Below are 57,671 nucleotides of genomic sequence, written 5' to 3'. Positions count from 1 at the left end.
AACTATTGTAGTCGGAAATTTCATTTGGATCCAATTTTCAAAACGCCTTGTTCTTCGCTTCGATCCATTGCGCCATGTATTGCGTGCTCTTGTGATGGTGGTGGCGCAACATCGCCCCCGTGAAATTGTGGGTTCGATGCTGTTCCAGGCTGTTTCGCAGCATTTCAATACGTTCAACCAAGGCACTGGCGTGTGTGCCGGCGTGGTAGCGGCTTTGTAATAGTGTGTTTCCGGCCGTCTGCGCCTGCTCCCAGAGCGCTTGGTCCTGGTACAGGCGCACGGCCGCATCGGCCAGCGCCTGGGCATCGCTGGCCACGCTGCCGGGCCACGGCAATGGGCCTTGCATGCCTTCGGCGCCAATGGCCGTGGTCACGCTGGGGGTGCCGCACAGCATTGCATCGGCCAACTTGCCTTTTATGCCAGCGCCAAAGCGCAGCGGCGCCAGGGCCACCCGGGCGTCCTCCATCACCTGCAAGGCATCTTCGGCCCAGCCACGCACGTGAAAGCCCTGGGCTGGGTTGTTCAAGGCCGTGGCCTTGGGTGGGGTGTAGGCGCCATAGACGTGTAGCTGGGCCTTGGGCAACTGCTGGCGGATGAGCGGCCACAGGCTGTTCTTGAGCCACAGCACGGCATCCCAGTTGGGTGCGTGGCGGAAGTTGCCGATGCTGAGGAAGTGCTCGCGCAGGCCAAAGGCCTTGAGCGGGCGCGGGGCGGTATCGAGCATCAGCGGGCACCAGTGCAGCAGGCTGGCGGGCACCTGGAACTGGTGGTTGAGCAGTTGCAACTCGGCATCGGAAATCATCAACGACAGGTCGCAGCGGTAAATGGCGGCGATTTCCCGCTGGCTGACGTCGGCTGCGGCCATGTGCGCGAACAGTTGCGGGTGCTGCAGGCTGAACAGCTCGCTTAGATCATCCTGTTGGTCGGCGTGCCTGAGGTGCGCCTTAAGCAGCACATGACGGGCCTCGCGCAGGCTGTGCAGGTCGCAGGTCTCGAGCACGCGCAGGGCATTGGGGCACTGCTGCTCAACGCGCCAGCCAAATTGCTCTTCCATCATGAACCGGTCGAACAGCACGATGTGTGGCGCCAGTGCACGGACAAAGGTGTCGAAACTTTCGTCATTGAGGGTGATGGCGCATTGCTCGATGCCGAGCGCCGCGAGGTCGGCCATGTGCTCGCCCGCACGCGCGGGGCTTGCGAACGTCACGGCCCAGCCTTGGTCGAGGAAGGCCTGGAGCAACTGCATCATGTGCGACCCCGCCGCAGAGGATCGGGGTTCTGGCCACACGTAGCCGATGACAAGGACCTGGGTGCGAGGGGCGGGCATGGGAAAACGTCTCTGATGCAAAAAGGGCGCAGCTTGAAGCTTCACGCCGAAAGCTTCAAGTGTGGCCCCCTGTGCTTTTACGTGGCGCTTTCAACTTGCCGCTTGCAGTTGCAACACACCTTTGACCTTGTCACGCAATTGGTCGATGGAGAATGGCTTGCCTATGACGTGCATGCCGGCCGGCACGTCGATGTTTTCGGCATAGCCGCTGGCAAACAGCACGGGCAAGCTTGCGCGCGATTCGCGGGCTTTAAACGCCAACTCCTTGCCATCCATGCCCGGCAGGCCTACGTCGGTCATCATCAGGTCAATCACCTGGGCCTGATCGTTAACAAACTGCAGGGCAGCAGGGCCGTCCTCGGCTTCAAGCACGGTGAACTCCAGCTCTTCGAGCACGTCGACGATCAACATGCGCACGATGGCATCGTCCTCGACAACAAGAATGGTAGCGGCTGGGTTAGACATGGGTCGGGTCCTGGGGCAGTGGAAAGCACGATGCATTCGCGCTTCGGGTCTTGTATGAGTAAATGGCGAGGCCCTCAAAGTTCCTTGCACGCTGAAAATATCACCCAGCCTGCTGGCCAAATGCTGCAACCCATTCTAGACCGTCATTGTGCGCGTTTTTCAAACGCGTGTAGGAAAAATAGACCTTTTACTCAGGAATCCGGCAAACTCTTCGGTTTGACCACACCACCAGGGCCAATGGACATGAGCAAACCCGCCTCAACTGATGAGCAAAGCTTTCGCAAGCTGCTCACCCGCAACGTCAGCCTGCCCCTGGGAGTGGGGCTGCTCAGTGGTGTGTTCTTCGTCGGTATCATCGTTTACCTGTTGTCGGTGATCGATTGGGTCGAGCACACCGACCGGGTCATCAACAACGCCAATGAAGTGGTCAAGCTGTCCATCGACATGGAAACCGGCATGCGCGGTTACCTGTTGACCGGCAAAGAGGATTACCTGGACCCCTTCGAGCTGGCCAAGCCACGCCTGGCGGCCGAAGTGCCGGCGCTCAAGGAACTGGTGGCGGACAACCCGCGCCAGGTCGACCGCCTGACCCGCATCATGGCCTTGCAAAAGGAGTGGATTGCCTACTCGCAGCGCATGATCGACCTCAAGCGTGACACTGGTGACTACAGCTCGGTGGTGCAAACTGGGCGCGGCAAGCGCCTGACCGATGAAGTGCGCACTGAATTCAATGCCTTCATCGAGATGGAGCAGGGCTTCAGGGTGCAACGTGCCGAAGACGTCAAGACGACGATTGCGGTGTCGATTACCATTTATGTGCTGTTCGTGCTGATCGTCAGTGGCCTGCTGGCCTATTTTGGCCGTCGGGACATGTTGTCGCTTTCCACCACGTACGGTGAAAACATCGAGGCCCAGCGCCGCAGTGCCGAGCGCCTGGAGGCTCAGGCCTGGCTGCGCAATGGCCAGACCCAATTGGCCGAGCAGGTGCTGGGGCAATTGAGCCTGCAATTGCTGGGGCGCAACATCCTGCATTTTTTCGCCGGTTACCTGGGCAGTGTGGTTGCGGCGGTTTACGTGCGCGAAGAGCACGGCACCCTGCGCCGGGTGGCCAGCTACGGCTTCTCGGCCGAACAGGAAAGCTATGGCTTGACCCTGCAGCACGGCGAGGGGGTGGTGGGCCAAGCCGTGCAGTCCGCGCGCCTGATGCGCCTGGACGATGTGCCCAACGACTATTTCAAGGTCAGCTCGGCGCTGGGCGAGGGCATGCCGCACAGCGTGCTGATCATGCCCACGCGCGATGAGGACGCGGTCAATGGCGTGGTCGAGCTAGGCTTCCTGCGCCCACTCAGCGAGCGCGACACTGAACTGCTGGAGCTGTTGGCGGGCAACATCGGCACCTCCATCGAGGCGGCGCGCTATCGCCAGCGCCTGCAGGAAGTGCTGGCCGAAACCCAGCAGCTCAACGAAGAGCTGCAGGTGCAGCAAGAAGAGCTGAAAACGGCCAACGAAGAGCTCGAAGAGCAGTCGCGGGTGCTCAAGGAGTCCCAGGCGTTCCTGGAAACCCAGCAGGCGGAGCTGGAGCAGACCAACGAGCAACTGGCCGAGCGCACCGACGCCATGGCCGAGCAACGCGATGCCCTGGACAAGAAAAACGCCGAACTCAACCGCGCCCAGGTGCAGTTGGAGGAGCGCGCCGAAGAGCTGCAGCGCTCCAGCAAATACAAATCCGAGTTCCTTGCCAACATGTCCCACGAGCTGCGCACGCCGCTCAACAGCTCGTTGATTCTGGCCAAGCTACTCAGCGAGAACGCCGAGCAGAACCTGACCAGCGAGCAGGTCAAGTTCGCCGATTCCATCTACTCGGCCGGCAATGACCTGCTCAACCTGATCAACGACATTCTCGATATTTCCAAGGTGGAAGCCGGCAAGCTTGACGTGCGCCCGGAAAACACCAGCACCGCGCGCCTGGTCGACGGCCTGCGCACGATGTTCGAACCGCTGGCCGCCGACAAGCGCCTGGACTTCAGCGTGGAACTGCTCGACGGCACCCCGGCGATGCTCTTCACCGACCGCCAGCGCGTGGAGCAGATTCTCAAGAACTTGTTGTCCAACGCGCTGAAGTTCACCGAGAAGGGCCAGGTCAGCCTGACCGTGGCCGAGCAGCCGGGCGAGGGCATTGCCTTCCGGGTGCGCGACTCCGGCATCGGCGTGGCGGCCGACCAGCAGCAGGCGATTTTCGAAGCCTTCCGCCAGGCCGATGGCACCACTAACCGCCGCTATGGCGGCACCGGCCTGGGCCTGTCGATTTCCCGCGACCTGGCCAACCTGCTGGGCGGCTACATCAGTGTCAGCAGCAGCCTGGGCAAGGGCAGTGAGTTCACCTTGGTATTGCCGCTGCGCTACATCGAGGCCGAGCCTAGCCACGTGCATCCGGCGCCCACCGTGATTGCCCAGTACCAGCCTGCGGCCGTCAGCGCGCCAGTCGTCGCGCCGCTGCCGGAGGTGCTCATCCCGCGCTTCCCGGACGACCGCGACAAGGGGCCGTTCGACAAGCGCTGCATCCTGGTGATCGAGGACGAGCCCAGCTTTGCCCGCATCCTGTTCGACCTGGCCCACGAGCTGAACTACAGCTGCCTGGTGGCCCATGGTGCCGACGAGGGCTTCGACCTGGCTGCGCGCTTCATTCCCGACGCGGTATTGCTGGACATGCGCCTGCCGGACCATTCCGGCCTGACGGTGTTGCAGCGCCTTAAGGAACTGGCCGCCACCCGGCACATCCCGGTGCACGTGATTTCCGTCGAAGACCGCGTCGAGGCGGCCTTGCACATGGGCGCGGTGGGTTATGCGGTCAAGCCCACCACCCGTGAGGAGTTGAAAAACGTGTTCGCGCGGCTTGAAGCCAAGCTGACCCAAAAGCTCAAGCACATCCTGCTGGTGGAGGACGACGACCTGCAGCGCGAAAGCATCGCCCGCCTGATTGGCGACGAGGACATCGAAATCACCGCCGTGGGCCTGGCCCAAGAGGCGCTGGACCTGCTGCGCGAGAACGTCTACGACTGCATGATCATCGACCTCAAGTTGCCGGACATGCTGGGCAACGACCTGCTCAAGCGCATGTCCACCGAAGAGATCTGCGCCTTCCCGCCGGTTATCGTCTACACCGGGCGCAACATGACCCGGGACGAAGAGGCCGAACTGCTCAAGTACTCGCGCTCGATCATCATCAAAGGCGCGCGCTCACCTGAGCGCTTGCTCGATGAAGTGACATTGTTTCTGCACAAAGTCGAATCGCAGCTGTCTCAGGAAAGGCAAAAGATGCTCAAGACCGCGCGCAGCCGCGACAAGGTTTTCGAGGGCCGCAAGATCCTGGTGGTGGACGACGATGTGCGCAACATCTTCGCCCTCACCAGTGCCCTGGAGCACAAGGGCGCCATCGTCGAGATCGGTCGCAATGGGCGCGAGGCCATCGACAAGCTCAACGAGGTCGAAGACATCGACCTGGTGCTGATGGACGTGATGATGCCGGAAATGGACGGCTACGAGGCCACCCGCGAGATCCGCAAAGACCCGCGCTGGCGCAAACTGCCGATCATTGCCGTGACCGCCAAGGCCATGAAAGATGACCAGGAGCGCTGCCTGCAGGCCGGTTCCAATGACTACCTGGCCAAGCCCATCGAGCTTGACCGGCTGTTTTCCCTGATCCGCGTGTGGTTGCCACAGCTGGAGCGTATTTAGTGCAGGAACCTGTGCAAGCATGACCGCCGAGCGTAACACCGACATCGAAATCCGTTTGCTGATCGAGGCCATCTACCTCAAGTACAGCTACGATTTTCGTGACTACTCCGGGGCTTCGATCAAGCGCCGGATTCATCACGCCCTGACTCAGATGGACTGCAAGACCATTTCGGCGCTGCAGGAGCGGGTGCTGCACGACCCCACTGCGTTCATGCAGTTGTTGCAGTACCTGACGATCCCGGTCAGCGAGATGTTCCGCGACCCCGAACACTTCCTGGCGATCCGCCGCGAAGTGGTGCCGCTGTTGCGCACCTATCCCTCGATCAAGGTCTGGATTGCCGGGTGCAGCACCGGTGAAGAGGTGTACTCCATGGCCATCCTGCTGCGCGAGGAGGGGTTGCTGGAGCGCACCATCATCTACGCCACCGACATCAACCCGCAGTCGCTGGAAAAAGCCAAGCAAGGCATTTACTCGATGGAAAGCGTGCGCACCTACACCGAGAACTATCAGCGTGCCGGTGGCCAGCAGTCATTTGCCAGCTATTACACGGCGGCGTACGGCAACGCGATTTTCGACTCCAGCCTGCGCGAGAACGTGACCTTCGCCGACCACAGCCTGGCGACCGACAGCGTGTTTTCCGAGACGCAGTTGGTTTCATGTCGCAACGTGTTGATTTACTTCAATAAAAACCTTCAGGATAGGGCCTTCGGGCTGTTCCATGAGTCGCTCTGCCACCGCGGCTTCCTGGTGCTGGGCAGCAAGGAGACCCTGGACTTTTCTGGCTACAGCGGCCACTTCGAGGCGCTGGTCAAACACGAACGGATCTATCGCAAACTATGAAAGCCAAGCCTGCATCGGGTGGTTATCAGGCGGTGGTGGTGGGGGCGTCGGCAGGCGGGGTCGAGGCGTTGCTGCGTGTGTTTGGCGCCTTGCCGCGGGATTTTTCCTTGCCGGTGATCACCGTGCTGCACTTGCCCGAAGAGCGCCACAGCCATTTGGCCGAGGTGTTCGAGCGGCGCCTGCACCGGCCTTTCAAGGAAGCGCGCGACAAGGAGGGCATCGTGCCGGGCATGTTTTACGTGGCCGGCCCCGGTTATCACCTGTCGGTGGAGCAAGACCGCAGCCTGTCCTTGAGCCAGGAGGAGCGGGTACATTATTCGCGCCCCGCGATCGACATGCTGTTTGAATCGGCGGCCGACACCTACGGCGCCGGGCTGATTGGCGTGCTGTTGACCGGCGCCAACGAAGATGGCGCCAAGGGGCTGGCAACCATTGGCCGCTGTCACGGTCTGACCGTTGTCCAGGACCCCGCCGAGGCGCGGGTAGCGATCATGCCCGAGGCTGCGCTGAAGTTGCGGCGCCCAGACCATATTCTCCCATTGAACGGCATAGGCTTATTGCTCGCCGAGCTGGAACGAAGCACATGCTAAGTCACATACGCGCCAAACTGCTGATCGTCGACGACCTGCCGGAAAACCTGCTGGCCCTCGAAGCCTTGATCAAGGGCCCGGACCGGGAGGTGCACAAGGCACTTTCGGCCGACGAGGCACTGTCGTTGTTGCTGCAGCACGAGTTTGCCCTGGCCATCCTGGATGTGCAGATGCCGGGCATGAACGGCTTCGAGCTGGCCGAGTTGATGCGCCAGCACGGAGAAAACCAAAAGCATCCCCATCGTGTTCGTCAGTGCGGCCGGGCGCGAGATGAACTACGCGTTCAAAGGCTATGAAAGCGGCGCCGTGGACTTTTTGCACAAGCCGCTGGAAATCCACGCGGTCAAGAGCAAGGTCAACGTGTTCGTCGACCTGTACTGCCAACGCAAGGCCCTCAAGGAGCAGCTCGAGGCCTTGGAGCGCAGCCGCCAGGAGCAGGAGGTTTTGCTCAAGCGCCTGCAGGCGACCCAAAGCGAGCTTGAGCACGCGGTGCGCATGCGCGATGACTTCATGTCCATCGTCTCCCACGAAGTGCGCACGCCGCTTAACGGCCTGATCCTGGAAACCCAGTTGCGCAAGTTGCACCTGGCCCGGGACAACGCCGATGCGTTCACCCTGGACAAGATGCGCGGCATGGTCGACCGTGACGAACGGCAGATCCAGAGCCTGATCCGCCTGATCGAAGACATGCTCGACGTGTCGCGCATCCGCACCGGCAAGCTGTCGATCCGCCCCAGTGAGTTCGACCTGGTGCAGTTGGTGAGCAACTTGCTGGACAACTTCGCGCCCCAGGTGGCGGCAGCCGATTGCCAACTGCATTACCGCGCCGACACGCCGGTGCTGGGCACCTGGGACGAGTTTCGCATCGAGCAGGTGGTGTCCAACCTGATTTCCAATGCCTTGCGCTATGGCGGCAAGGGCCCGATCGAGGTGGCGGTGTACGCCCTCAAGGGGCAGGCCCACGTGGAAGTTCGCGACCATGGGATCGGTATCGGCAAGGAGAACCAGAAGCGGATTTTCCAGCAGTTCGAACGGGTATCGGCCAACCACGTGGTGGCGGGGCTGGGCCTGGGGTTGTTCATTTCCGAGCAGATCGTGGCGGCTCACGGCGGAGTGATCAGTGTCGAAAGCGCACTGGGCGAAGGCTCGCTTTTTCGCGTCAGCCTGCCACTGTGAAGATTGGCTGAACGGTAGGCAACCTCTGCCGCAGGCCACGGTCGTATGGGCAGCTAATAGAAGAACATAGGCATTACCATGAGCTCAGATGCACAAGACGTAGTCCTCATCGTCGAAGATGAACCTTCGATTTTGATGGTGTTGTCCGCTTACTTGTCGGGTGAAGGTTACCGTGTGCTGGAGGCCAAGAATGGCGAGGAAGCGTTCGAGGTACTGGCCAGCAAACCCCACTTGGACCTGATCGTCACCGATTTTCGCCTGCCTGGTGGCATTTCCGGTGTGCAGATCGCAGAGCCGGCACTCATGCTGCGTCCGGATTTGAAAGTGATCTTTATCAGTGGCTTCCCCCAGGAAATCCGCGAGACCGGCAGCGAGCTCGCCAAGCGAGTGCCGATCCTGGCCAAGCCGTTCGACCTGGACACGCTGGGCGCGCAGATCCAGAAGTTATTGGTCTGAGGTGCCGCTCGGGTTGGGGTTGCAAAAGGCCGCCTCCGTGCGGGCCAGGCCTACGTCCGGGCGCCACGGTTCCAGGTCCCAAGTACCTTGTGTCGGCGCATTTTTAAGGTGGCACAGGTACTGATTGCGCATCCCGCTTGCGTTGATGTACCTGCGGTCGTTACCCCAATCGCGCAACAATTCATCTGCCGCGAAGGCATGGTCAGTGGCCGGCAAGTTGTTGCGTGCGCAGTCGGTCGGGGTCACCGCCAAGGCGTCGCCGCCCGCTTGTGTGTACCAGCTCGCCCGGCTGATGTATTTTGCGCAGCGCTGCGTGATTTGACGTGGGTACGGGGCAGGGCTCGGGTCGGGAATGGGCGTGGCGTGCTGGTCGGCCGTCGAGTACTCAAACAGGGCCCGGCCATTGATATTGCTGGGCAAGGTTAACCGAATCACCGGCTTGACCATGCCGCCCGACGCCAGTTTGAAGGCTTCCTGATCACGCATGGCTTGGCTGCGGCCCGAGCTGCTGCCGGCCAGGTAGAAGAACGCCTGCAGGGGCAACGTGCCGGCGCTGTGAGTGGGCCAGGTGTCCAGGCGGACTTCGTTGAACGCTGCAGTCTGCAAAAAGCGATGCGCCAGCAGGAATGCATTGAAGTAGGCGACCGATTGCGGGCGGTCCGCCGCGCTGACGCTGAATCCGCACTGATGATAGCCGCGCTGTTGCTCGGCTACCTCCATGTAATGAGCCAGCCACGCCGAGGCGTCGGTGATGTTCTGTTGATCACAGCGGCCGCTGTCGGTCGGGTAGTCTGAATTGGCCCCGCACCCGGCGTCACTGCGCCGCTCGGTACCGGCGGCGACCGGGAAGGCACATAGCACCTCAATCTCAAGCTTGTTGGCAGGTTGCTGCATGACCGGGTAGACGATGAAGCCGTTGACGCCAGCACCGGTCAATGCGCTGAAATTGGCGTCCTGGCGCAGGTACGAGAACGACAGGCCGTAGTTGTTGGGCAGCACGGGGTCCCAGGGCGCCTGTTGGGTCAGCGCGGTGGTCACCCGTAGCAACACCCCGGAGCAGAGGAACGCGGGTGCCGTGGGGCTGCAGTTTTGGGCTTGGTTATCGTAGCGGTATTGCAGGTCGGCCGCCGTGTCCGGCCCCAGGTCCCGCGGTGCGGGGGGCGCCGCCCATGACGGGGTGCCTGCGCTGCAGGTGGCGGCCAGCATCAACGTCATCAAGCGCTTGCAAGTGAAGGCGGGCATGGGGCACCTCAACGCAGTGTCAGGCGCAGGTAGCGCGAAAACATCAGTTGCGGGGCGCTGCCGTCATTGCGGGCCATGCTGTAATTGATCGACACCAGGCGCCCGATGTTCTCGTTGTACCAGGCGGTGCCCAAGCTGACGGTCAACCAGTGGTTGGGGTTGTCGGGCATGGGTTCGATGCTGCTGCGCCACACGCTATTGCCCAGGGCCGTCACTTGCACCGTATGGCGGCTACTTTGGCCATTGTATTGCACGGTGACATTTCGATCCGAGATGCGCGGCGCGCCCAGCACGAAGCCCGGATAAGCATCCACGCTGACCAGCGTGGTCGCCGAGGGGTGAATCGTGCCATTGGCGTCCACCACTTGGTAACTGACCTCGGCCGTGCTGCCGATGATGTCGACGAACTCGCGCCGCAGTACTTGCACCACCTTGACGCCAGGGCTGATGACCGGCAGCAGGTCCGACTCCCAGGTGACATGACCTTTCCAGATCAACTTATAGCGATCGCTGGCTTGCGAGGTGGCCAGGGGCAACTGGACCTCCAGGAAGTCATCGTTATACAGATCGCCCATGCGCAGGTACAACTGGGTTGCCGTGCTGTTGTAGGCCTTGGGAATGGCCACGCGGCCCAGCACACGGTCGTTGCGAGTGATGTGAATGGGATCGCTGGCGGGAAATACCAGCGCCGAGTTTTCGGGCGAGGTGGGTTGCCCATCCATGTTTACCTTGAGGGTGATGATCACGTCGCTGTTGTTGTCCAGGTCGTTGAACCAGCTGCGGTTGGCGGGCTTGTACAGCCCCACGCTGGTTTCGGCGGGCAGCACGCCGGTGCCCAGAACCACGGGCAGCGTCACGGCGACGCCGTTGGCGCGCCCTGATACCTGCAGCCATAGCCGTTGGCCGGGCGCAATGAAGGGCCAGGGCTCGACGGTGATGATCGGGTCGACGGTCAGCGGCAGTACCAGGGAGGAGTCTGCTTTCAGCGAGGGCTTCATCGGGATGGCTCCGGGGGGCAATGGTTGAGCGCTCATTTAAAACTGATGCCAGGTGGGGCGATACTGATAGAACTGACAGGATTGCCAGTCGGTATTTTTTGGTGTATGGCAAGGGTTTTTCGAGGGCTGGCAGTGCCCCGGCGTAGCGATGCTGCGCCGGGGCGAGCGGGGCCGTCAGGGGGTCACTGCCTGGTCGCCGGCAGCGTATGTGAAGGGTGTGGTCTGGCTGATTGAAAAACGCACCACGGGAACGAACTTGCCGGTGGCGGCTTTGAAGTCTCGCTGAATGTTCTGGGCACCGGCCAATCCTGTACCGCGGGTACCTTTGATGTGATAGAAAATCGCTTCGATCGGCAGGCTGGACGGTATGTTTTGCGGCCAGGTGCGCAGCATCACTTCGTTATGGAAGCGTCTGTCAGCAGCGATCTGGAAGTAAGGGCGTATGTTCAGGCCCAGCGCAAAGTACGCAGGGGTACTGGCGAACCCACATTGGTGCTGATTACGCGCGCTGAAATGGCCTGAGCCGGCGACGGCATGATAATGCGTGGCCCATTTGGCTGCGGTGTCTATGCCCAACGTCGTGCAGAAAACACTTTGCGTGGGGTAACTTGGGTGCGCGCCGCAACCACTGTTGGCGCGGTAGATACTCGCCGCGTCGGTCGGGAAATAGCACAGCAAGGTGATGAAATAATCCTGGTCGCGGATCGAGGCGTTGTAGTTCTTGAAAATCAGCCCTTCAGACAAAGCCTGGTCCCACGCGAGCTCCGTGATGCCCTGGTCGCGGCGCAGGTAGCTCCACGACACCCCGCCCAGCGTCACCGAGGTGGGGCTGGGGTTCCACACCTTGTAGCCGGCCCCCCAGGTGGTCATGCGAATCATCACGCCGTCGCAATAGAAGGCCGCTTGCCCGTTGCAGGTGTTGTCCAACTTGTTGAAGCGCCGATTGAGCTCGGCGGCCACCCCCGGGCCGCCGCTGCCGGTGCCCGTGGGCAGCAGGAACACGTTGCGGTCGGCCGCCTTCATGTCCAACTTGAGCACGGGCACCAGGGTACCGGTGGCGGCCTGGTAATCGCTTTGCAAGCGCAGCGCATAGGTTTGGGAGGCGGGGGAGGCGGCATCGTAGAAGAACGCTTCGATCGGCAGTTTCGCCGGTTGGTTCGGGTCCCACGTTTGCACCACGACCTCGTTGGCCCAGGCGGCCTTTTCAGCGCCGCCCTGGTGCCCCTCAAGGCTTGCCCTGAACTCGCTGGTACTGGCGTTCAGTGAGCACTGATTTCGGGTGTCGTGGCCATATTTGGCGAAGTTGGCCAGCCATAAGGGCCCGGTGACCGCGGGCGGGTTCAGGCTTGCGCAACTGCCCTGGTTAGTCTCGATGGCGCCAGCTTTGGCCTTCACCTCACTGGCGGCGGTGGTGGCGAAGCCGCAGCCGTTGCTGGGGCGCCCCTGGATACCGGCAATGAACGGGTACACGCAACGGAGGGTGTAGGGCTTGTTGGCCTGTTGCGCCGTGGTGGAGTCACTGAACACAAACCCCACGCCACCGGGCAGCGAGCTGGTGCTCAGGTCGCCGCGAAGGAAATGGAACGAAACCGAACCTAACGCCGTGGCTGCGGCGCTGTGTGTCCAGAACTTGTAATTGGCGTTGTAGGTGACGGTCCTCAGGAGCACCCCGGAGCAGTAGTAGGCGGGTGTGTTATTGGGGCAACTGCTGACCTCGTTCTTGAAACGTACGTTGAGTCGGGCCACCAGGGCGGCGTCCTGAATTGACGAATCGTCGAGGGCGACGCCAGCGGCGGGGATGGAGGGCTCGCTCGGCTGCGGGGGCCTGGGGGCGGGCGCACAGGCGGCGAGCAGCAGTGAGATCGCCAGCAACACACGTGCTTTCATGATGGATGCCTCTTGAGAAAGAGGCTCGATTCTGTGATGGGGCTTTAGGGGCCACAACTGACAGAAATGACAGGTACCCCCTACGTACGCTGGCTTTACGAGGGTAGAGGCGACCATTTTCTGACCGGCGGTAGCCGGCCTGGCTTTACGTCCCGATCATCTCCCGCACCTTGGTCGTCAACAGCTCAAACGCGAACGGCTTGGTAATCATCTGCATGCCAGGGTCCAGGAAGCCATGGCGCACTGCCGCGTGCTCGGCATAGCCAGTAATGAACAACACTTTTAGCCCCGGCCGACGATGACGACCCATCTCGGCCAGTTGCCGGCCATTCATGCCGGGCAGGCCCACGTCGCTGATCATCAGGTCGATACGCTGCGAGGATTCAAGCAGGGTCATGGCACTGTTGGCATCAGCGGCCTCCAGATAGCGATACCCCAACTCACCCAGCACGGCGCACACCAACTCGCGCACGGCTGGGTCGTCCTCGACGATCAACACGGTCTCGCCGTGGCGGGCGATGGGTGTGCTATGGGCGGTTTCAGCCGGTGCCTGGCCAATCTCTTCCTGGCAACGCGGCAGGTACAAGCGCACCACGGTGCCCTTGCCGATTTCGCTGTCGATGGCCACATGCCCACGTGACTGCTTGCTGAAGCCATAGATCATCGACAGCCCAAGCCCGGTGCCCTGGCCGATAGGTTTGGTGGTGAAGAACGGATCGAACGCGCGGTTGATCACGCTCTGGGGCATGCCGCTGCCGTTGTCGCTGACGCTGAGCACCACGTAGTCGCCGGCCTTGAGGTTGGCGTGGTTGGCGACGAACGCATTGTCCAGGGTTTGATTGGCGGTGTGCACGCGCAGCTGGCCGCCGCAAGGCATTGCGTCGCGGGCGTTGATCACCAGATTGAGCAGAGCGCTTTCCAGTTGGTGGGGGTCCGCTTCGGCGACCCACAGGTCGGGGCACAGGTCGACCTCAAGTTCGATGCTTTCGTTCAGGCTGCGCTGCAGCAGTTGGTCCATGGCGGTGACCAGGCGGTTCATGTGCACCGGTTGCGAGTCCAGCGACTGGCGACGGGAAAACGCCAGCAAGCGGTGGGTCAGGCCCGCCGCACGGTTGGCCGAGGTCACGCCCAGGTCGATCAGCCCGCCCAGGTCATCGTAGCGCCCGCGGGAAATACGCCGGCGCATCAGTTCCAGGCTGCCGATGATCCCCGTGAGCATATTGTTGAAGTCATGGGCGATACCCCCGGTGAGCTGGCCCACCGCTTCCATTTTCTGCGCCTGGCGCAGTGCTTCTTCGTTTTCCCGAATCTGCGCGGTGCGCTCTTCGACCTGTTGTTCCAGGGTTTCGTTGAGCTTGCGCAACTGCGCTTCGCCGGTCATGCGTTCGGAGATGTCAGTCGACACGCCGACCAGGGTCAGCACCTCGCCGTTGGTGCGGCGAATGGGCCGGGCGCGCAGGTCGATCCAATGCAGCGAACCGTCGGGCCAGGTGGTGCGGCATTTCAGGATGAAATCAGCACCCTGCTGCAGGCTCTGACGCAGGCTGTCCTGCATCGCGGGTTGATCTTCCTGGTGGATGCTGTGCAGCCAATCGGCGTAGTTCATCGGTTCACGGGGGCCGCGGCCATAGTGCCCTTTGCTGATGGGCGAGCAGTCCAGCTCCAGGGTCTGGGCATCCAGCTGCCAGGCGCCCAGCCGGCCTGCGGTCAAAGCGTTCTGCAAGCGCTGCTCGCTTTCGCTCAGGTCGCGCAGCCGGTCACGGGCCTCGTACTGACGCTTGCGCCCGCGAATCGCGGTGGTGACCAAGCTCAGCAGGGTCACCGGGTGGAAAGGCCGTTCGACGAAGCTGACGTTGCCCAGGTGCGCGCCCAGGCGACTGCTGGGCGCCTGGTCGGGGCCCTCGCGGCGGGTCATGAGCACGATGGGCAAGTCCGACCAGGCCGGCTGCTGGCTGAGCAACAGGTGCAGCGGGCTCAGGTCGATTTCGCTCAGCGCTTCGCTTGCGATCAGCGCAACGCCTGCGCCTTGCTCGATCACATCGCACAGGCCCTGCAGGTCTTGGGCAACGGTACCGGCAAAACCGGCCTCGTTGAGGATTTTCATGGCGATCTGGCTGTCGCGGCCAATGGGCGCGAGGATCACCGCACGTTCAGAGGCACTGTACGCGGTGCTCACAGGCCTTCTTCCGCGAGCAGCGGGTTGCTTTCGCCGACGTAGGTGGGCACCCCGCGCAGCACGCCCTGGAAGTCATTGAGCGGTTCGCCGATGGTCAGCCCGTGGTTGCCGATGCGGTATTCGCGGATGGTTTTTTCGTGGCCGCCAAAACGTTTCTTGATCACCGAAATGGAACGGCGGACTTGGCCAAGGGCTTCGAAATAACGCAATAGGATGACCGTGTCGGCCAGGTAGGTGATGTCCACCGGGGCCTGCATGTCGCCGACCACGCCCTGTTGCGCCACGGTCATGAAGGTGGCGGCGCCCTGGCGATTAAGGTACAGCAGCAGCTCGTGGATGTGCAGCACCAGGGAGTTTTCATCATGCATGGCGGCCTGGTAGCCGTTGATGCTGTCGATGACCACCGTCTTGATGCCGTTGTCGTCGACCTGCTGGCGCACCCGGTGGGCGAACTCACCGGGCGACAGTTCCACCGCGTCCACTTGCTCGATCACCAGCGCACCACTGGCCTGCAGGGGCTCAAGGTCGATGCCCAACAGGCGCATGCGTTCGAACAGCAGGCCCAGTTCTTCATCGAAAATGAACATGGCCACCCGTTCGCCACGGGCGATGGCCGCCACCGCGAAGTTCATCGCAATCAGCGATTTACCGGTACCCGCCGGGCCCAGTATCAGGGTGCTGGAACCGTTCTCGATGCCACCGCCCAGCAGGGCGTCGAGTTCGGCGATGTCGCTGCTCATGGGCGCGCGCAGGTAGCGGCTGCGATGCTCGGCGGCCACCAGGCGCGGAAACACCTGCACGCCGGTCTGGTGGATGGTGAAGTCGTGATAGCCGCCGCGGTACTTCTGCCCGCGGTACTTGACCACCCGCAGGCGACGCCGTTCGGCGCCGTAGTTGGGCGTACGTTCCTCCAGCCGAACCACGCCGTGGGCGATGCTGTGCAGGGTTTTGTCCAGCGGCTCGCTGGTCATGTCGTCGAGCAGCAGCACGGTGGCCTCGAAGCGGGCGAAGTAGTGCTTGATGGCCAGGATCTGGCGGCGGTAACGCAGCGAGCTCTGGGCCAGCAAGCGCACCTCCGAGAGGCTGTCGAGCACCACGCGGCGCGGCTTGGTCTTGGCGACGATGTCGAAAATTTGCCGCGTGGCTTCGCCCAGTTCCAGGTCGCTTGGGTACAACAGGCTTTGTTCCTGCTGCGCATCGAGGATCATTTCCGGAGGGGTCAGCTCGTAGATCTGGATGTTTTCCCCCAGCTCCCAACCGTGGGAACGCGCACCATCGCGCAATTCGGCTTCGGTTTCAGACAGGGTGATGTACAGGCAGCCCTCGCCGGCAGCAGCGCCGGTCATCAGGTATTGCAGGGCAATGGTGGTCTTGCCGGCGCCGGGCTGGCCTTCGAGCAGGTAGATATGGCTGCGGGTCAGCCCGCCGCAGAGAATGTCATCCAGGCCGGCAATACCAGTGTCTGCTTTCGATGTGCTCAAGTTGGACTGTCCCCGTGTTATCCAAAACATAGGCATGGGAGACTGTGTTTTTGCCCCTGCCTGAACACTGGACAGCGGGGCGATGCAGGCGTTCCGTCACAACCCTTGCTGCAAGGCAGGGTCGTCCGGGTTTTGCTGTTCCAGTTCGGCCAGCAAAACCTGTACGTTCTGCAACTGGCCGGTTTCTTTCCAGTAGGCGATCAGCAATATCCGCGCCTTGCGGTTGGCGGGCTGGCGCCGCAAGATCTCGTCCAGCTGGCGTTGCGCCGCTTCGGTTTGCTCAAGCTGGTGCAAGGTGGTGGCCAGCTCGTAGCGATAGTCGCTGTTCTCCGGCTCAAGCTCCACGGCGCGGGTCATGCCCAAAAGGGCCAGTTCCGACTGGCCGTGACTGAGCAGCCATAACCCCAGGGTGTGCTGCAAAAACGCTGATTGCGGGGCCTGCTTGAGCTCTTCGGCAAGGCGGGCGCGGGCTTCGTCGGGCTTGCCTTGCTTGTCCAGCGCCTCGATTTGCAGGGCCCGGGCATCGCCGTTGTCGGGGTCCAGCGTGAGCACGCGTGCCAGCGCCGCGCTGGCTTGCGGGTAGTCGTCATCGTGCAGGTACACCTGGGCGAGTTGCAGCTGGGCGTCGGCGTCATCTTCCTGGGGGGCCAGTACCTTGACGTACTCATCGAGCACTTTTTCCAGCGGGCCGAAGTACAGGCCCAGGTCATCTGGCGACAACCCCAACATCGCACGGGCAGCGTGAAAGCGCATTTCCTGGTCGTCATCCTCCAGCAACGGCCCCAGCAGCAGGCTCAATTGCGCGGCGGGCACCAATTGGCTGATGGCCTCGATGGCGGCATGGCGCACCAGGAACGATTCGTGGTGCAGGTCGACTTTGGCCAGCTTCAAGGCCTGGGGGCTGGGGTAGTTGGGCAGTTCGACATACAAGCTGGCGCGGCGCGCGGGCGAAAGGTCCTGGCGAGCCAACTGCTGGTACAGCACCCGTGCGGCACCCGGCAGGCCGTTGTGGGCCATGTTCAACGCCTTGCCGTAATTGTGCCGCACCGCAGCAGGCGCGGCGGGCGGGGCAGGGGCGTACGAGTACCAGCCCACGCCGAGTGCAACGATGGCAAGCAGGGCCAGGACCGGGTAGCGAAAGCGTTTGAGCATCCATGAATCCAAAGCGCAGGCGGGGGTGGGTCAGCTTCGGTCAGGTTGGGGTGGGTGTCAAATGGGAGTGCGTGGGGGGGGTGGCTTGGGATTCAAGTGAAGCTCAAACCGGCCGCCCGCGCGGCCTTTCGCAAGCAAGCTTGCTCCCACTTTGGCTGTACCAAAAAATGTGGGAGCAAGCTTGCTTGCGGCCGGTTTGAGCTTCACTTGAGTTTCAAGCCAACCTCATCACTTAACCGCCACCACCTGGGGCTGATACGGCACCTGCCAGCCCCCACCGAGCGCCTTGTAGATCGCAACGATGCCACGATACTGCTCGGTTTCGGCCTGGGCCTGGGCGTCTTCGGCGCTCAGGCGTTCGCGCTCGGCGTCCAGCAGTACCAGGTAGTCGACCGTGCCTTCGCGATACTGGATCGAGGCCAGGTTGGCGGCGGCGCGGCTGGAGTCGCTTTGCTTGACCAGCGATTGCAGGCGTTGCTGGGTTTTGCCGTAGTCGCTGAAGGCGTTTTCCGACTCTTCCAGGGCCAGCAGCACTTGCTGCTCGTAGGTGGCCAGCGCGCCTTCTGCGTCGGCATTGGCGCCGCGGATGCGGGCGCGCACGCTGCCCAGGTCAAACGCCGCCCAGGTGATGCTCGGGCCCAGGCTCCAGGCGTTGGCGGCGGCCGAGCCGATTTGCGAACCACGGGCGGCGGTAAAGCCCAAAAAGCCGCTCAGGCTGACCCGTGGAAACAGGTCGGCGGTGGCCACGCCGATGTTGGCCGTGGCCGCTGCCAGCTTGCGTTCGGCGCTGCGCACGTCAGGCCGGCGGCGCAGCAACTGGGCGGGGTCGCCAATGGGCAGGGCCTTGCTGATGGCCGGCAACTGCGCGGGGCTCAAGTCCACGCTCAGTTGTTCCGGGCGCTGGCCCAGCAGGGTGGCAATGCGGTTTTTCGAGCGTATCTGCAGTGCCTGCAATTGCGGCACGGTGGCTTCGACGCCGGCCAGGCGCGCATCGGCGCGCACCACGTCCAGTTCGTTGCCCACGCCTGCGTCACGCAGGGTGACGGTGATGCTGCGCGACTCCTGCTGGGTCTTGAGGTTGGCCAAGGCGATGTGTTCGCGCAATTGCGCGCCGCGCAGGTCGCCGTAAGCGTCCACCAGTTCAGCGATCATAGTCACCTGCAACTGCTGCAGGTCGGCCCTGGCCACGTCTTCCTGGGCATTGCTGGCTTCCAGTTGGCGCTGGATGCGGCCGAACAGGTCGATCTCCCAGGCCATGTCCAGGCCCAGGTCGTAGCGTTCGCTGTTGACCCGGTCGGTGGTCTGCCCGGGCACCTGGCCTTTGCCCACGTCACTGCTGACGCGGCTGGTGACCACCGGCAGGTTGTCGTTGCTGATGTCATCGCGAATCGCCCGCGCCGCTTTGAGGCGGGCGAAGGCCACGCGCAAGTCGCGGTTGCCGCTCAGGCTCTGGCTGACCAACTGGTTGAGGGTGGGGTCATCGAACTGCTGCCACCACGCCGCATCGAACTGGCGCGAGTCGTACTGGGTCTTGCCGTCGCTCTTGGCGGCGGTGAGGGTGGCCGCCGCCGTGTCCGGGGTCTTGTAGTCCGGGCCCACCGCACAGGCCGCCAGGGCCAGTACCAAAAGGCTTGGCATAAAGAGTTTCACGGCGTTCATGCTTGCACCTCAAGTTTCAGGGCCTTGGCCGCTTTACGCGCCTGGCTGCGTTCCACATAACGACGGATCAACACGAAGAACACCGGGGTCAGCAATAGGCCGAAGAAGGTCACCCCCAGCATGCCGGAGAACACCGCCACGCCCATGGCATGCCGCATTTCGGCACCGGCGCCGGACGACAGCACCAAGGGCACCACGCCCATGATGAAGGCGAACGAGGTCATCAGGATCGGCCGCAAACGCATCCGGCAGGCTTCCAGCACGGCAGCCAGTGGGTCCAGGCCTTCTTCCTGTTTGTCCTTGGCAAACTCCACGATCAGGATCGCGTTTTTGCACGCCAACCCCACCAGTACGATCAGGCCGATCTGGGTGAAGATGTTGTTGTCGCTGCCGGCGATCATCACCCCGGCGATCGCCGAGAGCAGGGTCATCGGCACGATCAGGATCACCGCCAAAGGCAGGCTCCAGCTCTCGTATTGCGCGGCCAGTACCAGGAAGGCCAGCAGCACGCACAGCGGGAACACGAACAACGCGGTATTGCCCGAGAGGATCTGCTGGTAGGTCAGGTCGGTCCACTCGTAGGTCATGCCGTTGGGCAACTCGTCCTTGAGCAGTTTTTCCACGGCGGCCTGGGCTTGGCCCGAGCTGTAGCCCGGTGCCGCGGCACCGTTGATCTCGGCGGTGACAAAACCGTTGTAGTGCATCACGCGGTCAGGGCCAGCGGTGTCGGTCACCTTGATGAAGGTGGCCAGCGGGATCATCTCGCCCTGGTTGTTGCGCACCTTCAACTGGCCGATCTGCTCCGGCTCCAGGCGGAACTGTTGCTCAGCCTGCACGTTGACCTGGTAGGTACGGCCAAAGCGGTTGAAGTCGTTGGCATACAGCGAGCCCAGGTACACCTGCAGGGTGTCGAAGATGTCGCTGATGGCCACGCCGTGGGTCTTGGCTTTTTCACGGTCGATGGCGGCGTCCACCTGCGGCACGTTGACGGTGTAGCTGGTGAACAGCCCGGCCAGTTCCGGCACGCTGCGGCTCTTGGTGATGATGTTCTGGGTTTCCTTGTACAGCTCGTCGTAGCCCAGGTTGCCACGGTCCTCGACTTGCAGGCGGAAGCCCCCGATGGTGCCCAGGCCCTGTACCGGCGGCGGCGGGAAGATCGCCATGTAGGCGTCCTGGATGCTCGCGTACTTGCCGTTCAGCGCCGCGGCGATGGCGTTGGCCGATTCGCTGGGGTCCTTGCGCTCGTCGAAGTCTTTCAAGGCCACGAACACGATGCCGTTGTTCGGGCTGTTGGTGAAACCGTTAATCGACAGGCCCGGGAAGGCGATGGCGTTGGCCACGCCCGGCTGCTTCATGGCGATGTCGGACATGCGCTTGATGACATCTTCGGTGCGGTCCAGGCTGGACGCGTCCGGCAGTTGCGCGAAGGCCACCAGGTACTGTTTGTCCTGGCTGGGCACGAAGCCGGTCGGGGTGTTGGCAAAGCCCACCCAGGTCAACACCATGAAGCCTGCGTACACGACCAACGCGATGCCGCTGCTGCGGATAACCCGGGCAACGGTGCCCACGTAGCCGTGGCTGGCCTTGACGAAAAAGCGGTTGAAGGGGCGGAACAACCAGCCGCCCAAAAGCGTGTCCAGTACCCGCGAGAAACGGTCCTTGGGGGCATCGTGGGCCTTGAGCAATACCGCGGCCAGGGCTGGCGACAGGGTCAGGGAGTTGAACGCCGAGATCACCGTGGAAATCGCGATGGTCAGCGCGAACTGCTTGTAGAACTGCCCGGTAAGGCCGGAGATGAACGCTGCCGGCACGAACACCGCGCACAACACCAGCGCCGTGGCGATGATCGGGCCGGTCACTTCACGCATCGCACGTTTGGTGGCATCGACCGGGTTGAGCCCCAGCTCGATGTTGCGTTCCACGTTTTCCACCACCACGATGGCGTCGTCCACCACGATGCCGATGGCCAGCACCAGGCCGAACAGCGACAGGGCGTTGAGCGAGAAGCCGAACAGGTGCATCACCGCGAAGGTACCGATCAAGGATACCGGCACGGCCACCAGCGGGATGATCGAGGCGCGCCAGGTTTGCAGGAACAGGATCACCACCAGCACCACCAGGATCAGTGCTTCGAACAGGGTGTGGATCACCGCTTCGATGGAGCCACGCACGAAGATGGTCGGGTCGTAGACGATGCTGTAGTCCATGCCTTCGGGGAAGCTCTTCTTCAGTTCGGCCATCTTGGCCCGCACTTCATTGGAGATGTCGATGGCATTGGAGCCTGGGCGCTGGAAGATCGGGATGGCCACGGCCGGCTGGTTGTTGAGCAACGAGCGCAGGGCGTACTGGCTGGAACCCAGTTCGATGCGGGCGATGTCCTTGAGGCGGGTGATCTCGCCGTCGGCACCGGTGCGGATGATGATGTTCTCGAACTCTTCCTCAGTGACCAGGCGGCCTTGGGTATTGATCGACATCTGGAAGCTGGTGGCGCTCGGCGAGGGTGGCGAACCCAGTTGGCCGGCCGCGACCTGACGGTTCTGCTCGCGAATGGCGGTGACCACGTCGGTGGCGGTCAGGTTGCGCGAAGCGGTCTTGTTGGGGTCCAGCCACACACGCAGCGAGTAGTCGCCCATGCCGAACAACTGCACGTCGCCCACGCCGCCCAGGCGCGCCAGTTCATCCTTGATGTTGAGGATGGCGTAGTTGGACAGGTAGAGCATGTCGTAGCGTTTGTCGGGCGAGGTCAAGTGCACGACCATAGTGAGGTCTGGCGAGGCCTTGTCCACGGTGATGCCGATGCGGGTCACCTCTTCGGGCAACTTGGGCTCGGTGCGGGTCACGCGGTTCTGCACCTGCACCTGGGCGTTGTCCAGGTCCGTGCCCAGGGCGAAGGTGATGGTCAGGGTGAGCTTGCCGTCGGCGGTGGACTGCGAGCTCATGTACAGCATGTTCTCAACGCCAGTGATGGCTTGCTCAAGCGGCGCGGCCACAGTTTCGCCGATGACCTTGGGGTTGGCACCGGGGAAGTTGGCGCGCACCACTACGGTCGGCGGCACTACTTCGGGGTATTCGCTGATCGGCAGTTGGAACAGCGAGATGGCCCCGGCGATCAGGATCAGCAGCGACAGCACGGCGGCGAAGATCGGCCGCCGGATAAAGAATTGTGAGAAGTTCATCGCAATGATCCTGTTAACCGCGTGGGGTCGCGACGGCGGCCACTTTCACGGCGCCGACGGGGGCGTTGGGCGAGTTGCTGGCTTCCAGCGCCTGGCGTTGCTGGGCAAGCGCCGCGAGGGTGGCGGGGCTGGCCATTGGCGAGTCCTGGGCGTCGACTTGCGAGCCTGGGCGTACGCGCTGCAGGCCGTTGACCACGATGGTGTCGTCCTTGGCCAGGCCGCTGCGCACGATGCGCAAGCCTTCCAGTTTCGGGCCCAGTTCGATGGCGCGGTAATTGGCCTTGTGGTCCTTGTCCATCACCAGCACGAACTTCTTGCCAAGGTCGGTGCCCACGGCCTCGTCCTTGATCAGCACGGCGTCGTAGGTGCCGCTGCCCACCAGTTTCAGGCGGGTGTAAAGGCCAGGGGTGAAGCTGCCGTCTTCGTTGTCGAACACCGCGCGGCCACGGATGGTGCCGGTGCGCGGGTTGACCTGGTTGTCGACGAAGTTCATCTGGCCCAGGTGGGGGTTGCCTTCTTCATTGGACAGGCCCATGTACACCGGCGTGGTAGCGCCGCGCTGGCCTTTGCGGGCGAGCTGGGTGTACTTGAGGTACACACGCTCGTCGGCATCGAAGTAGGCATACACTTTGTCCGTGCTCACCACGCTGGTCAGCGCGGTGACGTCGGCGGTAACGATGTTGCCGGCGGTGATTTCCGCCCGGCTGACGCGGCCGCTGATAGGGGCGGTCACGCGGGTAAAGCTCAAATTCAGTTTGGCCAGGTCCAGTTGCGCCTGGGTCGCGGCGACTGCGGCGCGGGCTTCCTGGGCGGCAGTGGTGCGCGACTCGGCAAGCTCGGTGGAGATCGCATTGCTGGCCCGCAGGCGTTCGCCACGTTGGGCTTCGCTGTCATTGCGCTGGGCGCTGGCGCGGGCCTGCTGCACCTGGGCCTGCAGGCGGTTTACTTCAGCCTGGAACGGGCGTGGGTCGATCTGGAACAGCAGGTCGCCCTTTTTCACCAGAGCGCCATCGGTAAACGCCACGGCATCGATCTGGCCGGACACCCGCGGGCGCACCTCGACGGTTTCCGGCGCCTCCAGGCGCCCGGTGAACTCGTCCCATTCGTTAACCGGCTGTTCCAGTACCTTGGCCACGGTGACCTTCGGTGCCGCGGGTGCCTGAGCCACGTCAGGGCTGCGACCACAGGCGCTCATCACCACGACCGCCAGGGCCGCGAGGGGAAAGCGCAAATGTTTGATTGACCGTTCCATGTGTACGTCCGCCAATGGAGTTAGAAGAATGGGCGGAGTGTGTTCTGCGCGAGCGTCATCGACGAATCGAATGGGCCGAACATAAATATCATTCAGAATGATACAGAGCGGCTGCAGGCCTTGTGGGGCGGGGGTTTCGTGAGCTTGCTATTAATTAGGGTGATATCGGAATGCGCCGAATCTTGACGTTCGGCAAGCCATTTGCAGGCGCCACGGTACGCTAGGGGTGAATTGCTTTCTTGATATCAGCCCAGGCGCACAATTTCTGTCTGTAGGCGGGGGTTGATCCGCGCAAAGAACAGCACGGTTTACCGCAGACACCGCGGTGTTTGCTTCGCGGATCAATTGGCTCCTACAAGAGATTGCGTTGTTCTTCAGCAACGGATTGATCCGCGCAGAGGGCGCCCTGCAACCACCGCAAAAATTCACGCACCGGTGTGCGCCGCTCCTGGCCCGGCACGCACACCGCCGTGTAGGTGGCCACGGCTATGCTGATGTCGGGTCGATAAGCTGTCAGCAACCCTGTGGCAATACTGTTGGCCGCCAGTACATCGCTTGCCAGCACAAGGCCATGGCCGGCCGCCGCCGCTTGCAAGGCATAGTGCTCATCGTCGTACTGGCGCAAGCGGGCGCGTTGCAGCCAATCATCGTGGCCACTCAAGGCGCACCACGCGGGCCAATCCACGGCGTGCTGGGTATCGCCGTGCCAAGGCACCGTGATCAGTTCCAGTGGCGCAGGGGCGGCAGGTGGCGCCCAGCCGGGCGGCGCGTAAACGGCGAAGTGTTCGGCCAGCAAGGGCAGGGCGAACAACGCCGGGTCCGGTTTGAATTGCGCGCGCAGGGCCAGGTCAATGCTGGCATCGCGCGCCAGGTCCACCAGCGCGTTGCTGGTTTCCACCCGCACGTGAATGTGCGGGTACTGGCGGTGGAAGTCCCCCAGGCGCGGGATCAGCCACAGGCTGGCAAAGGCCGGCGTGGTGCTCAGGGTCAGGCGTTGGTCGTCGCAGTCGTCGTTGAAACGCCTCAAGCTGACTGCAAGTGTGCTCAGGCTTTCGTGCACCTGGCTCGCCAGCCGCTCGCCGGTCGGCGTCAGCCGCACCCCTTGGCCGGTGCGCTCGAACAATAAGGCGCCCAGGCTTTGCTCCAGTGCCTTGATTTGGTGGGACACGGCGGCGGGGGTGACCGCCAGTTCATCGGCCGCCGCCTTGAAACCACCCAGGCGGGCAGCGGATTCAAACGCGCGCAGGGCGGTGAGGGGGAGTTTGGCGAACACGCAGTTTTTCCAATCGCGCGGCCGTCGGGTACAGCCGTTTGTGGCGAAGCTAGCCTTGGCGGGCAGGGCTGTCAAATGTTGCTGGGCCTGATGACAACGCCAGTCAAATTCATTTCAGCGTCGCTCAATTATGCTCATTTGCCGCCCCCCACTGTTTGTCGCATCCTGCCTGCCTCAGTCAAACCAGGAGCGTCATGATGCAAGGTGCACGCCGCAAGATCGTCCAGGCCGTGCTGTACGAGGGCATCGCCGTGTTTTGCGTAGGCCCTGCGCTGGACGCGATCTTCGCCCAGGGGCTGGGCACCTCCACCGGCTTGGCGGTGGTGCTCAGCAGCGTGGCGCTGGCCTGGAACATGCTGTTCAACGCGCTGTTCGAGCGCTGGGAAAAAGGCCGCCCGCGCACCGCCGCCCGGCGCGTGTTGCACGCGCTGGGGTTTGAGGGTGGGTTGACGGTGATGCTGCTCCCGGTGATCGCCTGGTGGTTGCAGATCGGCCTAGGGGCGGCGCTGGTGACGGACGTCGGGCTGTTCGTGTTTTTCTTTTTCTACGCGCTGGTGTTCCAGTGGCTGTTCGACCGGGTATTTGACGAACCGGTGGCCGCGCCCACGCCGAACTAGGCGGGTGCCTGGGTCGCCGCCACCCGGCTCAATTTCAGCCCCGAAGCGCGCAGCAACTCCTGGGTATAGGGGTGGCGCGGCAGGCCAAACACTTGCCGCGCCGGCCCTTGTTCGACCACCTTGCCATCCTTGATCACGATCAAGTCGTGGGCCAGCGCCTGCACCACGGCCAGGTCGTGGCTGATGAACAGGTACGTCAGGCCGTGGCGGATCTGCAGTTCGCGCAGCAGCGCCACGATCTGCTTTTGCACGGTGCGATCCAGGGCCGAGGTGGGCTCGTCGAGCAGGATCAGTTCGGGCTCCAGCACCAGGGCGCGGGCGATGGAGATGCGTTGGCGCTGGCCCCCCGAAAATTCGTGGGGGTAGCGGTGGCGGCTGTCCGGGTCCAGGCCGACCTCGCCCAGCACGCGAATGACCGCGGCCTGGCGTGTAGCGGGCGTGCCGATGTCATGGGTCAGCAGGCCTTCGGCGATGATCTGCTCCACACTCATGCGTGGGCTGAGGCTGCCGAAGGGGTCCTGGAACACCACCTGCAGGTGCCGGCGCAGCGGGCGCATCAGGCGCTGGTTGTGCAGGCTCAATTCCTTGATGCCAAAGCGAATGCTGCCTTCGGAGTCGACCAGGCGCAAGATCGCCTGGCCCAAGGTTGACTTGCCCGAACCGGACTCGCCGACGATGCCCAGGGTCTTGCCGCGCTGCAACTGGAAGCTGACGCCGTCCACGGCCTTGACGTAGGTTTGCTGGCGGCTGAACAACGGCTTGGGCAATGGGAACCAGACCTTCAAGTCGTCGACCGACAACAGCGTCTGGTCGAACACCCCCGGCACCGGTTGGCCGTCTGGCTCGGCGCCGATCAATAGGCGGCTGTAGGGGTGGCGCGGGTGGTCGAACAGCTCGCTGCAGCCGGCCTGCTCGACGATCTCGCCGCCGCGCATCACGCACACCCGCTGGGCGATGCGGCGCACCAGGTTGAGGTCGTGGCTGATCAGCAACAGCGCCATGCCCAGGCGCGTTTGCAGCGAGCGCAACAGCTCCAGGATCTTTTGCTGTACGGTCACGTCCAGCGCGGTGGTCGGTTCGTCGGCAATCAGCAGTTGCGGCTCGTTGGCCAGGGCCATGGCGATCATCACGCGCTGGCGCTGGCCGCCGGACAGTTGATGGGGGTAGGCCTTGAGCCGCGCCAACGGCTGCTGGATGCCCACCAGTTCCAGCAATTCCAGCACCCGCTCGCGGGCAGCCCGGCCTTTGAGCCCCTTGTGCACCAGCAGCACTTCGGCGATCTGTTTTTCCACGGTGTGCAAAGGGTTGAGGGAGGTCATGGGCTCCTGGAAGATCATCGCAATACGGTTGCCGCGCAAGCTGCGCAATTGCGCCTCGCTGGCATTGACCAACTCCTGGCCGTCGTAGCGGATGCTGCCGCCGGTGTGCACCTGGTGGCCGGGCAACAGGCGCAGGATCGAGTGGGCAGTCACCGACTTGCCCGAGCCCGACTCGCCCACCAGCGCCAGGCACTCGCCGCGGCGGATGTCCAGGTCGATGCCATGGACCACTTCGCGGTCACCGAAGGCCACGCTCAAGTTGCGGATTTCGATCAGGTTGGTGCTCATGGTCAGCTCCGAGGGTCAAAGGCGTCGCGGCAGGCTTCGCCGATGAACACCAGCAAGGACAGGATCAGCGCCAGGGCGCAGAAGGCGGTCAGGCCCAGCCAGGGGGCTTGCAGGTTGCGCTTGGCCTGGCCGATCAACTCGCCCAGCGAAGCGGTGCCTGCGGGCATGCCGAAGCCCAGGAAATCCAGGGCGGTGAGGGTGGAAATGGCGCCGGTGAGGATGAACGGCAGGTAGGTCAGGGTCGAGGTCATGGCGTTGGGCAGAATGTGCCGGCGCATCAGCGCACCATCGGTCAAGCCCAGGGCGCGGGCGGCCTTGACGTATTCCAGGCTGCGCCCACGCAGGAACTCGGCGCGCACCACGTCCACCAGCGCCAGCCAGGAAAACAGCGCCATGATGCCCAGCAGCCACCAGAAACTCGGTGCCACGAAGCCCGAGAGGATGATCAACAGGTACAGCACCGGCAAGCCCGACCAGATTTCCAGCAGGCGCTGGCCGAGCAGGTCGACCAGGCCGCCGTAATAGCCCTGGATGGCCCCGGCGAATACGCCGATCACGGTGCTGATCAGCGTCAGCAACAGGGCAAAGAGGATCGAGATGCGTGCACCGTACAAGGCCCGCGCCAATACATCGCGGGCCTGGTCATCGGTGCCCAGCCAGTTCTGCCGGCTGGGTGGGCTGGGGGCCGGTTGCGCCAGGTCATAGTTGACCGTGTCGTAGCTGAAGGGGATGGGCGCGAACAGCATCCAGCCGGCCTTGGCCTTGATCAGGTCGCGCACGTATTGGCTGGAATAGTCGGGCTCGAACGGCAGTTCACCGCCAAAATCAGTCTCTTGGTAGGTGTGCAGGGTGGGGTAGTAGAGGTTGCCCTGGTAGCGGATCACCAGCGGTTTATCGTTGGCGATCAACTCGCCGCACAGGCACAGCCCGCACAGCCCGATGAACAGCCACAGCGACCACCAGCCGCGGCGGTTGGCCTTGAAGCGCGCCAGGCGCCGTTGGCCCAGCGGGGAGAAGGTGAACATATCAGGCGGTCCTCGCGGCAAAGTCGATGCGCGGGTCGACCAGGGTGTAGCACAGGTCGCCCAACAGTTTGATCAGCAGGCCAAACAGGGTGAACAAAAACAGCGTGCCGAACACCACCGGGTAGTCGCGCGACACCGCCGCGTCGTAACTCATGCGGCCGATGCCGTCGAGGTTGAAGATGGTTTCGATCAACAGGGAACCGGCGAAAAACACCTCGATCAGCGCCTGCGGTATGCCGGCCAGCACCAGCAGCATGGCGTTGCGAAACACGTGGCCGTAAAGCACCCGGCCATCGGCCAGGCCCTTGGCTTTGGCAGTGACCACGTACTGGCGGCTGATCTCGTTGAGGAAGCTGTTTTTGGTGAGGATGGTGAGCGTGGCGAACCCGCCGATCACCAGTGCGCCGACCGGCAGTACCAGGTGCCACAAATAGTCGCCCACCTTGCCCCAGGGAGACAGGCTGGCAAAGTCATCGGACACCAGGCCCTGCACCGGGAACCAGTTGAGGTAGCTGCCGCCGGCAAATACCACGATCAGCAAAATGGCGAACAGGAACGCCGGCATCGCGTAGCCCAGGATGATCGCCGTGCTGCTCCACACATCGAAGCGGCTGCCGTGGTGCACGGCCTTGCGGATGCCCAGCGGTATGGAGATCAGGTAGGTGATCAGCGTGGCCCACAACCCCAGCGACAGGGTCGTGGGCATTTTCTGGGCAATCAACTCGGTGACCGGCGCACCCCGAAAGAAGCTGGTGCCGAAATCCAGCCGTGCGTAGTTTTTCAGCATCAGCCACAGGCGTTCGTGCATGGGTTTGTCGAAGCCGTAGTGCTGCTTTATTTCCTCGATCAGGGCCGGGTCCAGGCCGCGGCTGCTGCGGCTGGCGCCACTGCCGCCGCCGGCCATTTCGCCGCCACCGCCGCCCACGCCGTGGCTGCCGGCGCCTTGCAGGCGGGCGATGGCCTGGTCTACGGGGCCGCCGGGTGCGGCCTGCACGATGACAAAATTGACCACCAGGATGCACAGCAACGTGGGGATGATCAGCAACAGGCGCCTTGCGATGTAATGCAGCATGTCAGTGGCCCTCGGGGTTATGCGCCAGGGCGCTCATTTGCAGGTTGGTCAGTGCCTTGGGGCTGATCTGCCACCAGGTTTCCAGGCCCACGTCGTAACCGGGCTGCACCTTGGGCATGCCGAAGCGGTTGAGGTACACGGTGGGCACGCCCTGGGAGTAGTAGTTCTGGATGCTGTAGTAGCCCCACTGCAGCACGCGGTCCAACGCCCGGGCGTAGTGCACCATGTCGTTGCGGCTGTTGGCCTTGACCAGGCCGTCGATCAGCGTGTCGACCGCGGGGTCGCGCAGCACCATGGCGTTGGAGCTGCCCACTTGGCTGGCGCTGCTGGAGCCGTACAGGCTGTACAGCTCGCGCCCCGGCGAGAGCAACGGGTCGCCGCTGCGCGGGAAGGTGACCACGATCATGTCGTAGTCACGGGCATTGACCCGGTTGGTGTATTGCGCGGCGTCGATGCGGCGAAATTCCATGTCGATGCCGATCTGTTTTAGCGTGCGCTTGAACGGCAGCATCATGCGGTCGAAGCCGCCCTGGCCGTCGAGGAAGGTGAAGGCCAACGGCTGGCCCTGGGCATTCACCAAGCGGTTATGCTCGGGGTGCCAGCCGGCCTGCGCCAACAGTTTCAGCGCCTGCAGTTGCTTGTCGCGGATATAGCCGCTGCCGTCGGTGCTGGGGTTGTGGAACACCTGGGTAAACACCTCGTCGGGCACCTGGCCGCGCAGCGGTTCCAGGATCGCCAGCTCTTGGGCGTCGGGCAGTTGGCGGGCGGCCATTTCACTTTTCGGGAAATAGCTGTGCTGGCGGGTGTAGAAGCTGCGCATCAACTGCTTGTTGGTCCACTCGAAATCCCACAGCAGGCTGATGGCCTGGCGCACGCGGCGGTCCTTGAAAATCGGGTTTTGCAGGTTGAAGGCAAAGCCCTGGGCGGCCACCGGGCGGGTCTGCGCGAGGATGCTGCGTTGCAGGCGGCCGTCGCTCAGCAGCGGGCCGTCGTAGCCGACCACGTAGCCGGACGATGAGAACTCGCGGTTGTAGTCGAACGTCGAGGCTTGCAGCAGTTGGCGGGCCACCTCGGTGTCGCTGTAGAAGTTCACCGTCAGGCTGTCGAAGTTGTACAGGCCACGGCTCACCGGCAGGTCCTTGGCCCACCAGTCCTTGACCCGTGCGAAGCTGATGCTGCGCCCGGCGTCGATCTTCGACACGCGGTACGGGCCACTGCCCAGCGGCGCTTCGAAGCCACCGCCGGCGGCAAAGTCACGGGTTTTCCACCAGTGTTCCGGCAGCACGTGCAGCGAGGCCAGGTCCAGGGCCAGGGTGCGGTTGAGGTTGTTCTTGAAGGTGAAGCGCACCTGGCGCGGGCCCTCGACGATCACCTCGGCAACGTCGCCATAGAGCATGCGAAAGCCCAGGCTGCCTTTGCTCATCAGCAAGTGGTAGGTGTAGGCCACGTCTTGCGCGGTGATGGGCGCGCCATCATCGAAGCGCGCCTTGGGGTTGAGGTAAAAGCGCACCCACAGGCCATCGGGGTCGCGTTCCATTTTTTCGGCCACCAGGCCGTACACCGTATAGGGCTCGTCCAGCGAGCGAAACGCCAACGGCGAATAGACCCAGGTGTCGACCTGGGTCACGCCGATGCCCTGGTCGACATAGGGCATCACGTAGTTGAACTGGCCGATTTCCGTGGCCGCGCGGCTCAGCGATCCGCCTTTGGGCGCGCTGGGGTTCACGTAGTCGAAGTGCTGGAAATCAGCGGGGTATTTGGCCGGCTCGCCATACACCGTCATCGCGGTGACGAGGGCGGCCTGGGCGGGCAGGCAGGCCATCAGGCAGGCAGCGGCCAGCAGCCGGTGCAGCCAGGAAAACAGGGGCGGTGACATGATCGCTCGATCCTCGAACCACGTGGCAAAACGTCTGTTCAAACCGTTGAAAAAGACCCCGGCAGGGAGGGCTGCCGGGGGCGCGATATCGCAGGCAGGTCGGCGGGGGCAAGGAGCCAGCACCCCCGCGACCCTGGCTCAGAAGTGGTACGTGGCGCGGGCGAACATGGTGCGGCCCATGGCGTCGGTGTAGCGCGGGTCATAGCCGTTCTGGAAGGTGTAGTTCTGGTTGGAGAACGGCGGGTTGCGGTCGAACATGTTTTTCAGCCCCACGTCGATGTCCAGCACCTTGTTGAAGGTGTAACCGGCGGACAGGTCCCACAGGGTGTAGGAGGCCACGCGGTCATTGGTGGTGCGGTCGTAGTCGTGGTAGCCGGTGGTGAAGCGGTTGGTCAGCGAGGCACGGTACGGGCCCAGGTTCCAGGTACCGGTCAGGTTGTGCTTCCAGCGCGCGGCCACGCCGTAGCCCTCGAAGTCGCCGACGCGGTCGATGTAGCTGCCACCGATGGTTTGCTGGTAGTCATACCGGCTGACGTAGGTGCCTTGCAGCCCCAGGCCGAACTGGCCGAACGGGGTGTTGGGGAACCGGTAGTCGAGGCTCACGTCCACGCCGCTGGTTTTCACGTTGCCCAGGTTGGCAAGGCCGGTGACGATGTGGTCGATGGAACCGTCGGCGGCGCGCACGATGCGGTCGCTGTACAGGTCCGGGTTGGCGAACACTTCAGACTCCGGGAACTCCTCGATCTGGCCCTGGATTTTGATCCACCAGAAGTCCAGGCCCATCGACAGGTCGCGGATCGGCTGGTACACGAAGCCCATGGTCACGTTGCGCGCGGTTTCAGGCTTGAGGTCCTGGTTGCCGCCGGTGCTGTTGAAAAACTGCTGGTTGCAGTCACGCCCGCCGTTGCCGCCTGGCGCCACCACGCCGCCACCGCACAGGCGCGGGTCGTTGTAGTTGCCCTGGGTGTAGGTGGTGTAGGTGGGGTTGTTCAGCTCATACAGCGACGGGGCGCGAAAGCCCTCGCTGTAGGCGCCGCGCAACACCAGTTCCTTGAACGGCTGGAAGCGGAACGAGTACTTGGGGTTGGTGGTGCTGCCAAAGTCGCTGTACTTGTCGTGGCGCACGGCGGCCGACAGCTCCAGGCTGTCGAGCACCGGCACGTTGATCTCGGCGTACTCGGCGCTGATGCTGCGGTCGCCCGACACGCTGCTGTCGGGGTCGATGCCAAGGCTGCTGAGGTCGCCGGTGAAGTCCTCGACGCTCATCTGAAACTTCTCTTTGCGGTACTCGCCGCCCAGTGCCAGGCCCACGGGGCCTGCGCCGAACCAATCGCCGATGTCGCGGGTGATCTTGCCGTCCAGGGAGCTGACGCGCCCAGTGGAAGTGGCGTAGCCGCCGTGGTAAGCGTTGGCATCGATATAGGCCTGGCCGGCGCTGCTTTGTGCGCCGAACGGGTTGAGCAGGCCGCTCTCGATACCGCTGACCAGCGCCGAGTCACTGACAAATCCATTGGTGACGCTGCTTACCACGCGGTTCTGGTTGTAGGCGGCGCCCAGGTCGTAGTCCCACCCGGCCACGGTGCCGTCGAAGCTCAGCAGGAAGCGTTGGCTGGTGTTCTGGTCCTTGAGCTCACGGTCGCCAGAGGCGGTTTCACGCCAGTTGGCGCCCACCGGCTGGGTGGGGTCGAGGGTAAAGTTATCGGGCAGCGGGGTGATGCCGTTGCCGGGGTAGTAGGGCGAGGTGTTGTCCACGCTCAGGCCGGTAAGGGGCGCGGGGGCGAGGGTGGTCGAGTTGTTGTTGCGCGCCCAGAAGTACTCCAGGTTAACGTTGTGGTCGTCGGCGATCTTGCCGGTGGCCTTGCCGAAGAACGAGGTTTTTTCGGTTTGCGGGATCAGGTCGATCGAGTTGCGCGTGCTGTAGCGGCACACGCCATTGGCGGCCACCTGATTGGGCCCGGTGCAGGCGCCGCCCAGGGGGTTGGCGGCGTTGTCGCCCTGGCTGTAGTTGGCCGGGAAGGTGGTGCCCGAGGTGCCATCCAGGCCGCGCCCGGGGACGTAGTCCTTGCTGAAGGTGCGGTCGTTGGCGTCCAGGTTTTGCTGGGTGGCGTAGTTGAACACGCCCAAAACGTTGAAGCGGTCCTTGTCCAGGTCGCCGTAGCCCCAACTGCCGCTCATGTCCTTGCTGCCGCCACCGCCGCTGGCATCGGCCATTTCGCCGCCCATGGACAGGGTGCCGTCGGTCATGGATTTTTTCGTGATGAAGTTGATTACCCCGCCGATGGCGTCGGTGCCGTACAGCGCCGACGCCCCGTCACGCAGCACTTCGACGCGGTCGATGGCGGCGAAGGGGATCATGTTCAGGTCCACCGCGCCGCCCTGGGACTGGGTGCCCGACAGTGCGTTGTTGGCCAGGCGACGGCCGTTGAGCAGGATCAGCGTCTTGTTGGCACCGATGCCGCGCATGTCGGCAAAGCTGGCGCCACCGGTGAAGCCGCCCACCGAGCCGGTGGCGTTGCTGATGGAGTTGCTGCCGGTGATGCGTTGCACCAGTTCGGCGGTGGTGGTCACGCCCTGTTTGCGCAGCGCGTCGGCACGCAGGATGGTAATGGGCACGGCGGTTTCGGCGTCCACCCGGCGGATGGCCGAGCCGGTCACTTCGACGCGTTGCAGTTGCGTGGTGGCCGGTGCCGGCGCCACCACCGCAGCACTGCTGCTGTCCTCGGTGCTCTCGGCGGCCTGGACGCTGCCCATGCCCATGGCCATCAGGTACAGCGGCACCATGCGGTGCCGTTGCAGGGTGGCCGCTAGCGGTTTGAGGGTGAAACGGTGAAAACTCATCAGCATGGTAATTTCCGACTTTTCCAGACGTTATTGAAATGGCCTTGTGAGCCCTCGATGCTCCGGTTGGGTTGTGCCGGCCCCGGAAGTCCACTTTCTTCAAGCAAGCCGCTCCCCTGCAGGGGCAAAAAGCCCGCGCACAGCGGTACACGACGGGTATCAGCAGGGGCCGGGCGACCTCACCCGTGCCCGGCCCCTGCTTCTAACGCGAGGTCATCACCGAGATTTTGGTAATGCCCGAGCGCTCGATCGAGGCCATGGCCTTAGCCACCTGGCCGTAGTTCACACTGGTGTCGGCCTGTAGCTGGACCCGCACCTCGGGGTCCTTGGCCTTGACGTCCTGCAGGCTCTTTTCCAGCAGCTCCGGCGCCACTTCGTTCTTGGCCAGGTAGAACTTGCCGTCCTGGTCGACGCTGACCACCACCGGGTCTTTCTTGTCGGCGGCGGCCACAGCGTCAGTCTTGGGCAGGTTGACCTTGATGGCGTTGGTCATCAGTGGCGCGGTCACGATGAACACCACCAACAGCACCAGCATCACGTCCACCAGCGGGGTGACGTTCATTTCGCTGAGCACTTCGTCGCTGTCTTGAGTGGAGAAGGACATTTAGCTGGCCTCCCGCACGGCCTGGGCGTGCTTGTGGGCGATGGGTTGGCGGCTCACGGCGAAGGCGCTGCGCTGGGCCAGGCTGTCGAAGTCATGGGCGAAGTCGTCCATGTCGGCCACGGCCAGCTTCAGGCGGCGCAAAAAGAAGTTGTAGATCAGCACCGCCGGCACGGCGACGGCGATGCCCACGCCGGTGGCGATCAGGGCGTGGCCGATGGGCCCAGCCACGGTTTCCAGGCTGGCCGAGCCGCTGGCGCCGATGCTTTGCAGCGCTTCCATGATGCCCCACACGGTGCCGAACAAGCCGATGAAGGGCGCCGTGCTGCCGATGCTGGCCAGGATTGCCTGGCCGGCTTCCAAGGCGCGGCGCTCCTTCTGGATTTGCTGGCGCAGGTTGCGCTCCAGGCGGTCCTGGCGGTTGATGGTGTGGGCCAGTTGCTGGGTGGTGCGCGGCGCGTCTTCGGCGGCCATGGCCTCGAAGCCGCTGTTGGCGATGCGTGCCAGCGAGCCTGGGTATTGCCCGGAATGTTCGGCGGCGGTCAGTAAGTCGGGCGCGGCCCAAAAGGCCTTGGTGAACTGTTTGTTCTGGGTTTTGAGGCGCAGGTACTGGGCCGATTTGACCAGCAGCAGGCCCCAGCTCAATACCGAAAACACCACCAGGGCCCACAGCACGCCCGGGACAATCATGGAAGACAGTGACGCGTTCATGGCGATACCTCGCATAGCGTTTAATAAGTGGGTTGCGCAGAATTACTGCGGCAACTTGAAATCAATGGTTTGGGTGGCGAAGCCTTCGATCGGGGTGTCGCCACGCTTGGCCGGAATGAACTTCCAGTTGCGCACCGCTTCCACCGCTGCTTCGTCGAGCTGCGGCTTGCCGCTGGAGCGGGTGACCTCCACGCTGCCGGCGCGGCCGTTGGGCAACACCTTGATGCGCAGCACCACGGTGCCTTCCCAACTGCGGCGCAAGGCCAGGGAGGGGTACTCCGGTGGCGGGTTGCCCAGGCTTGCCAACCCCGACACGGCGGCCGACTCCTTGACCGGGCCCGGCGCCGCCGCGGGTGCGGCCGGTGCGGGCGACGGTGGCGTGGGTGCGCTCGGCGCCGCGGCTGGCGCTGGCGTTGGTGGTACCGGCGGGGCGGGCTTTTTCACCGGCTCCGGCTTCTTCACCGGCTTGGGTTTTTCCACCTTGGGTTTTTCCACAGGCTTGGGCGGTGGCTTGACCGCGTCCGGGTCTTCGACCGGCTGTTCGGGTTCCGGTGGCGGTGGCGGCGGTGGTGGCTCTGGCGGTGGCGGCTCGGGTGCCGGTGGCGTCGGGCTGGTCAGCTCCACGGTCATCTCCGGCACTTGCGGGGCCACTTCCGGCACCTGCGCATCCGCCTGGCGAATGCACCACCAGGCGGCACCGTGCAGCAACACGGAGGCGGCAATCAATAACAGCACGTGCTGTTTATTCAAGGTGCCGGGCCGTGAAGTATTGGCCTTGAAAGGAATGCCTGGCCACGCCGCGGAAGTTGCGCCGGGCGGGGCCTGTCGAGGCATCTGTTTTACCGCATCATTCATTAAAGCTCCCTCATATAAGAAGAAGGGCAATAAGCGTCCGTTCAAACATTGGATAATGTTCGAAGTTGTCGGTGGGGCGGCGATCGATAAGGCGCAGAACGCCATCGAGCAACGGCCGGAGCCTGCTCTTTTATCGTCTAAGGATTAACGTATTCGAGGTGACGGAGGCATTGCGCAGGTCCTTCTTCTTGTGGCTGTAGCAAAAGGTACGGTTTTGAATCTCAATTGATACTTAGCAACCGCTGTGCCAGAACCGCAGCGCCAGAGCCTTGGCGGAGCGATTTACAGGTGAATGTCGCATTCCTGTAACTTTTTCGTGGAGGTTGCTCGCACAGTGCTAGCTATTTATAACTGTAAGTTATTTGCGCAAATTAATCGGGGCGAAGTGTCCCGCTCATCTCATTCGGGCCAATGGCCAAAGTCGATAAGTTTGCTGGTAAGTTGCGGTTGCACCAAAGTTGAACGCAACGGTTTTTCGAGGTGCAGTGTGTTTTTAGTTAGTGCGCTAGGAGCCTTCTTATCTAGGGCGTGATAAATGTTGGGTAAAGGGGTGGCGCGTCACTTTATTAAGAAAGTGTCGTGCGTTTGTTCTTGATAAATGCCCCGGTGGGCGTTTTTTAAATAATAAAACCCTGCCCCGGCCACGGAGGGGAATCGCGGCCAGGGCGGGGGTACAACAGGGTTTTTACAACGTCAGGGTGAACCGGTCGATCAAGGCGCCAGGCAGCAACAAAGTCTGTGCCGAGCGTTGGCCATAGGTACTGGTGCTGATCGACAGGCTGCGCTCGCGGGTCAGCGCCAGCAGGTTGTCACCGAGCATGTGATAGAGGCTGTCATCGAAGCGCATGGTCGCCAGGGGCGCGACGATCTTGCCGTCTTCCACCCAGAAACTGGCGAAGCGGGTCATGCCGGTCATGCGTGCCGAGCCCATGTCCGAATAGTTGAGGTACCACAGGTTGCCGATATACAAACCGGTGCCCAGTGTTGCGAGTATCTCGTCGCTGGGCAGGTTGCCAGCGGTCATTTCCAGCGACGCGGCATGCTCGTAATGGCTGGCGCCATTGTCGGTCAAGCCGTATTCGCGGGCCGAACGGGTGCTGACCATCTGCCCGACCAACTGCCCTTGTTCGAGCAACGCTTGGTCCTGACGCAAGCCGCCTTCGGTATTGAACGCAGGCTCCAGCCCCGTGGAGGCCATTTCGCTCAAGCTAACCAGCGGCGACAGGCTCGACCGCTTGAGCTGCAGGGCCTGCAGCGAACTTTGCCGAGTGGCCAATGCGCGCGCGGAAAAACCGTCCCAGTTGAGCATGCCGATGATTTCTTCCACGGCAGCCGGCGCCAGGTAGGCGCGGTATTGGCCAGGTGGCAGTTCCTTGCGCGGCTTGTCCAGGTGCAGGAGTTGCTCGCGGGCCTGGGCAAACTGCTGCTCCAGTTGCTCGCTGCTCCACACGCTGGCCGCGTAGGTGCTTTTGACGGCTTCGCCGTTGGCTTGGAACAGGCTGAAATCCAGGCTGGCGCTGCCGGCCTGGTGCCAGCCGCGGGCACCCCAGGAACTGGCAAAACCGCGGTACATCGGCCCGCCGGCGTAGATGCCGACCATGTCCAGGCCATCGCTGAGGCGCGTCACGTGTTCGATCAGGTCGCTTGCTTCAGGCAGTTGGGCGCTGGCCTCACGGTTGCTGTGCCAGGCCTGGTTGTTCAGTTCCAGGTAAGGGTCGGCAGGCAGCACGTCGAGCAAGGCGCGCAATTGCGCCAGGCCCTCGGCCAATGCCGGCACATCGTGTTCGATTACGCCGCTGACGTTCAGGTGCTGGCTGGCATGGCGCTCGTCGCGGATCAGGCGCAGGGTCACGTCGATTTGCCGCACTTGGCTTGCCTGGCGCACCTGGCCGTGGTTGAAGCGGATAAATTGCGAGTCCTCGGCAGCAAACCACAGGGAGAACTGTTCGCCCTCGCGCAACTGGGCGCTGACCCACTGTTGGATGGCGGCGAAGGCGCTGCTGAAATGTGCGTGGTTCATCAGGCTTGCCCCCCGAACACGGCGATGTTCTTGAACACGCAAGGCGGTGTGGCATGCCCCACGGTGATCGCCTGGTTGGGTTCGCCCTTGCCGCAGTTGGCGGTGCCCATCACCTCGAAGGTGCTGGCATTGCCCACGGCGCTGAGGTTGCGCCAGAACTGCGAGGAAATGCCCCGGTAGTTGGGGTTTTTGACTACGCCGGCCAATTGGCCGTTTTCGATCAATTGGCCCCACTCGCAACCGAACTGGAACTTGTTGCGGGCCTGGTCGATGGACCACGACTTGTTGGTGGCCATGAGGATGCCGTGTTCGATGTCGCCGATCATTTGCTGCAAGTTCTGGTCGCCGGGCTCCACGTTGAGGTTGGCCATGCGGTCGATGGGCGGGCGGTTCCAGTCGCAGGCGCGGCTGTTGGCCACCCCGTGCATGCCGCTGCGGGCCTGGGACAAGGCACCCCCCAGGGGGCGCTGCAAGATGCCCTTGGCGATCAGCAGGTGTTTTTCTGCCGGGGTGCCTTCGTCGTCGTGGCTGTAGCTGGCAAGCTCGGAGGCAATAAATGGGTCGAAGCTGACGTTGAGCAATGGGGAGCCATATTGATAGTGGCCGAACATGTCCTGGGTGACGAAGCTGGTGCCGGCATAATTGCGCTCATCGCCCAGGATGCGATCCAGCTCCAGCGGGTGGCCGATGGACTCGTGGATCTGCAAAATCATTTGGTCGGGCATCAGCAGCAGGTCGCGGGTGCCCTCGGGCGTATTGGGCGCCAATAGCAGTTGCAGGGCCTGGTCGGCGACTTCTTCGGCCTTGTTCAAAAAGCCGCTGGCATTCACCAGTTCCGCGCTGCCCTGCTGGCCCACGGCAAAGGTGCGACGCTGGCTTTGCTGGCCGTCGAAGGCGGTCACCTCCAGCTCCGGGTACAGCCGGCGTTGCTGGCTGAGCACTTCGCTGCCAGTTGAATCGACATACAGTTGTTGGCGATCGCTGATGCGCAGGCGCGCAGCCCAGTGCACCAGGCGCTCGTCGCTGGGCACCTTGGCCGATTGCGCGGCCAACAGCTCAAGCCAATGCGCCGCGTGAGGCAGGGCCTGGGCCAGGTTGGGCGAGCGGTAGTGGGTATGGCTGGCGGTACCGTTTATTGGCGCCAGGTTGAGCAATGCATGGCAACCCATGGCCTTGGCCAGCGCGCACGCCTGCTCGAAGGCCAGGTCCAGCCCGGCAGGCGTGAGGTCGCTGGTGGCGGCGAAGGCTTCGTTACCCTCGATGCGGGCGCACAGCATCACGCCGGCGCTTTGCGAGCGGCGCGCAGGTTCGATGACATTGCGGGTAACGGACAGGTCCAGGGCTTCTTCGCGAACCCAGCGCAAGGAGTGGAAGCGTGGGTCGGTGCGGCTGGAGAAACGCGAGAGCATTTGCTTGAGAGATTGCGGCACTTCAAACATACAACCTACTTCCTTATACGGCTCGATGGGCACGCTTTTGGCGGCCTTCTCTGCACTTTAATAGAACAGGGTTACTGTTCGCCGGTTGCAAATGGTGCAGGGTAAGCACCTGTGGATCCAGTATTCTGGACCTCGAACTTGCGGGTCGCAAACGTGTAGAAAATTTCATGCCAGAAGTAGCACGTTCGTACCAGGGAGTAACAAAAATGAGACACAGGTCGTGAAACAGCGGCCGGTCAAGCTTCTGTCATGAGTGCCAAAGGGCCCGTGGTCAGGCGTTCGCGCAGGGTTTGCACGCACACGCCGATCTTCTGCGACTCGCTGGCCCGCGCCGTGGTCACGGCCCACACGTCGGCCGGTTGGCGGTAGGCGGGCAGCACATGCACCAATTCGCCCGCGCGCAGGCTGGCGGCCACGTCCCAGATCGAGGCCATGATGATGCCGTAGCCATCATGCGCCCACACCCGCACGATGTCGCTGTGGTTGGAGGCCATGGGGCCGGTGACTTTCACGCTCTCTTCGCCGCCGGGGCCCGCCAGGCGCCACACGCCGAAGCGCTGGTCGCGTTCGCGAAACAGCAGGCAGTCGTGGTGCGCCAGGTCTGCCAGGTTGCGCGGCGTGCCGCGCCGTTCCAGGTAGGCGGGCGCCGCGCACAGGATGCGGAAACTGCTGCAGATGCGGTGGGCGATCAGGTGCTGCTCCAGCACCTCGCCCACGCGGATGTCGATGTCGAAATTGTCGGCGATCAGGTCGGCGCGGCGGTCCAACAGTTCCAGCCACACTTCCAGGGCCGGGTATTGTTGGCGCAGTTGCGACAGCACCGGGGCGATGTATTCGCGGCCCAGGCGCAGGCTGGAACTGATGCGGATCACCCCGCGCGGTTCGTCGCGCACCCCGGACACGGCCTGGAGCATGTCGTCGACGTTGCCCAGAATCTTCTGCGCCCACACGAAGGCCGTCTCGCCATCGGCGGTGATGTTCACCCGCCGGGTGGTGCGCTGGAACAGTTTTACCCCCAGGGTCTGCTCCAGCACCGAGATGCGCTTGCTGACATGGGCCGGGGAAATGCCGGTTTCCTGGGAGGCGGCAATGAAGCTGGCGCGCCGGGCCACGCAGCAGAACAACTGCAGGTCGCGCAGGAAAGGATCATTGTTCGCTAATGGCGCATTCTGAATCTTCATAACGACCGATTATGTCTTAATAGCCTTGGTTTAATCTAGGTTCTGTACGAAATGTGTTCCAGCGAAGGCCAGGCAAGGCGAAAACAGGCGAGGAAAGGACCGGGGTCGCGCTCGACTTGACTGGTTGTCAATGAGCATTCCGAGCCTGTTTTCAACGCAGCATGGCCGAGCTGGGATACGTTTCGTACAGAGCCTAGGTTCACTCATAACAACAACGAGACTCTTTATGCAGCCCATTAGCATTGCCGTCGCCGGCGCCGGCATGATCGGCCTTCGCCACATCGAACTGGTGCAGGCCAGCCCCGATTGCCAACTGCTGGCCATCGTCGACCCTTCACCGGCTGCCGCGAAAGTCGCCGAGGCTGCGCAGGTGCCGCTTTACGCCTCCCTGGAGCAGCTGTTTGCCGAACAGCACCCGGACGGCGTCATCCTGGCCACCCCCAACCACTTGCACGTGGAGCAAGCACTGGCTTGCCTGGCTGCGGGTGTCTGCGCCCTGGTGGAAAAGCCCCTGGCGCATACCCTGGAGCAGGGCGAGCGGTTGTACGCTGCCGCGCAACAGGCCAAGGTCAAGCTGCTGGTGGGGCACCACCGAGCGCACAGCCCGATCCTGGAAAAAGCCCGCCAGGTCATCGAACAGGGCGAATTGGGCGACGTGGTCGCGGTGATGGGCAGCGCGCTGTTCTACAAGCCCGACAGCTATTTTGATGCCGCACCGTGGCGTCGCGAGATCGGCGCCGGGCCGATCCTGCTCAACCTGATCCATGAGATCGGCAACCTGCGGGCCTTGTGCGGCGAGATCGTCTCGGTGCAGGCGTTGGCGTCCAACGCCACCCGTGGCCATGCGGTGGAAGACACCACGGCGATCAGCCTGCGCTTTGCCAATGGCGCGCTGGGTAGTTTTTTGCTGTCCGACACCGCGGCCTCCGCGCGCAGTTGGGAGCAAACCAGTGAAGAGAACAAGACCTACGCCAGCTACGCCGATGAAGACTGCTACCACATCGCCGGCACCCAAGGCTCGCTGGGCGTGCCGACCCTGCGCCTCAAGCGCTACGCCAACCGCGAAGACCGCTCGTGGTGGACGCCCTTCGACGTGTCTGAAGTGGCCTTGGTCCGCGAAGACCCGCTGGCGCGTCAACTGGCACACTTTTGCCAGGTGATCCGTGGCCAGTGCGAGCCCTTGGTCAACGCTTGGGATGGCCTGCAGAACTTACGTGTGGTGGATGCGATTGCCGAGGCAACGCGCACGGGCGGCACCGTCACCCTGTCATTGCACCGCAACGGGTTACCTGTCATCGCAAACATGAAGTAACCTGTCGGTACACAATAAAAAACGCTGGCCGAGGGGGTTCTCGTTGCTCGAAGTGCTTGGCATTACCGCACCGATTTTCATCCTGATCGGCCTCGGCTACCTGGCGTCCACGCTCAACGTGCTCAGCCGCGAACAGATGCGCGGCGTGGGTACCTTTGTCATCACCTTCGCCATGCCGGCCCTGGTGATCAAGGCGCTGGCCCAGCGGCCGATCGGCGAAGTGTTCAACGCCCACTACCTGCTGGCGTACGGCCTGGCCTCGCTGGGCAGTTTTGCCGTGGGTATGGCGGTGTTCTACAAGTGGCGCAAGGCAACGCTTGAAAACAGCGCCATTGCCGCCATGGGCATGTCGGTGTCCAATAGCGGCTTCATTGGCTACCCGATCGCCGCGATGATCGCCGGCGACCAGGCCGTGGTCGCCCTGGCGCTGGGCATGATCATCGAGAACCTGGTGATGATCCCCCTGGCCTTGGCCCTGGCCGAAGCCGGCCAGCAACAAGGCGGCTCCACCAAAGTGGTGCTGCTGGAAACCCTGCGGCGCCTGTCACGCAACCCATTGATCGTCGCCATCATCATCGGCGGCAGCCTGTCGCTGTCGGGCTGGCGCATCCCGGTGGCACCGCTCAAGGTCATCGACATGCTCTCGCTGGCCGCGGCGCCGGCGGCATTGTTCGTGATCGGTGGCGTGCTCTACGGCACCAAGGTGCGCGGGCAATTGGGCGAGATCGGCCTGATCAGCAGCGGCAAGCTGGTGGTGCACCCGCTGCTGGTGGGGCTGATGTTCTGGCTGTTTCACGACCTGCCGCTGCCGATGATGCTGGCCGGGCTGGTGCTGGCCAGCGCGCCGATGATGAGCGTGTACCCCATCCTGGGCCAGCGCTATGGGGTGGAGGGGCGCTGCGCGGCGGCGCTGGTGATCACCACCCTGGCGTCCTTCTTTACCATCAGCCTGTTGTTGATCGTGATGCGCGGCTAAACGCTGCGCCGGCGCTGGCGCAGCAAATGCTTGAAGCCTTCGATGATCAGCACCACCACCGCCAGCCAGATCGGAAGGTAGGTCAGCCACTGGTCACGGGCGATGCTTTCGCCCAGCAGCAGCGCCACGCCCACCAACAAAACCGGCTCTACATAGCTGAGCAGGCCAAACAGGCTGAAGGGCAGCAGCTTGCTGGCCATCACGTAGCTCACCAGGGCCAGGGCGCTAATCATGCCCAGCACCGGGATCAGCCCGTAGAGGGCCGGGTGGGCGGCCATGTCACCGGTCGACAGCGGGCCTTTCACTACAAACCACAAGGCTGCGGGCAACATCAGGCACATGTCTGTCCACAGGCCGCCCAGGTGGTTATTGCTGCATTTTCGCCGCAGCACGAAGTACACCGGGTAACCGCTGGCCACCAGCAAGGTTTCCCAGGCGAAGCTGCCGTGTTGGTACAGCTCATGGCCGACGCCGCACACGGCAAAAAACACCGCGACCTTCTGCAGGTACGACAGCCGCTCGCCGTACACCACGCGGCCGGTCAGCACCATGGTCAGCGGCAGCAGGAAATAGCCCAGCGACACCTCCAGGCTGCGCCCGTGCAGGGGCGCCCAGAGGAACAGCCACAGTTGCACGCCCATCAACGCCGAGGTGCCCATGCACCCCAACAGCAACACCGGGTTGGCGCGAATGCGCCGCAACACGTCCACGGCCAGGTGCCAGTCCTTGCTGATGATCATGAACAGGGTGACGCAGGGCAGGGTCAGCAGCATGCGCCAGCCAAAGATCTCCTCGCCCGTGAGCGGAGTTAACAGCGAGGTATAGAAGTACATCACGGCGAATAACATGGACGCCATGACGGACGAGATGATGCCTTTGGACAAGAGAGCCTCGGGAAGCGGGGGAGTTGACTGGCAGGTTAAGGCCGCCATGATCGCATCCGGGGCCGCACCTGTCACGGTCGACCAAAGCGTGATAGAGGGCCTCGATAACCGGGTCGAGCATAACAATTGGACGGGGCCAGGGGCGCGGGGCACCCTTTGCGCAGGTTCCGTTTACCAGAGAGTGCGCCATGGCCCAGGTCGATCGTTTCAAACCTTACAAAGGTGCCGCTGCCGGCTGGGGCGCGCTGATCGCCGTGACCCAGAACTGGCTGGGCAGCAAGAATGCCTTCAAGAATATCCGCACCATGCTCAAGACCAACCAGAACGGCGGCTTCGACTGCCCGGGTTGCGCCTGGGGCGAATCGCCGGAAAACGGCATGGTCAAGTTCTGCGAGAACGGCGCCAAGGCGGTCAACTGGGAGGCCACCAGCCGTCGGGTCGACCCTGCCTTCTTTGCCAAGCACAGCGTGTCGACGCTGGCCGGCCAAAGCGATTACTGGTTGGAGTACCAAGGCCGCCTGACCCACCCCATGCGCTACGATGCGGCCAGCGATCGCTACGTGCAAACCAGTTGGGAGGAGGCGTACGCGCTGATCGCCCGGCACCTCAATGGCCTGGAATCACCCGACCAGGCAGAGTTCTACACCTCGGGCCGGGCCAGCAACGAAGCGGCGTTCCTGTATCAGCTGTTCGTGCGTGCCTTTGGCACCAACAATTTCCCCGATTGCTCCAACATGTGCCACGAAGCCAGCGGCGTGAGCATGAAAGAGACCCTGGGCGTGGGCAAAGGCACGGTGGTGTTCCATGACCTGGAAGAGGCCGACGCGATTTTTGTCATCGGCCAGAACCCCGGCACCAACCACCCGCGCATGTTGGAACCGCTGCGCGAGGCGGTGCAGCGCGGCGCCCAGGTGATTTGCATCAACCCGCTCAAGGAGCGCGGCCTGGAACGTTTCCAGCACCCGCAGCACCCGCTGGAAATGCTCACCAACGGCGACAAGCCGACCAACACCGCGTACTTTCGCCCGGCCTTGGGCGGCGACATGGCAGTGTTCCGTGGCATCGCCAAATTCCTCTTGCAGTGGGAGCGCCAAGCCCAGGCCAACGGCAGCGAGGCGGTGTTTGACCACGCTTTCATTGCCGAGCATACCGCCGGCATGGACGCGTACCTGGCTGAAGTGGACGCCACCGAGTGGGCGCACATCGAACAGCAGTCGGGCATGACCCTGGCCGACATCGAGCTGGCGGCCGGCATGTACCGCAAGGCCAAGCGGGTGATCATGTGCTGGGCCATGGGCCTGACCCAGCATCGCCATTCGGTGCCGACCATCCAGGAAGTGATCAACGTGCAACTGCTGCGCGGCAACGTTGGCCGCCCCGGTGCCGGGCTGTCGCCGGTGCGTGGCCACAGCAACGTGCAGGGCGACCGCACCATGGGCATCGATGAGAAACCCTCCGAGGCCCTGCTCGACGCCATCCAGAAGCGCTTCGCCTTCAATGTGCCGCGCCACCACGGCCACAACGCGGTCATGGCCATTGCCGCCATGGAGGAGAAGCGTGCCAAGGTGTTCATCGCCCTGGGTGGCAACTTCGCCCAGGCCACCCCGGACACCCCGCGCACCCACGCCGCGCTGCGCAACTGCGACCTGACCGTGCACATCGCCACCAAGCTCAACCGCAGCCACCTGGTGATGGGCAAGCAGGCGTTGATTTTGCCGTGCCTGGGCCGCACCGACATCGACGTGCAGGCCGAGGGCGTGCAAGGCATCACCGTCGAAGACACCTTCAGCATGGTGCACATCTCCCACGGCCAGCTCAAACCCAAGTCGCCGCTGTTGCGCTCTGAGCCGGCGATCATTGCCGGCATCGCCGAGGCCACCTTGGGCAAGCACCCGATCGACTGGAGCTGGGCGGTGGCCGACTACGCGCGCATCCGCGACCTGATCGCCGACACCCTGCCCGGTTTTGAGCATTTCAACCAGCGCCTGCAGCACCCCGGTGGCTTTCACCTGGGCAACAACGCGGCCCAGCGCATCTGGAAAACCCAGACTGGCAAGGCCCAGTTCAGTGCCAGCGTGCTGCCCGAGCACCTGATCGATGAGGGCGTGCGCAAGCTGGCGGTCAAGCCGCAGTTGATCCTGCAGACGATGCGCTCCCACGATCAATACAACACCACCCTGTACGGCCTGGACGACCGTTACCGTGGGGTGTACGGCATGCGCGACGTGGTCTTCGTCAACGAGAAGGACATTCGCAAGCTGGGCTACGAGCCTGGGCAGAAGGTCGACCTGGTGTCGCTGTGGGGCGATGAGCGCGAGCGGCGGGTCAGCGGTTTCACCCTGATTGCCTACGACATTCCCGAAGGGCAGGCGGCGGCGTATTACCCGGAGACCAACCCGCTGGTGCCGCTGGAAAGTTATGGCGACCGCACCTTTACGCCGACCTCCAAGTTCGTGGCGATTCGCCTGGAGGCTGCCCGGCAAAGCAGCCTGATCAACGCCAAGGCGGGTTGACCGGCAACGGTTGTGCCCGGCCCCGGCGCTCTGCGATGATCAGTGCCCGACCCCACGGAGCACCACATGAGCACTCTCTTGATCATCGGTGGCGGCCTGAGCGGTGCGCTGTTGGCCGCGCAGTCGCTGCGCCTGCCGGGCCAGCGGCGCATCCTGGTGATCGAGCCGCGCAGCGAACTGGGGCGCGGCGAGGCCTACAGCGCGACTGAACTGGGCCATACCCTGAACGGCAACGCCGCGCGCATGAGCGTGGACCCCGACAACCCCGACGACCTGACCCAGTGGCTCACCGAGTACCTGGCCGCTGGCGGCTGGCCCCAGGCCCATGAACAAGCGGTGCCGGTCGCCGAACTGTTCCCGCCGCGCGGGCTGTTCGGGGTGTATGTGCAGCAGCGCCTGGCGCAGGCCCAGGCGCTGGGCGCGCAATGGGGTTCGAGCGTGGAACACGTGCGCGCCGAGGCCTGCGACCTTCAGGTGCTGACCGGCGCCGTGCAGGTCACGCTCAACGACGGGCGCACGGTGTTCGCCGACCAGGCCGTGTTGGCCACCGGTATGTTTGCCGCGGCGCGCACCCCGCAGCGCCAGTCCTTGGGCGTTAATGCCGCTGCCGTCGACCCTTGGGATGTCGCGGCCATGGCCCGGCTCGACCCTTTGGGCAAGGTGCTGATCATCGGCTCCGGGTTGACCATGGTCGATGCCGTGGTGTCGCTGCAACAGGCCGGGCATCGCGGGCCGATCCAGGTGTATTCGCGCCACGGGCTATTGCCCCATGTGCGCCGCCAGCCACCGGCCTGGGCGGATTTTCTGGCGGCGGACGCGAGCCTGCGCAGCCCGTTGCAGATTTTCCGCGCGCTGCGTCACGAATGCCGCCAGGCCATGGCCGCAGGTGTCGATTGGCAGGCGCCGCTGGACACCGTGCGGGCCAATATCGGCCGGCTCTGGAGCCAGGCCAGCGAACGGCACAAGCGTCAATTCGTGCGGCACCTGCGGCCGTGGTGGGAAAGCCACCATCACCGTTCACCGCCGTTGAGTGCGCAGGTGCTGGCATCGCTGGTGGCGGCGGGCCGCTTGCACATACACGCCGCATCCTTGCAAGGGTTGGCACCCGCCGAGCCCGGCCAGGTCGCCATCCGCCTGCGCGATCGGGGGCAGGCCGATACACGCGTCGAACACGGCGTGGCACTCATCAATTCCACCGGCATCGAATACGACTGGCGGCGGGTCGACCGTGCCTTGCCACGCCAATTGCTGGCCCGCGGGCTGGTGCAGCCGGGGCCACTGGCACTGGGCATCGCCGCCGACGGCAGCGGCGCCGTGGTGGCGGCCGACGGCCAGGTGGCCACGCGCCTGTTCGCCATGGGGCCGCCCTTGCGCGGGCTGTGGTGGGAGAGCACGGCGGTGACCGATGTGGCGCTGCAGGCCAAGGCGTTGGCGGTGAAGCTGGCAGCAAATAACTAAGGATGTACTAATCTTTAGACGGGCCCTGGAGGGCTTCCTCCTGGGGTTCGACATGCGACCTACTGCCATAGACATAGCCAGGCTCAAGCGATTTGGCCTGGTAGGCGTCGTCAACACGGTGCTCGACGCGGGTCTGTTCAACCTGCTGACCTGGCATGTGATCGCTTTGCGGGTGTTGTGGGCTTCAGTGCTTGCCGGCACCTTGGCGATGCTCAACAGCTTTGTCGCCAACCAGCGCTTCACCTTCCGCGCCCGCCACACCCCACTGCGCAGGGTGGCGCTGTTTATCGTCATCACTTTGCTGGGTATCTATGCGATCCGGCCATTGATCCTCGACCTTTTCCTCACGGTTTGGCTGTGGCCGGCAGACCGGCTGCAGGCGTTGCTGGCCTGGGGTGGGGTGGCGGCTGACGGTGACTTTGTGCGGCGCAACCTGGGCTGGCTGGTGGCGGTCGCGGTGGCAATGCTTTTCAACTACGTGGGCTATCGGGAATGTGTCTTTGTGCCAGAGCGCGCGCGAGCGCTCGAGGGTGAACTGAAAAATGCCGCTATTGATCCAGAACAACAAGAATATCGATCTGTCGATCATCATCCCGGTCTATAACGAAGCGGTGCCGCTGCTCGGTGAGCCGCGCATCCTCAATAGCCTGCGGCGCCTGCGCCAGTACATGGCCGCGCAGGCGCCGCACATGGATTACGAAGTGCTGGTGGTGGACGCCTGCAGCCCGGACGGCAGCGCCGACCTGGTCGCCGACCTGCAGCAGCGTGACCGACGCGTGCGCCTGCTGCAGGCCGGGCCCAAACCTGCGGGGCAGTTCACCAAGGGTCGCCAGGTGGCGATGGGCATGCTGTTGGCGCGCGGGCGCTACGCCATGTTCATGGACGCCGACCTCGCCACGCCCTTGTGGCACTTGCAGCAGGTGTTCAGCCTGATGGCACGCAACCTGCCCATCGGCATTGGCGTGCGTGACCTGCAGCGTTCGCACCACGGCGTGCGCAAGCTGGTGTCGGTGCTCGGCAACCTGTTGGTGCGCAGCGTGCTGATTGGCGACGTGCCGGACACCCAGTGCGGCTTCAAGGCGTTCCGGCGTGACGTTGCCCAACAGATTTTCGCCCGCCAACGCATTCACAGCTGGGGCTTTGACCTGGAGGTGCTGGCGCTGGCCCAGCACTACCACTACGACCTTGCCTTGATCAATGTGCTCGATTGGCAGGACATCGCCGAGGGCAGCAAGGTGGGCGAGCGCACGGCGTTCAAGGCCGCGCTCAAGGTGCTGCCGGACATTATGTGGATCAAGTGGAACCTGCTGACGGGCCGCTACGACCAGCAGTCGCTGTCGGCGCCGGCATGACCGCGTCACTGCCCACGCACCTCGCCGCCCAGGCACCGGTTGGTGTGCTGTGGCGCGCGCCGCAACTGTGGTGGCTGCTGGCACTGGCCCTGGGCGTGCGCGCCTGGCAGTTGGGCAGCCCGGTGCTGTGGTATGACGAAGCCTACAGCGTGATGCTCGGCCAGTTACCCCTTGGGCAAATATGGGCGCTGGCCGGGCACGATGTTCATCCGCCCTTGTACTACCTGTTGCTGCACGGCTGGATGGCCCTGTTCGGTGACAGCGTGCCGGCGGTGCGCAGCTTGAGTGTGCTGGCGGGGGGCGTGAGCGTGCTGCTGGCGGTATGGTTGGTGCGCCTGCTGGCCACGGCGCGGGCCGCCTGGCTGGCCGGGCTGTTGCTGGCGGTGCTGCCGATTGCCGTGCGCTACAGCCAGGAGGCGCGCATGTACGCGCTGTTGGTGGTGTGGTTGCTGGGCGCGACCTTGGCGTTGGTGTATTGGTTGCGGGCGCCCGCGCGGGTCGCGCCGTTGGTGGTTTACGGGCTGTTGATGAGTGCGGGTTTCTACACCCATTATTTCACGGCGCTGGCGGTGTTGGCCCACTGGAGTTACCTGGCATTGGCCCGCTTGCGCACGGGCAACCGCGGCCTGCTTGCCCCGCGCTGGTGGCTGGTGAATGCCGCGATCGCGGCCTGCTTTCTGCCCTGGGTGCCGCACCTGCTGGCGCAACTGGCTGGCGCCGGTAACCTGGACTGGGTGCCGGCGCCCACGGCCCAGGCCTTGCCGGGGATTTTCTGGCAGTTCCTGATACTGGGCCCCGGCAGCGGTTTGCCGGCGCCGATCTGGTGGCTGTTGCCGTTGGTGGTGTGGGCGGTATTGGGCACGCTGGTGTGGCGCGATCGCGGCGAGCGACAGTTCGACACATTGCTGGTGTGTTGTGCCTTGGTGCCCCTGTTGGGCGCGTTGTTGATGTCCCTGCAGCGCCCATTGTTTTACCCGCGCTATTTGATCTTTGCCGCCTCGATGCTCCCCGTGGTGCTGGGCGTGGCCATCGATCGCGGGTTGAGCGCCCACCGCCCGGCGGCGGCCTTGCTGTTGGCAATGACCCTGTGGCTCAGCGGCTTGGGGTTGTTCAACCTGTACACGGTGGGCGAGGTGGTGCCAGGGGTGGACGCCGGCGACAACCGCCTGGATGAAGTGGGCGCCTACGTCAACCAGCACTACCGAGCGCAGGACGCGCTGGTGGTCGACGCGCCGTTCTGGTATTTCAGCGTGGCCTATTACAACCGCACCCCAGCCACGCCCTGGTTGCTGACCGCGCCGTCGGTCAAGGGCCGGCCCAAGGACAGCGGTGCGCCGAGCGTGCTGTACCCGCGCGCCGACAGCGTTTTTCTCGATCGCTTCAGCCTGCTACCCGCCAGCACCTGCCGGCTGTGGCTGATTGGCGGTGCTAACTTCAACATCGACGACCCGGAGCTTTCCCGCGACTGGTTGAAAACCGGGGGCTACCAGCAGGGCCGCACCATCGCGCGTTTATACGAACGGCGCGGTGCGGGTTGTACCGGTGAGCATCCGCCACGCTGTTGCAGCAGTAACCGTCGTTCGGCCATTGCGCAGGTTTCAAATCGACAATTGTAAGATCCGCTCCTGCTGAATGGTCTCCCCGGGCCTGCGCTTGTTCACCGCCAACTCGCCGATCTTGATCAGACGGGTGCGCGTCACGTTGCGGCTCAGCCCCAGCAGGTTGGCGGTGTGCACCTGGTTGTAATGGCTGAAGCGATAGGCGGCGCGCAGCAAGGCGTCTTCGATTTTTTCATGCAGGGCACCGGCCTGTTCTTCGAAGAGTTTCTGGAACGCACGGTCAAGCAAGGCCTCGGCGCCGTTGTCGATATCCGGGCTGTCATCCTTGCGTTCGATGCGCATGTTCGACAGGCGCAGGTCGTCGCGCTGGATTACCCCGTCGCGGCAGATCAGCAAGGTGTGGTGAATCACGTTTTCCAGTTCACGGATGTTGCCCGGCCAATGGTAGCCGCGCAGCTTCTGCTCGGCCTGGGGGCTGATGGTGACCGGCCCATAGCCTAGGCGCTGGCTGTAACTGTCGATGAAGTGGCGGGTAAGGGGCAGCACGTCACCGGGGCGCTCGCGCAGCGGGCTCAGTTCCAGGCTGACCACATCCAGCCGGTAGAACAGGTCTTCGCGAAAGTGCCCGGCGTTGATGGCTTTTTCCAGTTGCACGTTGGTGGCGGCCAGCACCCGCACGTCGATCGGGATGCTCTTGCGCGAGCCCAGGCGTACCACTTCGCGTTCTTGCAGCACGCGCAGCAACTTGACCTGGATGGGCATCGGCAGGTCGCCGATTTCGTCCAGGAACAGCGTGCCGCCGTTGGCCTCCTCGAACCAGCCGGCCTTGGCGCTGAGGGCGCCGGTGAAGGCGCCTTTTTCATGACCGAACAGCTCCGCCTCCACCAGCGATTCAGAGAAGGCGCCGCAGTTGACCGCCACGAACGGTTTGTTGCGCCGCCCACTGAGGTTGTGGATGTGCCGCGCCACCAGCTCTTTGCCCGTGCCGGTCTCGCCGATGATCAGCACGCTGGCTTCGCTGGGCGCGATTTGTTGCACGTGCGCCAGCAAGGCCTGCGACTTGGGGTCTTCGAACACCTGGGCAGTGGCGCGGATCGAGGTGGCCAGGGCCGGCGAGGGCGGTAAGGTCAGTAGCTGCATGGGGCATCTCTAGGAATAAAAGGTCGGGATGGGTAGCGTCCGGTTCAAGGCCCAGTCGCCGAGCTCGTGGAGTTTGTAGTCCAGCGGGTCGTGCAGGGTTTGCGTGCGCAGGTTGCGCCAGTAGCGGTCCAGGCGCAGCGAGGCGTGGGTGGCACGCGCACCGGTGACCTCGAACAACCGGGTACACAGGTCAAGGCCGGTGCGGCTGGCGGCGACCTTGGCGGTGGCGATGGCCACGGCCAGGTGGCCGCGTTCGTCACTGCTGAGCGCCGGCCCCTTGGCCCAGGCCTGGTCAAGCAGGGTGGTGGCCCGCTCGACCAACAGCCGCACGCCTTCCAACGCGACCCAGAATTCCCCGTAGTGACGCAGGATGTACGGGTCCTGGCTGGCTTGCTGGCTGCTGGACTTGAACCACGGGCGGGTTTCCCGGGCGGTGTATTGGCGGGCCTCGGCAAAGGCGCCTTCGCTGATGCCCAGGAACATGTGGGTGAACGTCAACTGCGCGATCAGCGGGCGCAGGCAGGCGAACGGTGTGCTCAGGGGGCCGGGGTCCAGCAGCAGCTCGGACTCTTCGACCCGCACCCGCTCGAAGGTGGCGCTGCCGCTATCGGTTTGCCGCTGGCCGATGTTGTGCCAGTCGTCATGCAAGGTGATGCCGCTGCGACCGCTGGGGATGGCGGCGATCAGTAACTTGCCGCCGGCGCTTTCATCCACCGCCGAGGCAATCAGCATTTGCGAATCGCTGGCCCCCGAGCAGAAACTCTTTTGCCCGGAAAACTCGCGCCAGCCACCGGCGCCGCGGACCACGGTGCGGGTGTCCAGCGGGTTCAAGGCGTTGCCCCAGAACCACTGCTTGCGCGCGGTCTGTTCGAACCACGGCTGCCACTGGTCGGCGCGGGCGAACAAGCGCACCGTGGCCAGCATCAGGTGGTGGAAGCCAAACACGTGGGCGATGGAGCTATCGACCTTGGCGAACTCGCGAACCACTTCCAGGGTGTCGGACCAGGTGGCGCCCAGGCCGCCGTATTCGCGGGGGATGCTCATGGCCAGCAGCCCGCTGCGGCGCAAGGCGTCACGTTCAGCTTTGGGAGTGCCGCCGCGTTCGTCGCGCTCCACGGCGGTTTCGGCAAAATCGGCGGCCAATTGCCGGGCGATCTCGCGCGGCTGGGCGGGCAGGTGCAACGGGTGCGCACTCACAGGCAAACCCTCATCATCAGGCGCGACAGGGCAACGACTTGCAGGGCACGGGTCATGGTCAATTCCTTAACAGTTGCGCTACGGACACCTGTGGTTAGAGCAATCACCGTACCAAATGCCGCAGCCCTTGAACGGCGTGGCTTGCAGCCGTATTGGTGGTTTTTGAAGGGTGTGCCCTGGCAGTGCTTTTGTTGAAGGGGTGTGGGTGAGGCAACAGTTGCCCGGCAGGCAGTGTTTGGCCGTGGACCCTTTATAGGCAGGTTTTTTTATTCCTCAAAAGATCATTGATTGATATTTATATTCTATTAGTGAATAAGACGCGAAGTGGTTGGTCGAGCGGCAACGAAAAACCAATAGCCACTATCGAGACGGATGATTTTTAAGCGCCGGCCCCAGCCCGTAACCTTGCTCCATACCCACACGACAGACCCGCCGGGAACTGGAGGCACTTATGAATCGCTTGCTCGCATCATCACTGTTGATCGCATTGGCCATCCTCGGCGGTTGCGCTAACCACCCCGAAGAGCGCGGTTACAGCGCGGCCGAAACGCGCGAGCTGGCGCTGGAGCAATTGAGCCGTCGCAGTTTGTCGTTTGATGATTACCAGCAGCAGCGAGCGCGCATCGAACGCGAGCAACCGGCCAGCTTCGGCTACGAAGGGATGGGCGAGGTCAGTGCCGACCGCGGTGCGTTGCAGCACGGCCGGCAAGGTTGAGGTTCAGGAATACCAGGGTGAGTGGTGCGGATACTTCTCCAGCCGTGCGCCAATCACCATCTCGCTGACCCAGGCACTGAGCATTGCGCTGTAGGCTTTTTGATTGGCATCGGTGGACAGCGCATGATCGGCGCCGTCGACCAGGCGGTGGGTCAATGAGTGCGCATTGACGAAGGCCGAGCGGTAACTCATCAAGGTCGTGTGGGGCACGTAGTCGTCGTGCTCGGACTCCACCAACAGCACATCCCCCTCAAATGTTGCACACGCGCCCAACGCCCGGTTGTCGCCAGGGCCCAGGTGTTCCAAGCGATAACTGGCCAGTTCCGTGCGATTGAGCGCGTACTTGGGTACGGTCCATTCATTGTCCCAATACAGCGCAGGCACCCGCAGTGCCAGCCAGCGCACCGGGCGCAGGCTGGACAAGATCGTCGCCAGGTAACCGCCGTAACTGCTGCCGATCACGCAAATGGCCGAGGTGTCGACGGCCGGGTGACTGACCAGTTCGTCGTAAGCGGCCAGCAGGTCTGCCAGGTTCTGTTCGCGGGTCACGCTTTGCCGCTGGCTGGCGGTTTTTTCGTGGCCACGCAAATCGAATGTCAGGCACACACACCCCAGCCCCGTGATGTTCTTGGCGCGCGCCAGGTCGCGTTGCTGGCTGCCGCCCCAGCCATGCACGAAAAGGATGCCCGGCACTTTGGCGCTGGGGCTGAGCAAGGTGCCGGCGATGGTTTCGCCATCCACCTTGATGTCCAGGGGTTCACTACGAATGCTCATAGGCGCGGATCCGTGCGAATTTGCTGATGCTTCCGACTTCACGATCGTCCCCTTGGTAAAACAGCGTGGCATCGGCAGGTACCTGCACGTCACCGAACACTTCATGGGTGGAGGCGCGCACGCAGGTCAGCGCCGGGTTGGCGGCAAAGGCTTCCAGGGCCAGCACTTCGGCGCTGCTGGCGCCGCCCACGCGCCAGGATTGTTCGAGCACGCCGCTGCGCAACTGGCCCAGGTGATTGCGGCCGCGAGCAATGTCGTAGTTGCGCCGCGAAGCGATGAACCCCGGGAAGCAGGCTTGTGCGGCGTGTTCGTAGCGTTGTGCTTGTTCGACGGCCAGGCGCGTGGCGTCGTCCAGTTCCAGTTGTAGCAATTGAGCATAGTCGCCCCGCACCACTACCAGGTCTGATCCGCCGTAAACCAGGGCGCCACTGTGGTCCTCGGTCAATTGTTGGGTACCGTGATAGCTGGCCACGATGCCAGCCACGCACACTTGGCCGACGCTATAGGTACTGACCTCGGTCAGGTTCTCTTCCAGCACCAGGCCCCAGGTCAGTATCTCTTGCTCATCCATGTGGCTGAGCACCAGGTCCAGTTCGTCGCGATCGCGAATGATGGTTTGGCCTCGGCCGGCGGTGGCACGCACCGGCTTGAGCCGTAACGGCGCCTGTTTTAGCAAGTGGGTGGCGGCGGCCTGGGCATCGGCGAGGTTGAACACGGTAAAGCCGCCCAGCAAGGCATCGCCGGCCTGGCGCGCAAAATCGTCGTTCCAGCCTTGCGGCGCACTGGCTTGCGGGAACAAGGCATGGGAAATAGCCTTGGTGGCCATGAATGGCTGGCTGACCAGCCCGCCGAAAAAGTCGCTTTCGTGGCGTATCCCCATGGCCGCGTAACGCGGGTCGGCAATCAGTGTTTGGCTGGGCAGGTAATACAGGTTGGCCTCGCCTTCGCCATCATCGTCCAGAAAGCGTGTGCCCAGCAGGGTTGCGATGCGCTGCGCCAGGTTCCGCTGAACGGCCAGTTCGTGGTCGGGGGTGGGCTTGGATTCGCCCAGCAAGACGACGCCGGCTTTGCGTGGTGTGATGGACATTAGGAAACTCCCTACGCTCGCTTGAGAAAGCAGATGTCATCAAACGCCATGTGTCTGCTTTTATGAATCGCTCGTGCCCGCAATAGTTCAGCCCCGCTGATCAATGGGGTGGGTGACGGTTGCCCAGGTCGCGGCACTGCTCCATTATCTGACCCTATAACGAAGATGACCGTGGTAGCAGGAGAGAACATGAATACGCAGGCTAGCATTGAGGCGCCGGTTGCCGGCCGCCTGGCGCAGATCCGTGAAGTGCTGCAACGCCAAGGCGTGGACGCGCTGCTGGTGCCATCGGCCGACCCGCACCTGTCCGAGTACCTGCCGGGCTACTGGCAGGGCCGCCAATGGTTGTCGGGCTTCCATGGCTCGGTCGGCACCCTGGTGGTGACTGCCGATTTCGCCGGCCTGTGGGCCGATAGCCGCTACTGGGAACAGGCCGACAAGGAGCTGGCTGGCAGCGGCATCCAACTGATGAAGCTGCAACCCGGGCGCCCGGGGCCTTTGGAGTGGTTGGCCGACGAGGTGGCGCAAGGCGGCGTGGTGGCGGTGGATGGCGCGGTGATGGCGGTGGCCTCGGCCCGTACCTTGAAAGAAAAGCTGCAGGTGCGTGACATCGAGCTGCGCACCCAGGAAGACTTGCTGGGGCAGATCTGGGCCGATCGCCCGTCGTTGCCCGGCAACCCGGTGTATGCCCATTCCGCGCCCTATGCCACGCAAAGCCGTGCCGACAAGCTGGCCCACGTGCGCCAGGCGATGCAGGCGCGCGCCGCCGACTGGCATTTCATCGCCACGCTGGATGACATCGCCTGGTTGTTCAACCTGCGCGGCAGCGACGTGTCCTACAACCCGGTGTTCCTTGCGTTCGCGCTGATCAGCCAGGACCAGGCGCTGCTGTTCGTCGCCCCGGAAAAAATCGATGCCACCCTTCGTGCGCAACTGGCAAGCGATGGCGTCACGGTGCGCGATTACCAGGAGGCGGGCGCCGCCCTTGGCGAAGTGCCCGCGACGGCCCGCTTGCTGATCGATCCGGCCAAGGTCACCTGTGGCCTGCTTGACCAGGTGGGCGGCCAGGTCACGCGAGTGGAAGGCATGAACCCCAGCACGTTCGCCAAGTCGCGTAAAAGCGAGGCTGACGCGGCGCACATTCGCCAGGCGATGGAGCAGGATGGCGCGGCGCTGTGCGAATTCTTCGCCTGGCTTGAATCAAGGCTAGGTGTGGCGCCGGTCAGCGAGGTGGATGTCGACGTGCACTTGAGCGCGGCGCGGGCACGTCGGCAGAACTTTGTGTCACTGAGCTTTGCGACCATTGCCGGCTTCAACGGCAACGGGGCGATGCCGCACTACCGGGCGACCGAGGAGTCCCATGCGCAGATCGAAGGCGATGGCCTGCTGCTGATCGACTCGGGTGGCCAATACCTGGGCGGTACCACCGACATCACCCGCATGGTGCCGGTGGGTACGCCGACCCTGGAGCAAAAGCTCGATTGCACCCGGGTGCTCAAGGGCATGATTGCTTTGTCGCGGGCGCGCTTCCCCAAAGGCATCCTCTCACCCCTGCTCGATGCCATCGCCCGGGCGCCGATCTGGGCCGACAACGTCGACTATGGGCATGGCACCGGGCACGGCGTCGGCTATTTCATGAACGTGCACGAGGGGCCGCAGGTGATCGCCTATCAGGCCGCCCCTGCACCGCACACGGCGATGCAGGCCGGCATGATTACCTCGATCGAACCCGGCACCTACCGGCCGGGCCGCTGGGGCGTGCGGATCGAAAACCTGGTACTGAACACAGAGGCGGGGAGCAGTGAGTTTGGCGAGTTCCTGGCGTTCGAAACCCTGACCCTGTGCCCCATCGACACCCGCTGCCTGGTGCTGGAGAAGCTGACGGCCGAGGAGCGCGACTGGCTCAATGGCTACCACGCTGAAGTCAATCGCCGGGTCAGCCCGCTGGTGGACGGCGCGGCGTTGGCGTGGTTGCA

42 protein-coding genes and 1 pseudogene (1 of these 43 running past the window's edge) are annotated in these 57,671 nt (G+C 63.5%); 15 read left to right on the top strand and 28 right to left on the bottom strand.

The annotated features are described in order from the left end of the window. Nucleotides 1–37 precede the first annotated feature (37 nt). Both L9B60_RS00250 and L9B60_RS00245 read right to left on the bottom strand, forming a co-directional pair. Nucleotides 38–1,327 (bottom strand): glycosyltransferase, encoded by a 1,290-nt coding sequence (locus L9B60_RS00250; RefSeq protein ID WP_249674975.1) that lies wholly within the window; start codon nucleotides 1,325–1,327, stop codon nucleotides 38–40. Nucleotides 1,328–1,417: 90 nt separating this feature from the next. Further along, complete coding sequence (locus tag L9B60_RS00245) at nucleotides 1,418–1,792, bottom strand: response regulator (protein ID WP_249674974.1); 375 nt, start codon at nucleotides 1,790–1,792, stop codon at nucleotides 1,418–1,420. A gap of 243 nt (nucleotides 1,793–2,035) precedes the next feature. Here L9B60_RS00245 and L9B60_RS00240 point away from each other — a divergent pair, with 243 nt between their 5' ends. The 5 genes and pseudogenes from L9B60_RS00240 to L9B60_RS00220 all read left to right on the top strand — a co-directional run bounded on the left by L9B60_RS00240 (nucleotide 2,036) and on the right by L9B60_RS00220 (nucleotide 8,590). Then, a complete protein-coding gene (locus tag L9B60_RS00240) occupies nucleotides 2,036–5,527 on the top strand; it encodes a response regulator (protein WP_249674973.1) in 3,492 nt (1,163 codons plus the stop codon). A 19-nt stretch (nucleotides 5,528–5,546) separates the two neighbouring features. Then, nucleotides 5,547–6,368 carry a CheR family methyltransferase gene (locus L9B60_RS00235; protein ID WP_249674972.1) on the top strand — a complete coding sequence of 274 codons (822 nt, stop codon included), beginning with the start codon at nucleotides 5,547–5,549 and terminating at the stop codon, nucleotides 6,366–6,368. After that, nucleotides 6,365–6,958, top strand: a complete 594-nt coding sequence (locus L9B60_RS00230) for a chemotaxis protein CheB (protein ID WP_249674971.1) — start codon at nucleotides 6,365–6,367, stop codon at nucleotides 6,956–6,958. The genes L9B60_RS00235 and L9B60_RS00230 overlap by 4 nt, the downstream gene beginning before the upstream one ends. Further along, nucleotides 6,952–8,134: pseudogene (locus tag L9B60_RS00225) on the top strand (hybrid sensor histidine kinase/response regulator). Before L9B60_RS00230 ends, L9B60_RS00225 begins: the two are co-directional and overlap by 7 nt. Before the next feature lie 78 nt (nucleotides 8,135–8,212). Further along, complete coding sequence (locus L9B60_RS00220) at nucleotides 8,213–8,590, top strand: response regulator (RefSeq protein ID WP_249674970.1); 378 nt, start codon at nucleotides 8,213–8,215, stop codon at nucleotides 8,588–8,590. On the opposite strand, the gene L9B60_RS00215 is transcribed toward L9B60_RS00220, so the two are convergent. The 10 genes from L9B60_RS00215 to L9B60_RS00170 all read right to left on the bottom strand — a co-directional run bounded on the left by L9B60_RS00215 (nucleotide 8,579) and on the right by L9B60_RS00170 (nucleotide 24,886). After that, nucleotides 8,579–9,832: a DUF2599 domain-containing protein gene (locus tag L9B60_RS00215; protein ID WP_249674969.1), complete on the bottom strand. Its 1,254-nt coding sequence runs from the start codon at nucleotides 9,830–9,832 to the stop codon at nucleotides 8,579–8,581. The two genes, L9B60_RS00220 and L9B60_RS00215, sit on opposite strands and share 12 nt — an antisense overlap. 8 nt (nucleotides 9,833–9,840) lie before the next feature. Next, nucleotides 9,841–10,830 carry a hypothetical protein gene (locus L9B60_RS00210; protein WP_249674968.1) on the bottom strand — a complete coding sequence of 330 codons (990 nt, stop codon included), beginning with the start codon at nucleotides 10,828–10,830 and terminating at the stop codon, nucleotides 9,841–9,843. Nucleotides 10,831–11,004: 174 nt separating this feature from the next. After that, on the bottom strand, nucleotides 11,005–12,717 hold the full coding sequence (locus L9B60_RS00205) for a hypothetical protein (protein ID WP_249674967.1): 1,713 nt from the start codon (nucleotides 12,715–12,717) through the stop codon (nucleotides 11,005–11,007). 145 nt (nucleotides 12,718–12,862) lie between these two features. Beyond that, nucleotides 12,863–14,893 (bottom strand): response regulator, encoded by a 2,031-nt coding sequence (locus tag L9B60_RS00200; RefSeq protein ID WP_438866044.1) that lies wholly within the window; start codon nucleotides 14,891–14,893, stop codon nucleotides 12,863–12,865. Beyond that, complete coding sequence (locus L9B60_RS00195; RefSeq protein ID WP_249679630.1) at nucleotides 14,890–16,404, bottom strand: ATPase domain-containing protein; 1,515 nt, start codon at nucleotides 16,402–16,404, stop codon at nucleotides 14,890–14,892. The genes L9B60_RS00200 and L9B60_RS00195 overlap by 4 nt, the downstream gene beginning before the upstream one ends. Nucleotides 16,405–16,470: 66 nt before the next feature. Further along, nucleotides 16,471–17,526 carry a tetratricopeptide repeat protein gene (locus L9B60_RS00190; protein ID WP_249674965.1) on the bottom strand — a complete coding sequence of 352 codons (1,056 nt, stop codon included), beginning with the start codon at nucleotides 17,524–17,526 and terminating at the stop codon, nucleotides 16,471–16,473. Nucleotides 17,527–17,754: 228 nt separating this feature from the next. After that, nucleotides 17,755–19,185: an efflux transporter outer membrane subunit gene (locus L9B60_RS00185; RefSeq protein WP_249674963.1), complete on the bottom strand. Its 1,431-nt coding sequence runs from the start codon at nucleotides 19,183–19,185 to the stop codon at nucleotides 17,755–17,757. Beyond that, complete coding sequence (locus tag L9B60_RS00180; RefSeq protein ID WP_249674961.1) at nucleotides 19,182–22,361, bottom strand: efflux RND transporter permease subunit; 3,180 nt, start codon at nucleotides 22,359–22,361, stop codon at nucleotides 19,182–19,184. The genes L9B60_RS00185 and L9B60_RS00180 overlap by 4 nt, the downstream gene beginning before the upstream one ends. Nucleotides 22,362–22,374: 13 nt before the next feature. Beyond that, the gene (gene mexE / locus L9B60_RS00175; RefSeq protein WP_249674959.1) at nucleotides 22,375–23,613 is read right to left on the bottom strand and encodes a multidrug efflux RND transporter periplasmic adaptor subunit MexE; all 1,239 of its coding nucleotides are present in this window, start codon (nucleotides 23,611–23,613) and stop codon (nucleotides 22,375–22,377) included. A 352-nt stretch (nucleotides 23,614–23,965) separates the two neighbouring features. After that, nucleotides 23,966–24,886, bottom strand: a complete 921-nt coding sequence (locus L9B60_RS00170; RefSeq protein ID WP_249674955.1) for a LysR substrate-binding domain-containing protein — start codon at nucleotides 24,884–24,886, stop codon at nucleotides 23,966–23,968. Between the two features lie 197 nt (nucleotides 24,887–25,083). On the opposite strand from L9B60_RS00170, the gene L9B60_RS00165 reads away from it, so the two are divergent. Further along, the gene (locus L9B60_RS00165; RefSeq protein WP_249679629.1) at nucleotides 25,084–25,503 is read left to right on the top strand and encodes a PACE efflux transporter; all 420 of its coding nucleotides are present in this window, start codon (nucleotides 25,084–25,086) and stop codon (nucleotides 25,501–25,503) included. Here the strand turns inward: L9B60_RS00165 and L9B60_RS00160 are convergent. The 11 genes from L9B60_RS00160 to L9B60_RS00110 form a co-directional block, all read right to left on the bottom strand. Beyond that, the gene (locus tag L9B60_RS00160) at nucleotides 25,500–27,110 is read right to left on the bottom strand and encodes an ABC transporter ATP-binding protein (RefSeq protein WP_249674952.1); all 1,611 of its coding nucleotides are present in this window, start codon (nucleotides 27,108–27,110) and stop codon (nucleotides 25,500–25,502) included. The genes L9B60_RS00165 and L9B60_RS00160 overlap by 4 nt on opposite strands. 2 nt (nucleotides 27,111–27,112) lie before the next feature. Then, entirely contained in the window at nucleotides 27,113–28,135 is a 1,023-nt protein-coding gene (locus tag L9B60_RS00155; protein WP_249674950.1) for an ABC transporter permease, read from the bottom strand. Nucleotide 28,136: 1 nt separating this feature from the next. Beyond that, nucleotides 28,137–29,207 carry a microcin C ABC transporter permease YejB gene (locus L9B60_RS00150; protein ID WP_249674949.1) on the bottom strand — a complete coding sequence of 357 codons (1,071 nt, stop codon included), beginning with the start codon at nucleotides 29,205–29,207 and terminating at the stop codon, nucleotides 28,137–28,139. A gap of 1 nt (nucleotide 29,208) precedes the next feature. Then, nucleotides 29,209–31,029: an extracellular solute-binding protein gene (locus tag L9B60_RS00145; RefSeq protein WP_249679628.1), complete on the bottom strand. Its 1,821-nt coding sequence runs from the start codon at nucleotides 31,027–31,029 to the stop codon at nucleotides 29,209–29,211. Nucleotides 31,030–31,221: 192 nt separating this feature from the next. Further along, nucleotides 31,222–33,927 (bottom strand): TonB-dependent receptor, encoded by a 2,706-nt coding sequence (locus L9B60_RS00140; RefSeq protein WP_249674946.1) that lies wholly within the window; start codon nucleotides 33,925–33,927, stop codon nucleotides 31,222–31,224. Nucleotides 33,928–34,123: 196 nt separating this feature from the next. After that, nucleotides 34,124–34,525: an ExbD/TolR family protein gene (locus tag L9B60_RS00135; RefSeq protein WP_249674944.1), complete on the bottom strand. Its 402-nt coding sequence runs from the start codon at nucleotides 34,523–34,525 to the stop codon at nucleotides 34,124–34,126. Then, nucleotides 34,526–35,233, bottom strand: coding sequence for a MotA/TolQ/ExbB proton channel family protein (locus L9B60_RS00130; RefSeq protein WP_249674942.1), 708 nt, complete (start codon nucleotides 35,231–35,233; stop codon nucleotides 34,526–34,528). It abuts the gene before it with no gap. Nucleotides 35,234–35,275: 42 nt separating this feature from the next. Beyond that, nucleotides 35,276–36,088 (bottom strand): energy transducer TonB, encoded by an 813-nt coding sequence (locus L9B60_RS00125; protein ID WP_249674941.1) that lies wholly within the window; start codon nucleotides 36,086–36,088, stop codon nucleotides 35,276–35,278. Between the two features lie 685 nt (nucleotides 36,089–36,773). Then, a complete protein-coding gene (locus tag L9B60_RS00120; RefSeq protein ID WP_249674940.1) occupies nucleotides 36,774–38,108 on the bottom strand; it encodes a TldD/PmbA family protein in 1,335 nt (444 codons plus the stop codon). Beyond that, nucleotides 38,108–39,547 (bottom strand): TldD/PmbA family protein, encoded by a 1,440-nt coding sequence (locus L9B60_RS00115; RefSeq protein WP_249674939.1) that lies wholly within the window; start codon nucleotides 39,545–39,547, stop codon nucleotides 38,108–38,110. The genes L9B60_RS00120 and L9B60_RS00115 overlap by 1 nt, the downstream gene beginning before the upstream one ends. 236 nt (nucleotides 39,548–39,783) lie before the next feature. Then, nucleotides 39,784–40,728 carry a LysR family transcriptional regulator gene (locus L9B60_RS00110; protein ID WP_249674938.1) on the bottom strand — a complete coding sequence of 315 codons (945 nt, stop codon included), beginning with the start codon at nucleotides 40,726–40,728 and terminating at the stop codon, nucleotides 39,784–39,786. 226 nt (nucleotides 40,729–40,954) lie between these two features. Between L9B60_RS00110 and L9B60_RS00105 the strand changes: the two genes are divergently transcribed. Continuing rightward, a complete protein-coding gene (locus L9B60_RS00105; RefSeq protein WP_249674937.1) occupies nucleotides 40,955–42,040 on the top strand; it encodes a Gfo/Idh/MocA family protein in 1,086 nt (361 codons plus the stop codon). A 43-nt stretch (nucleotides 42,041–42,083) separates the two neighbouring features. Next, a complete protein-coding gene (locus tag L9B60_RS00100; protein ID WP_249674936.1) occupies nucleotides 42,084–43,016 on the top strand; it encodes an AEC family transporter in 933 nt (310 codons plus the stop codon). Here the strand turns inward: L9B60_RS00100 and rarD are convergent. Further along, entirely contained in the window at nucleotides 43,013–43,948 is a 936-nt protein-coding gene (gene rarD, locus L9B60_RS00095) for an EamA family transporter RarD (protein ID WP_438866043.1), read from the bottom strand. The genes L9B60_RS00100 and rarD overlap by 4 nt on opposite strands. Nucleotides 43,949–44,088: 140 nt before the next feature. On the opposite strand from rarD, the gene L9B60_RS00090 reads away from it, so the two are divergent. The 5 genes from L9B60_RS00090 (at nucleotide 44,089) to L9B60_RS00070 (ending at nucleotide 50,839) form a co-directional block, all read left to right on the top strand. Continuing rightward, nucleotides 44,089–46,413 (top strand): FdhF/YdeP family oxidoreductase, encoded by a 2,325-nt coding sequence (locus tag L9B60_RS00090; RefSeq protein ID WP_249674933.1) that lies wholly within the window; start codon nucleotides 44,089–44,091, stop codon nucleotides 46,411–46,413. Nucleotides 46,414–46,479: 66 nt separating this feature from the next. After that, nucleotides 46,480–47,871 carry an FAD/NAD(P)-binding protein gene (locus tag L9B60_RS00085; protein ID WP_249674931.1) on the top strand — a complete coding sequence of 464 codons (1,392 nt, stop codon included), beginning with the start codon at nucleotides 46,480–46,482 and terminating at the stop codon, nucleotides 47,869–47,871. 52 nt (nucleotides 47,872–47,923) lie between these two features. Beyond that, a complete protein-coding gene (locus tag L9B60_RS00080) occupies nucleotides 47,924–48,475 on the top strand; it encodes a GtrA family protein (RefSeq protein ID WP_249674930.1) in 552 nt (183 codons plus the stop codon). After that, nucleotides 48,414–49,223 carry a glycosyltransferase gene (locus tag L9B60_RS00075; RefSeq protein ID WP_249674928.1) on the top strand — a complete coding sequence of 270 codons (810 nt, stop codon included), beginning with the start codon at nucleotides 48,414–48,416 and terminating at the stop codon, nucleotides 49,221–49,223. Before L9B60_RS00080 ends, L9B60_RS00075 begins: the two co-directional genes overlap by 62 nt. Continuing rightward, nucleotides 49,220–50,839, top strand: a complete 1,620-nt coding sequence (locus tag L9B60_RS00070; RefSeq protein ID WP_249674926.1) for a glycosyltransferase family 39 protein — start codon at nucleotides 49,220–49,222, stop codon at nucleotides 50,837–50,839. Before L9B60_RS00075 ends, L9B60_RS00070 begins: the two co-directional genes overlap by 4 nt. Here L9B60_RS00070 and L9B60_RS00065 read toward each other — a convergent pair. Then, complete coding sequence (locus L9B60_RS00065) at nucleotides 50,822–51,922, bottom strand: sigma-54 interaction domain-containing protein (protein WP_249674924.1); 1,101 nt, start codon at nucleotides 51,920–51,922, stop codon at nucleotides 50,822–50,824. The two genes, L9B60_RS00070 and L9B60_RS00065, sit on opposite strands and share 18 nt — an antisense overlap. Before the next feature lie 9 nt (nucleotides 51,923–51,931). After that, nucleotides 51,932–53,119, bottom strand: coding sequence for an acyl-CoA dehydrogenase family protein (locus L9B60_RS00060; protein ID WP_249674922.1), 1,188 nt, complete (start codon nucleotides 53,117–53,119; stop codon nucleotides 51,932–51,934). Nucleotides 53,120–53,570: 451 nt separating this feature from the next. On the opposite strand from L9B60_RS00060, the gene L9B60_RS00055 reads away from it, so the two are divergent. Continuing rightward, on the top strand, nucleotides 53,571–53,834 hold the full coding sequence (locus tag L9B60_RS00055) for a hypothetical protein (RefSeq protein WP_249674921.1): 264 nt from the start codon (nucleotides 53,571–53,573) through the stop codon (nucleotides 53,832–53,834). Between the two features lie 3 nt (nucleotides 53,835–53,837). On the opposite strand, the gene L9B60_RS00050 is transcribed toward L9B60_RS00055, so the two are convergent. Then, complete coding sequence (locus tag L9B60_RS00050; RefSeq protein WP_249674920.1) at nucleotides 53,838–54,608, bottom strand: alpha/beta hydrolase family protein; 771 nt, start codon at nucleotides 54,606–54,608, stop codon at nucleotides 53,838–53,840. After that, nucleotides 54,595–55,695 carry a DUF3182 family protein gene (locus tag L9B60_RS00045; RefSeq protein WP_249674918.1) on the bottom strand — a complete coding sequence of 367 codons (1,101 nt, stop codon included), beginning with the start codon at nucleotides 55,693–55,695 and terminating at the stop codon, nucleotides 54,595–54,597. Before L9B60_RS00045 ends, L9B60_RS00050 begins: the two co-directional genes overlap by 14 nt. Before the next feature lie 189 nt (nucleotides 55,696–55,884). Here L9B60_RS00045 and L9B60_RS00040 point away from each other — a divergent pair, with 189 nt between their 5' ends. Continuing rightward, nucleotides 55,885–57,671: the 5' portion of an aminopeptidase P family protein gene (locus L9B60_RS00040; RefSeq protein ID WP_249674915.1), read on the top strand. The gene runs 22 nt beyond the window's last position; only the first 1,787 of its 1,809 coding nucleotides appear in the window; the start codon lies at nucleotides 55,885–55,887; the stop codon falls past the right edge of the window.

This window comes from Pseudomonas abieticivorans, assembly GCF_023509015.1.
In the GTDB taxonomy this organism is placed as follows: domain Bacteria; phylum Pseudomonadota; class Gammaproteobacteria; order Pseudomonadales; family Pseudomonadaceae; genus Aquipseudomonas; species Aquipseudomonas abieticivorans.
Note: the sequence above shows the minus strand (reverse complement) of the source record. Positions and strands in the feature narration are given on the sequence as shown.

Coding starts and splice junctions, on each gene's coding strand:
- L9B60_RS00080 (WP_249674930.1), top strand. CDS start 47,924: ATGCGACCTACTGCCATAGACATAGCCAGGCTCAAGCGATTTGGCCTG.
- L9B60_RS00185 (WP_249674963.1), bottom strand. CDS start 19,185: ATGAACGCCGTGAAACTCTTTATGCCAAGCCTTTTGGTACTGGCCCTG.
- L9B60_RS00150 (WP_249674949.1), bottom strand. CDS start 29,207: ATGCTGCATTACATCGCAAGGCGCCTGTTGCTGATCATCCCCACGTTG.
- L9B60_RS00130 (WP_249674942.1), bottom strand. CDS start 35,233: ATGAACGCGTCACTGTCTTCCATGATTGTCCCGGGCGTGCTGTGGGCC.
- L9B60_RS00205 (WP_249674967.1), bottom strand. CDS start 12,717: ATGAAAGCACGTGTGTTGCTGGCGATCTCACTGCTGCTCGCCGCCTGT.
- L9B60_RS00180 (WP_249674961.1), bottom strand. CDS start 22,361: ATGAACTTCTCACAATTCTTTATCCGGCGGCCGATCTTCGCCGCCGTG.
- L9B60_RS00190 (WP_249674965.1), bottom strand. CDS start 17,526: ATGCTCAAACGCTTTCGCTACCCGGTCCTGGCCCTGCTTGCCATCGTT.
- L9B60_RS00245 (WP_249674974.1), bottom strand. CDS start 1,792: ATGTCTAACCCAGCCGCTACCATTCTTGTTGTCGAGGACGATGCCATC.
- L9B60_RS00235 (WP_249674972.1), top strand. CDS start 5,547: ATGACCGCCGAGCGTAACACCGACATCGAAATCCGTTTGCTGATCGAG.
- rarD (WP_438866043.1), bottom strand. CDS start 43,948: ATGGCGGCCTTAACCTGCCAGTCAACTCCCCCGCTTCCCGAGGCTCTC.
- L9B60_RS00135 (WP_249674944.1), bottom strand. CDS start 34,525: ATGTCCTTCTCCACTCAAGACAGCGACGAAGTGCTCAGCGAAATGAAC.
- L9B60_RS00145 (WP_249679628.1), bottom strand. CDS start 31,029: ATGGCCTGCCTGCCCGCCCAGGCCGCCCTCGTCACCGCGATGACGGTG.
- L9B60_RS00085 (WP_249674931.1), top strand. CDS start 46,480: ATGAGCACTCTCTTGATCATCGGTGGCGGCCTGAGCGGTGCGCTGTTG.
- L9B60_RS00230 (WP_249674971.1), top strand. CDS start 6,365: ATGAAAGCCAAGCCTGCATCGGGTGGTTATCAGGCGGTGGTGGTGGGG.
- L9B60_RS00075 (WP_249674928.1), top strand. CDS start 48,414: ATGCCGCTATTGATCCAGAACAACAAGAATATCGATCTGTCGATCATC.
- L9B60_RS00195 (WP_249679630.1), bottom strand. CDS start 16,404: ATGTTTTGGATAACACGGGGACAGTCCAACTTGAGCACATCGAAAGCA.
- L9B60_RS00045 (WP_249674918.1), bottom strand. CDS start 55,695: ATGTCCATCACACCACGCAAAGCCGGCGTCGTCTTGCTGGGCGAATCC.
- L9B60_RS00125 (WP_249674941.1), bottom strand. CDS start 36,088: ATGAATGATGCGGTAAAACAGATGCCTCGACAGGCCCCGCCCGGCGCA.
- L9B60_RS00210 (WP_249674968.1), bottom strand. CDS start 10,830: ATGAAGCCCTCGCTGAAAGCAGACTCCTCCCTGGTACTGCCGCTGACC.
- L9B60_RS00065 (WP_249674924.1), bottom strand. CDS start 51,922: ATGCAGCTACTGACCTTACCGCCCTCGCCGGCCCTGGCCACCTCGATC.
- L9B60_RS00055 (WP_249674921.1), top strand. CDS start 53,571: ATGAATCGCTTGCTCGCATCATCACTGTTGATCGCATTGGCCATCCTC.
- L9B60_RS00110 (WP_249674938.1), bottom strand. CDS start 40,728: ATGAAGATTCAGAATGCGCCATTAGCGAACAATGATCCTTTCCTGCGC.
- L9B60_RS00140 (WP_249674946.1), bottom strand. CDS start 33,927: ATGCTGATGAGTTTTCACCGTTTCACCCTCAAACCGCTAGCGGCCACC.
- L9B60_RS00165 (WP_249679629.1), top strand. CDS start 25,084: ATGCAAGGTGCACGCCGCAAGATCGTCCAGGCCGTGCTGTACGAGGGC.
- L9B60_RS00215 (WP_249674969.1), bottom strand. CDS start 9,832: ATGCCCGCCTTCACTTGCAAGCGCTTGATGACGTTGATGCTGGCCGCC.
- L9B60_RS00155 (WP_249674950.1), bottom strand. CDS start 28,135: ATGTTCACCTTCTCCCCGCTGGGCCAACGGCGCCTGGCGCGCTTCAAG.
- L9B60_RS00115 (WP_249674939.1), bottom strand. CDS start 39,547: ATGTTTGAAGTGCCGCAATCTCTCAAGCAAATGCTCTCGCGTTTCTCC.
- L9B60_RS00160 (WP_249674952.1), bottom strand. CDS start 27,110: ATGAGCACCAACCTGATCGAAATCCGCAACTTGAGCGTGGCCTTCGGT.
- L9B60_RS00050 (WP_249674920.1), bottom strand. CDS start 54,608: ATGAGCATTCGTAGTGAACCCCTGGACATCAAGGTGGATGGCGAAACC.
- L9B60_RS00250 (WP_249674975.1), bottom strand. CDS start 1,327: ATGCCCGCCCCTCGCACCCAGGTCCTTGTCATCGGCTACGTGTGGCCA.
- L9B60_RS00120 (WP_249674940.1), bottom strand. CDS start 38,108: ATGAACCACGCACATTTCAGCAGCGCCTTCGCCGCCATCCAACAGTGG.
- L9B60_RS00220 (WP_249674970.1), top strand. CDS start 8,213: ATGAGCTCAGATGCACAAGACGTAGTCCTCATCGTCGAAGATGAACCT.
- mexE (WP_249674959.1), bottom strand. CDS start 23,613: ATGGAACGGTCAATCAAACATTTGCGCTTTCCCCTCGCGGCCCTGGCG.
- L9B60_RS00070 (WP_249674926.1), top strand. CDS start 49,220: ATGACCGCGTCACTGCCCACGCACCTCGCCGCCCAGGCACCGGTTGGT.
- L9B60_RS00105 (WP_249674937.1), top strand. CDS start 40,955: ATGCAGCCCATTAGCATTGCCGTCGCCGGCGCCGGCATGATCGGCCTT.
- L9B60_RS00090 (WP_249674933.1), top strand. CDS start 44,089: ATGGCCCAGGTCGATCGTTTCAAACCTTACAAAGGTGCCGCTGCCGGC.
- L9B60_RS00240 (WP_249674973.1), top strand. CDS start 2,036: ATGAGCAAACCCGCCTCAACTGATGAGCAAAGCTTTCGCAAGCTGCTC.